The organism is Microbacterium aurugineum (assembly GCF_023101205.1).
Taxonomy (GTDB): Bacteria; Actinomycetota; Actinomycetes; order Actinomycetales; family Microbacteriaceae; genus Microbacterium; species Microbacterium aurugineum.
Genome location: NZ_CP078078.1, coordinates 3038000 through 3095036 on the forward strand (window position 1 = coordinate 3038000; position 57037 = coordinate 3095036).

Sequence of the window (57037 nt, forward strand, 5' to 3'; positions counted from 1 at the left end):
CGCATGCTGAGCGTGCGGCAGAACGGGCATTACCCCATTGTCTCATTCGAAGATAAGTCGCAGAGTCTCTTGCATTGCATTCGTTCTTCTGTTCGAATGGGGAGATGCGGTGGCAGGGACAGAAGCTCGGAGAGGTGGATGCCTCAGCGCTGCCGGGGATGGAAGATCGCAGCAACGTGCTGCGCACGGTGACGACTCCCGAGTTCGCGGGCATGACGTTTCACGAGGTTCTGTCGAAGTCGGCCCTGAACCACGTGCCCGGTGCCTCCCGGATGCCCTTCGCCTGGACGATCAACCCCTACCGCGGATGCAGTCATGCCTGCGTCTACTGCTTCGCCCGCGGCACGCACGAGTATCTCGACCTGGACGGCGGCTCCGACTTCGACTCGCAGATCGTCGTCAAGGTCAACGTGGTGGAGGTGCTCGAGAAGGAGTTGCGAAAGGGGAGCTGGGAGCACGAGACCGTCGCCCTGGGCACCAACACCGATCCGTATCAGCGCGCCGAAGGGCGATACAAGCTCATGCCGGGCATCATCGAGACGCTCGCCGCCTCGGGTACGCCGATGTCGATCCTCACCAAAGGCACGTTGATCCGCCGCGACATCCCCCTGCTCGTGAAGGCCGCTGAGCGGGTGCCCGTCGACGTGCAGATGTCCATCGCGATGTACGACGATGAATTGCAGAAGGCGATCGAACCCGGCACCCCGACCACGCAGGCCCGTCTCGACACGGTGCGTGCACTGACGGATGCCGGTTTCCGCGTCACCGTCTTCCTGATGCCGATCATGCCGCATATGACCGACTCACTCAAGGCGATCGACAACGCGCTCCTGCGCATCAAGGAGGCCGGGGCTCGCAGGGTCGTCTACGGCGCCCTGCACCTGCGACCGGGCGTGAAGCCGTGGTTCTTCCAGTGGCTCGACACTCACCGGCCCGACCTGGTCTCCTCGTATCGCGGCCTCTATCCGGGGGCCTCCGTCGAGGCTCCGAAGCCGTACCGGCAGTGGCTCGCCAAACGCGCGCGTCCCCTCATCCGGATGCACGGGCTCGATGGCCGTCATGAAGACGACTATCCCCGGCGCGACCGCCCGACGTTCACACCGTCACCGGCCAGGACGGCCGCACCCGAGCCGCAGCCGATGCTCTTCTGAGGGAGGCACCCGCGCTACGGTGGACGCATGTTCCGTGGATTCGTGGCCCTGTTGTTCCTCGGCGGTCTGGCAGCCGCTGTCGTCGGAACTCTCCTCCCGCTCGGCGGAGGCACCACTCTGTCGCTGCTGGGAGCCGCGGCGTTCGGGGCATCCTTGGTACTCATCGGCATGGTGCTGCTCCGCGACCGCGACGAGCAGCGGGCCGGGCTTCCCGAGAAGGTCGACGCCTCGCGCTGATCGCCTTCGCCGGGGTCGCGGTCGGGGCCCCGCTCCCAGCCGCGTAGGCTCGGTGATCATGGCGATCGGTTCCACAGTCCACACATTCGAGGTGCAGCTCGCTGACACCGATCGCGGCGTCTACGAGGACTACTCCCTGCGCGTGGCGCGGCATCCGTCCGAGACCGACGCGTACATGCTCACCCGCGTGCTCGCCTACGGGCTCGAGTTCGCGGAGGGCATCGCGTTCGGCGGCAGCATCTCATCGACCGAGGAGCCCGCCGTTCTCGTGCGCGACCTCACCGGCCTCATCACCACCTGGGTCGAGATCGGTGCGCCGGACGCCGAACGACTTCACTACGGCAGCAGACTCGCCGAGCGCACCGTCGTGTACACCCACCGCGACCCCGCCAAAGTGATGGCACCGTGGGCGGACAAGCGCATCCACCGCCGAGAGGACCTCCGCGTCCACAGCTTCGACCCCGGCTTCATCGACACCGCGGCCGCCCTGATCGAGCGCCGGAACACGATGACCCTGACCGTGACCGAGGGCGTCCTCTACCTCGACCTCAACGGCACGAACCTCACCTCGACCGTGCACGTGCACGAGCTGGCCTGACTCCGCCGTCGCTCTCGCCGCTCGGCCGTTCACAACTCAGGAAGAATGACGCCGAAAGGCCCCGGAAACCGTGTTCCCGGGGCCTTTCGGCGTGTTTTTGCGGAGTTGTGAACGGCCGCAGCTCGCGACCGCCCCGACTCAGGCAGTCAGGTCGGCCGCTGTCGGCACGCGGCCGGCGATCTCCTCGATGATGTCGTCGTCGAGGCGCGCGTTCTCGAACGGCGCGTCGATCTCGGCACGGTCGAGCAGCTCGGTCATGCGACGCTGGCGCTGACGCGTGATCAGCGTCACGACGCGGCCCGAACGACCCGCTCGCCCGGTACGACCCGAACGGTGCAGGTACGTCTTGTACTCGTCCGGGGCATCGGCCTGCACGACCAGGTCGATGTCGTCGACGTGGATGCCGCGGGCGGCGACGTCCGTCGCGACGAGCACGTTCACGCGGCCCGAGGTCAGACGCTCCAGGTTGCGCGTGCGCTTCGCCTGGTTCAGGTCACCGTGCAGCGAGACCGCGGGGATGCCGGCGTCGTCGAACTGCTCGGCCAGCATGTCGGCGTAGGCACGGGTGCGAGCGAAGACGAGGGTCTTGCCCGCGCGGTCGACGAGCGACGTGAGGATGTCGGCTTTGTCACGGTGCTCGATCACGAGCACCCGGTGCTCGATCGTGCTGGAGTCCTGGTCCTCCCCGGCGACCTCGTACACGGCGGGGTCCACGAGGAACTCGTCGACGAGCGCCGCGACCTCACGGTCGAGCGTGGCCGAGAACAGGAGCTTCTGGCTGCCGTCCGCAGCGTGACGCAGGATGCGCTGCACGGGCTCGACGAATCCGAGCTCGCACATGTGGTCGGCCTCGTCGAGCACCGCGATGCGGCAGTCCGAGAGGTCGAGCTTGCCCTGGTTGATGAGGTCTTCGATACGACCGGGCGTGCCGATGACGATGTCGACGCCCTTCTTGAGCGCGCCCACCTGGCGGCCCTGCGGCACACCACCGTAGATCTGCGTGGTGAACAGGCCGACGCTGCGGGCGATGGGCTGGATCGTACGGTCGATCTGCAGCGCGAGCTCGCGCGTCGGCGCGAGGATGATCGCGCGCGGCGACCGTCCGAACTCACGCCGCTTGCCGGCCTGCGACTGCAGCACGCGCTCGACGAGCGGGGCGCCGAAGGCGATGGTCTTGCCCGAACCGGTGCGCCCGCGAGCGAGCACGTCGCGACCGCCGAGCACGGCCGGGATGCTGGCCGCCTGGATCGGGAACGGCGTCGCCGCCCCCATGCCGGCGAGGGTCTCGACGATGTTCGAGCCGAGACCGAGGTCACCGAAGGTCACGCCGTCGACCTCGACCGCAGCGACGGACTTCGCCTCGAGGCGCTCATGCACCACGTCGTCACCCGGCGCGAACTTGGCTCCGGTGGAGGCCGGGCGGCCGGTGGCGTTCCAGTCGTTGCGGCTCGGACGCTCGTTGCGCGCCGGACGCCCCCGCGTGTCCGAGGTCAGCGGGCGCGGACGCTCGGTGCGGTAGGCCCCACCGGTCGACGGACGCGACCGCTCATCGCGGCCCCCCTCGTACGAACGCTGCGTGCGGTCGCGGTCGAAGGCACGGCGTGCGCGGTCGGCGTCATAGGAACGCTCGGCCCCACGGTCGTCACGGCGCGGACGCTCGTCACGGTCGTACCGGGGACGCTCAGCGCCACGGTCGCTGTTGTACCGGGGACGCTCGGCACCGCGGCGGTCGTCGCGGCCAGGGCGCCCACCGTCGCGGTGGTCGTTGTCACGGAAGCCCTGACGCTGAGTGCCTGCGCGGTCGTCACGGCGCGGACGGTCACCGCCGCGGTCATCGCGGTAGGTTCCGGGACCGGTGGGGCGCTGTCCGCCACGGTCGTCACGCCGCGGACGGTCGTCGAACCGTCCGCCGGAGCTGGGCCGGTCGTTGTACCGCGGACGGTCGGAGCGCTCGTCGAAGCGGGGGCGCTCGTTGCGGTGGTGCGGGGCCTCGCGACGCCCGGACTCGGCGCGGTTGCGGATGCCACGGGCTTCATCGCGGCCCGCGCGCTCGGATGCGCTCCAGCGCTGCTTGGGCGCACCCGTCTCGGCCTCGGCCGGACGGTAGCCGCGGTGGCCGGCGCTGCGGCTACCGGGACGCCGGTCGTAGCCACCGGCGGCGGGCGCGGAGCGACGCTCCCCGGCATCCGATCGTCCACCACGCTCGGTGCGCGCCCCGTCACGGGCGGGCCCACCGTTGTGGCGATCGTGGAAGGAGGTCTTCTTCGCGCCGTAGCGCGGCTCGAAGTTCGCGGACGGGCGTCCGCCCTTGGGCTTCTTGTTCTTCGGCATTGCGGTGTCTTCCTGTGTTCTCGCACGAGAACAGCGCCGCGCGCACGCGCGAGCACCCTGCGCCTGATCGGGCTCGATCAGCGGGGTTCCGGACTGTCAGCGGCCGGGGCCATTCATGTGATGGTTGATTAGCGTCGAGCGACGCTCACCATCGGCCCCTGGACTCACACTTCATACACAGAAAACGTCCGCGCCAACGCGCGGGTGTCCGAAGCCGACCGTCCGATACTACCGGACGCACCTGAGAGAGTGCTGCCGCAGGCGTGGCCGTACGATGTCGAGGTGAGTACCGCTTCCCCCACCGGCACCCAGATCACCCTCCGACGCGGCGAGGTGGATGCGCAGATCGCCCAGGTCGGTGCGTCCCTGCGTTCGCTGCGCATCGGCGGTGTCGATCTCGTGCCGCCGTATCCCCTCGACCTGCCGACTCCCGCGTGTTCCGGTGTGGTGCTCGTGCCGTGGCCGAACCGGGTGCGCGACGGACGCTGGGATGACGACGGCACCGCGCGAGCGCTCGCGATCACCGAGCCGAAGTTGAACAATGCGAGCCACGGACTGCTGCGCTTCACCTCCTACGAGGTGTCGCAGACCGACACCGAAGCCGTGCTGCGAGCGACCATCGTGCCGCAGACCGGCTATCCGTATCTGGTCGAGACCGCGGTGACCTACACCCTCGCTTCCGACGGCATCCAGGTCGCGCACGCCCTCACCAACCACTCGGACACCCCGGCGCCGGTCGCGCTGGGCACGCATCCGTTCGTCACGATCGGCGATGTCGACCCGCACGACCTCACGCTGAGGATCCCCGCGAAGACCGCGTTCGAGACCGATGAGCGGATGCTGCCGACCGGGACGCGTCCGGCGGATACCGCGCTGCGGGATGGCGTCCGCCTGGGAGACGTGAGCCTCGACACCGGCTTCACCGATCTCACGCGCGACCCGGACGGGCGGGTACGCCACTCGCTCACCGCACCGGACGGCCGTCGCGTGACCCTGTGGCAGGGTGAGGGCTTCGACTACGTGCAGGTGTACACCACACCCGCTTATCCCGGACAGAGCCTCGCGGTCGCGATCGAGCCGATGACCGCGCCCGCCGATGCGCTCAACAGCGGCCTCGGCATCCGCCGCCTCGCCCCGGAAGAGACCTGGACCCTGCACTGGGGCATCACGTTCAGCTGACCCGTTCCAACCCGTCGCAGCGTCGGGCCGTTGACAACTCCTCAAGGATCGACTCGAAAGGCCCCGGATCACGCATCTGCCTGCGGATCCGGGGCCTTTCTGCGGAGTTGTGAACGCGCGTGAGTTGTAACCGTCCGCCGGAACCCCCGCCGGACGGACCCGCTACTCCCGGTCGCGCAGTTCGCGCCGGGTGAGCTGCCGTGCGTGCGGCAGACCAGACGTGTCGATCAGCACCGAACCGGCCGGAGCTGCTGCAGCGCCCGACGCATCGGGATCGACCGGAGCATCCGGCTCGGGCGCCCCGCCGGCATCCGACCCGCCCGCCTTGCGCGCAGCCCGCCGCTCCTTGGCACCCTCGACGAGGTTGTAGAGCGTCGGCAGCACGATCAGTGTCAGCACGGTCGAGGACAGGAGTCCGCCGATCACGACGATCGCCAGCGGCTGGGAGATGAACCCGCCGTGCCCGGTGATGCCGAGCGCCATCGGGGTGAGGGCGAGGATCGTCGCGAGCGCGGTCATGAGGATCGGACGCAGACGCTTCTCCCCACCGGCCTTGACCGCCTCGACGGTCGACAGTCCCTTCTCCCGGTACTGGTTCACCAGGTCGACGAGCACGATCGCATTCGTCACCACGATGCCGATCAGCATCAGCACACCGATCAGCGAGGCGACACCGAGCGGCACTCCCGTGACGATCTGCAGCAGGATCGCGCCGGTCGCCGCGAACGGCACCGAGACGAGCAGCAGCAGCGGCTGACGCAGCGACTTGAAGGTCGCGACCATCACCACGTAGACGATCAGGATCGCCGCGAGCATCGCGAGGCCCAGCTGCGAGAACGAGTCCGCCTGCTGCGACGCCACGCCACCGACCTCGGCGGAGGCACCGTCGGGCAGGTCGACCGCGGCGAGCGCCTCGTTCACCGACTGTGTGGCGGTGGCGAGGTTGTCGGATGCAGGCGGCACCGTGATCGTCGAGGTGCGCCGCCCCTGCTCGGTCGTGATCGACGTCGGGCCGTTGCGCTGCTCGACGGTCGCGATGTCCTGCAGCTGCACCACGCCGAGCGGCGTCGGGATCGCCAGCTCCTTGAGCGCCTCGACCGTGGTCGGCGGCTCGGGCGTGACGATGTAGACGGTCAGCGCGGTGTCGTCGATCTCGACGGAACCGGCCTGCTGCGGACGCATGGTGTTCGACACGATCGAGCCGACCGCGACCTCGGAGAGCCCGCGCTGAGCGGCCGCTTCGCGATCGACCACGACCGCGATGTACGGCAGCGATGCGGCGAGGTTGTCGGTGACCTGACCCACTCCGTCCCGGCCGTCGAGCTCGTCGACGAGTGCCGTGGTCGCGGTCTGCAGGTCATCGGAGTTCGGTGCGCTGACCGTGATCTCGATGTCGCTCGAGCCGAATCCCGCGGAGGCGGACACGGCCACATCGCCGACCTCGTCACCGAGTCCGTCGATCGCGTCCTGCACATCGGCGCGGAGCTTCTCCTGGTCGGCGTCGGAGTCGGTCAGCACCGAGTACGTGACACCCGCTCCGCCCGAGAAGGCATCGCTGAGTGCCGAGCCGCTGGTGCCGATCGAGGCCTGCACGTGCTCGATGCCGTCGATGTCGAGCAGGGCGTCCTCGACCGCGACGGCCGCATCCGACTTCGCCTGCAGGCTCGCCGACGGACCGAGGTCCTGCGTGATGGTCATGGTGTTCTGCCCGGAGTCTCCGAGGAAGTTGACCTTCATCAGCGGTGCCGCGGCGAGCGTGGCGCCGAGCACCACGACAGCCAGGATGACCGTGACACCCGAGTGCTTCAGCGTCCAGGCGAGGATCGGCCGGTACACGCGCTGGAGCTGCGTCGGCGGAGCATCGGGGTGCTCGGGGTCGATCGGCGTTCCATGCTCGTCGAGCAGCGGCTTGCCGGGCTTCAGGAACCAGTAGGCGAGCACAGGCACGATGGTGAGCGCGACCAGGAGCGAGGCCACCATCGCGATCGTCACCGTCATCGCGAACGGTCGGAACAGCTCGCCGACCATGTCGCCGACGAAGACGATCGGCAGGAACACGGCGACGGTCGTGATCGTCGAGGCGGTGATCGCCATCGCGACCTCGCGCACGGCGAGACGGATCGCATCGCCCTTGTCGGCATCGCCGACGTAGTGACGTTTGATGTTCTCGATCACCACGATGGAGTCGTCGACCACTCGACCGATCGCGATCGTGAGCGCGCCGAGCGTCAGCACGTTCAGCGAGTAGCCGAACGCCTGCAATCCGATGAACGTGATGAGCACGCTGGTCGGGATCGAGATCGCCGTCACGAGGGTCGAGCGGATCGAGAGCAGGAAGACCAGGATGACGATCACGGCGAAGACGAGGCCGAGCAGACCCTCCGTCGCGAGCGTCTCGATCGACTGCACGATGAAGGGCGCCTGGTCGAAGATCACGGTGAACTCGGCATCGGGGAATGCCTTGCCGATCTCGTCGAGGGCCGCGATCACGCCGTTGGACACCTCGACAGTGTTGGCGGCGGGCAGCTTCGTGATCGAGATCGACAGCGCATCCTTGCCGTCGACACGTGAGATCGAGGTGACGGGGTCGGACTCCTGCACGACGCTGGCCACATCGCCGATGGTGAGGTCGGTGCCCACCAGCGGAAGCGCGGCGATCTCCTCGACCGAGGCGATCTTGGCCCCGGTCTGCACCGTGAGCGTCTGGCCGTCCTCCGTGATGTCGCCACCCGGGAACAGGGTGCCGTTCTGCTGCAGCGCCGAGCTGATGGCCTGTGTGCTCAGACCCGCGGCGGCGAGCTTCGCCGTGTCGGGGGTGATGCTGATGCGCTGTCCGACGCCACCGACGATCTCCGCGGCGTTGACCCCGTCGACGTCCTCGAGGTCGGGGATCGCGACGGATTCGAGCTCGGCCTGGGCGTTGTCGGCATCCTCGAATCCGGTGACGGCGACCTGGATCACGGGGAAGTCATCGATCGACACCGACAGCACCTGCGGGCTGACGTCTTCGGGCAGCTGCGAGGAGATCCGGTTGATCGCCTGCTGGATCTTCTGCTCGGCCGTGGCGAGGTTCGTACCGTAGGCGAACATCGCCTGCACGATCGAGGCGTTCGTGGTACTGGTCGCGGTGGTCGACTCGAGCCCGGGGACGCCCTGGATCGCCGACTCGACCGGCGTGGACACGTCGTTCTCGACCACCTCGGGCGAGGCCCCGGGATAGGTCGTCATGACGACGAGCGCCGGCAGCTCGAGCGAAGGGATGAGCTCCTGCTTGAGGTTCGTGAGCGCGAGCCCGCCGAACACCGCCGCGACGATGGTGATGAGGGCGATGAGCGCACGGTTCTTGAGGCTCAGGATGGCGAGTTTCGACAAGGCGTTTTCCTCGGTGTCAGGGTGTGGCTGTCGTTGCGGTCGGAGTGGAGACGGAATCTCCGAGGATCCGCGCCAGTGCGGTCTCGATGAAGGGCTGTGCAAGGCGGTCGTCGCGGATCTGCATGTTCCACATGACGCCGTCGATGAAGATCATCGCTGCACGGGCCCGATCTTCACCATAGGTCGGTTCGAGGAGTTCCACGAGCCGGTCGGAGAGGTGACGAGCGAGTTCGCGCAGCCGCGGATCGTGCACGGCTGCGGTCACCACCGCGCGGTCGGCCTGGACGGCGTGCGCGTCCTCCATGCTGTCGGCGATCAGGGTGGCGATCGTGTGCGGCGAGACGCCGCGCTCGGTGAGCGTCTGACGGACACCGTCGAGGCGCGCGTCAACCTCTTCGGCAAGCGCGCGGAAGGCCGCAGCACGGAGGTCGTCGAGGGTGTCGAAGTACTGAGTCGTCGCACCGAGGGGCACGCCGGCGCGGGCGGCCACCATACGGTGCGTGACGGCCTCGGCGCCCACCTCGACGATCAGTTCCGCCGCGGCGGTCACGATCTCCCGGCGGCGCGCCTCAGGGTCACGTCGCCGACGCGCACCATGCTTCATCCCGCCCCCCTTGGACATCCGTACATGTACTTTTGTACATTTCGGGATTGTGAGGATGCTGGGAGCGGGCCGTGCGGGATCAAAAACGGACCGGGCGTCGCGTGTTCCGGCCCCTTTCTGATCCCGCAACATTCGATGGATGGAACTTCATGCGGATCACGGCGAGCATGCCCGCGAGGGTGAGGACGATGCCCCCCGCCTGCATGGGCCCCGGCAGCGGGGAGAGACCGACGGCAGCAGAGGCGACGCCGACGACCGGCGGTACGGCCAGGCCGAGAAGCGCAGCATAGGCGGGGCCCGCGGTCAGAATGATGCGGTGCTGCACCACGTAGGCGGGCACGTAGATCCCCAACCCCAGCACCAACAGGGCGATGAGCGTGACCAGCGCCACCGGCCCGCCGCCGCTCACCTCCGCGGCCGCCCACACCACCAGCGGCATGCTCCCCAGGGTGAAGACGGGCAGGATGCGCGGGGTCATCGGGCCGCGGTAGCCCCGATTGACGTGGGCGAAGTAGAGCCCGTAGACGGCCATCGAGAGCATCGCGCCGACGGCCGCCAGCACCCCCCAGACGAGGCCGGGCTCTGCGGCACCGCGCAGGCGAGGAACGATGTACAGCACGGCACCAGCGATGGCGATGACGGTCGCTACCAGTACGAGGGGCCGAACCCGAGCTCTCGTCAGCAGGCTCTCCAGAAGAAGCACGACGACGGGGGACAGCGCGAGGATGAGGCTGGGGATGGTGGGCCCGGCGAACGCGATCGCGATGGTCGAGAGCATCGTGTAGCCTGCGACGCCGGTGAAGGCGAGCACCCCGAGCTGCCACCAGGTGTAGCGGCGAGCGGAGACGGGCGGGTGCGTCGGCGCGGATCGCCTTCCGCCCCCGTGCGACAGCAGCGCGAGCAGCAGGAGTCCGAGCGCCGCGAAGCCGGTGCGCCCTGCAGACACCACGCCGACGCCGGCTCCCTCCAGCGTGTATCCCGCGACGACCCAGGTCGCCGCGAGGAGCACGACCAACGCGAGGGATTCGAGCGCGAGCCGCACGCGATCGGTGCTCGATGAGACCGATCTCGTGGCGACCCGCGGTGCACTCATACCAGTGCGGCCTCGACCTGACCCCGCTCGAAGTAGGCGACGAGGTCGGGATCCAGCGGGGGGATCTCGATCGCCGAGCCGTCGCCCCGAAGGGACGCGGTGGCGAGGATGCCGGCGGCGACGGCCTCGCGCGCCGCGATCGGTGACGTCGCCGTCAGACCACCGTGCCGCACGAACCGCAGGAACTCGGCGACGAGCAGCGCATCGGCGCCGTCGTGCCCCGCGTCCGGGACCTCGGGAACGATGAAGGTCTCGTCGGCGTCGGCCGCGCCCGCATGCCTCCGATTCCACAGCTTGACCTCGCTGCCGGCCACGTCGCCGAAGTTCTCGATGCGCCCCTCGGTGCCGATCACGGTGTAGTTGCGCCAGTAGTCGGGCGTGAAGTGGCACTGCTGGTACGACGCGAAGATCCCGCCCTCCAGCTGCATGTTCACCATCGAGATGTCCTCGACGTCGACCACCGGGTGCAGGCCGGTGAGCGCGGTCGGCGGCCAGTTGTCCATGCTGAACCAGTCCGGCATCCGCTCCCCCGTCCGGTCACGCCGGTCGGTGATCTCGCCGTACACGCTCAGCGCCCCCATCGCGGAGACCCTCTCGCTGTACGCGCCGGCGAGCCAGTGGATGATGTCGATGTCGTGCGCGCCCTTCTGCAGCAGCAGTCCCGTGGTGCGGCGGCGGTCGGCGTGCCAGTCCTTGAAGTAGAAGTCGCCTCCGTGGCCGACGAAGTGCCGCACCCACACGGCCTTGACCTGTCCGATGCGCCCGGTCTGGATGAGTCCGCGCATGAGGGTGATCACGGGCATGTGCCGCATGTTGTGGCCGATGTAGAGCCCGGTGCCGGTGCGGCGCGCGGTCTCGAGCATCCGGTCGGCGTCGGCGAGGTCGATCGCGAGGGGCTTCTCGCAGAACACCGGCACTCCGGCTTCGAGTGCCCGGATGCTGAGGGCGGCGTGCGTGTCGTCGGGGGTGAGCACCATGACGGCGTCGACGCCCGAGGCCAGCAGCTCATCGAGCGAATCGGTGATGAACGCGTCCGGGACGAGGGCGCGGGCGTCCTCGCGAGCGCGCGGGGCGAGGTCGCACACGGCGCTGATGCGTGATCCGTGCCCGGGGCGATGCACCTCTTCCTGGAGGGTCGAGCGCGCGCCGAAGCCGATGATGCCGATCTGGAGATCCACGATGGTCCTTCTGTGTGATGAGTCTGTGCGGGATGCCGAGGTCAACGGGCCCGCGGTGCGGGGGCGTCGAGGTCGGTGGATCCGCCGGGGAAGAGCGTCCATGCGAAGTCGTGCAGGCGCCCGGGGGCGGGTTCGGTCTCGAGGGCGCGGTCGACGATGATGCGCGCCTGCCTCTCGTAGAAGTCGGTCGGGCCGACGGTCGTCAGTGTGGGCGCGATCAGGCGGGCGTCCGGGGTGTTGCCGACGCCCACCACCGCGACGTCGTGTGGCACCCGCAGACCGAGCATGTGCGCGGCGTTGATCGTGGCGATCGCGGCGAAGTCGGTCGTGGCGTACACCGCCCGCGGCCGGTTCTCACCCGAGAGCAACTCGACCGCCGCCGTGAACGCGCTCGCCTGGGTGTCGGCGTACGTCACGGTCCAGTTCGGGTCCGGCTCGATGCCGGCGGCCGCCAGCTTCTCGACGTAGGGCGTGTAGCGCGTGACCTGCTCACCGGCGAGGCGCACCGCTCCCTCGGCGGCGATGCATCCGATCGCGGTGTGCCGCTCCAGCAGATGATCCATCGCGATCTCGCATCCCGGGATCGCGTCGGAGCGGATCACGTCGAATCCCTCGGGTTCGAGGTGCTCGGAGAACACCACCAGACGCTGCCCGCGCCGGACGAGGTCGGCGAGGTTCTGCCGCGCCGACTCGTCGAGTCCCACGCCGTCCAGATAGGCCACGTCGCTCTCGACGCGGTCGAGCGCGGCATGCCAGTCGCCGTCGGCGAGGATCAGCGTGGTGAGTCCGTGCTTGTTCGCCTCGGCGTTCACCGCGTCGGCCACCGCAAGGGACCACGGGTCGCTGAGCATGTGCAACGAGAGCTGCACCATGCCGCTGCGCCCCGTGCGGATCGCCCGCGCCGCGCTGTTCGGCCGGTAGTTGAGCTCGTCGGCCGCGGCCAGCACCCGCGCGGCCGTGGCCTCGGCGACACCGGCCCCCGAGGCCGCCCCCGCCCGTCCGGAGAACACATACGACACGGTCGCGGTCGACACCCCGGCCCGTTCGGCCACCATGCGCAGTGTCGGGCGCCGAGGCACCTGGTGCTCGCTCTTCGCCATGTCTCAGCCCTTCGATCCGCTGAACGCGATGCCCTGGATGAACTGCCGCTGCAGGATCATGAAGGTCACCAGCATCGGGAGCGTCGCCAGCAGCGCACCCGCCATCAGCACCGGGTAGTCCGTGCCGTGGATGCCGACCAGCTGCGAGAGCCCGACCGACAGTGGCATCTTCGCGGGGTCGGTCGTCACGATCAACGGCCAGAGCAGATCGTTCCAGGACCACAGCACGGTGAACACCACAAGTGCGATGATGCCAGGCTTCGCGAGCGGAACCATGATCCGCCAGAAGGTCTGCCACGGATTCGCGCCGTCGATGCGCGCGGCCTCCTCGAGCTCGGCGGGCATCGACATGAAGAACTGCCGCATCAGGAAGGTGCCGAACGCGCTGAAGATGCCGGGCACGATGAGCGCCTGCAGGGTGTTGAGCCACCCCAGCGACTGGATGATCTCGTACTGCGGCAGCAGGTAGAGCTGCGACGGCACCATCAGCACCGAGAGGAACACCACGAACAGGGCATTGCGCCCGGGGAACGGGATACGTGCGAACGCGTAGCCCGCCATCGTGCACAGCACCACCTGTCCGACCGTGCGCCCGACCGTGAGGAGCACGGAGTTCAGGAACATCTGCCCGAACGGCATCGAGTCGAAGACCTCGGCGAAGTTCGTGAACACCCATTCACGCGGCAGGAACGACGGCGGCACCTGCACCGAGTCCGACAGCGTCTTGAACGAGGTCAGCAGCTGCCAGACGAACGGGAAGACCATCAGCACGGCGCCGAGGAGGAGCACGAGGTGCACGATCCAGAGGCCACGATTCCTCGGCTTCCCGGCGCGCGTGCCCGAGCGGCCCGCGGGAGCGCCGACCACGGCGCGCGTGTCGAGCGAGACGTCACTCATAGTGCACCCACTTCTTCTGCAGACGGAACTGCACGATCGTGAGGATCAGGATGATCACGAGCAGGAGGAAGGCGACGGCCGCCGCATAGCCGCGGTCGTTGTCGAGGAAGCCCGCTTCGTAGAAGAGATAGACGACGGTGCGGGTGTTCGGCATCGCGGGGTTGCTGCGTCCGAGCATCATGTAGATCAGGTCGAACACCTGCAGCGCCCCGATCACGCTGATCACGCTGACGAAGAAGATCGACGGCGACAGCAGCGGGATCGTGATCGAGAAGAACTTGCGCACAGGACCCGCGCCGTCGAGGTCGGCCGCCTCCATGATCGTGTCGGGGATGCCCTGGAGACCGGCGAGGAAGATCACGATGTTGGTGCCCAGCCCCGCCCAGATCCCGACGACGGCGATCGCGATCAACGCGGTGTTCGGGTCGGTGAGCCAACTGCGCCCCTCGATGCCGACGGCCCCCAGAGCGGCGTTGAGCACCCCGTAGTCGCCGTTGTAGATCATGCGCCAGACCAGCGCGATGGCAGCCGGCATCGTGACGACGGGGATGAAGTACAGCGTGCGGTAGGCGCTGCGGCCCTTGAGCCCGGCGGTGTTCAGCAGGGCGGCGATCCCGACCGCGAGAGGGATGCCGATGAGCGCGATGACCGTGTAGATCGCGGTGTTGCGGAGGGCCCCGATGAGCTCGGGATCCTGGAACAGACGCGTGTAGTTCTCGATGCCCACCCACTCGGACCCGCCGAACGGCCCCGACTTCGTGAACGAGATGATGAGGGTCCGGACGGTCGGCCACAGGTAGAACACGGCGATGCCCAGTGCGGTCGGCCCGAGGAAGACCAGCGCCCACCAGGGCGAAGCTCCGGGACTCCGACGGCGGCGACGGACGCCGGAGCCCTGCGGCTCCGGCATCCGCTCCGCCGTCTCGACCGCGCGCGGCGCGAGGACGGTCATACGATCAGTCCTGCTCGGCGTCCAGTGCCGCCTGCATCTGGGCGGCGAGATCCTGGAGGCCGTCCTTCGGGGTCACCGCACCCGACCACACCTGGGAGAGCACCTCGCTCTCGATGCTCGTCCAGGCGGAGGTGTTCTTGGACACCGGGTACGGGACGGCGTTCTCGAGCGCGTCGATGTAGACCTGCAGGTCGTACTGGGGAAGCGCGTCGACCCACGCCTGCTGCGTGCCGTCGAACGCCGGGATCACGGTGCCGGTCTCGGCCTGGATCTTCGCGGCCTGCTCACCGGAGGCGAACTCGGCGAACATCTTGGCCTCGGCGAGGTGGGCGCTCTTCGCGTTGGCGACGTTTCCGACACCGTGGATCACGCTCTGGTTGCCTTCGGCGCCGGCGGGCAGCGGTGCCACGTCGACGTCACCGCCGATGTCGGCGTTGTCCGCGTAGGCGATGGCCGCCCACGACCCGTTCTGGAACATGGCGACCTTGCCGGAGAGGAAGAAGTCCTCGGGGTTGGTGTCGGTCATCTGCTGTGCCGTGGGCGAAGAGCCGGCGGCGATCAGGTCGGTCCACAGCTCGATGCCGGCGAGCGCTTCGGGCGATCCGTATCCGCTCTTCGTGCCGTCGGCGGAGATGACCTCTCCCCCGGCCTGGGCGATCGAGTTGTAGAAGTTCTCCTGGCCGTACTGGCTCGCCGCGACGCCGAACTGCCCCTTCGCGGGATCGGTGAGCTTCGCGGCGGCCGCGGTGAAGTCATCCCACGTCCACCCCGCCGAGGGGTACTCCACCCCGGCAGCGTCGAACAGCGCCTTGTTGTACCAGAGGGCGACCGTGTCGAAGTCCTTCGGGGCACCGTAGAGCTTGCCGTCGTAGGTGTACAGGTCGATCAGGCCCTCAGGGTAGTCCGCGGCGTCGATCCCGCCGTCGTCGAGAGGTGCGAGCTGGCCGTTCGAGGCGTACAGCTGGAAGTTCGGGCCGTTCATCCAGAAGACATCGGCCGCCGAGCCACCCGTCGCAGCGGTCTGCAGCTTGGTGAAGTACTCCTTGTAGGGGGTGACCTGGATGTCGATCGTGACGTTCGGGTGCTCCTTCGTGAACGCCGCGGCGATGTCCTCCATCGCGGGCTTCTGGTTCTCGTCCCAGATGGCGTAGCTGAGGGTGACGTCGCCGTCGGAGCTCTCCCCCGCGGTCGCGGAGGAGCAGGCGCTGAGGGCGAGGACGGCGGCCGCAGACGCGGCGAGGGCGCCCAGAGCGCGGCGGGTCGTACGGGGCATCGGTGTCTCCTTCGACAGTGCACGAGTGCAGGAACGGGTGTTAATCGTTTAGCGTTAATCGATTAGCAAGGAGAATACCCCGCCCCTTCCCGCCCCCGCAACCCCTGCTTCACCCCCGTCCCGTCGCGTCCGTCCCGTCCGTCTCCTCCGCCGAGACCCCCGTTCACCGCCGACGCCCCCGCTGATTGGTGCGATCCAGAGGGGGCCTCGGCGAGCAGAGGGGGTGTCGACCTTCGCGACGGACCGCGGGGGGCGGGGACTGCGGCGGTCCGGGGGTCAGAGGGCGGTGCCGAGGGCCAGGCCGAGAGCGGCGGCGAGGACGCCGAGCAGGAGCATCCCGACCGCGTTGAACACCGCGGACCCGCGCTCGCCGTCTCGCCACAGCGCGACCGTGTCGAGCATCGCGGTGCTGAACGTCGTGTATCCGCCCAGCAGTCCGGCGCCGAGCACGAACGCCGCGTCAGGCAGAGCCGCGGTGACCACCCCGAGAGCGAAGGAGCCGGATACGTTCACGAGGAGGATGCCCCACGGGAAGCGGCGGCCGGCGAGCCGCGCGACACCGAGGTCGACGAGATAGCGCAGCACCGCACCGACTCCGCCGGCGAGCGCGGCACCGAGGAAGAGCAGCGGGGTCACGCGGGTGCTCCGTGGCGGGGTCTGCCGAAGCGCAGACCGAGCGCCGCTCCGGCCAGTCCGAGCACCAGGCTGCCGATCGCGTACGCGGCTGCGAGCACCGGCGCGTCCGCCCACAGCTCCACCGTGCCGGTCATGAACGCGCTGTACGTCGTGAATCCGCCGAGCACACCGGTGCCGAGAGCCAGGCGGAGGTCCGTGGAGGAGGGAAGGCGCGCGGCCAGCACCCCGATCAGCACGGCTCCGAGGACGTTGGCGAGCAGCACGGCCACCGGAAAGCCACCCGCGTCGGGCAACACCAGTCCGAGTCCCAGCCTCGCCGCCGTGCCGACCATGCCGCCCACGGCGACGAGCAGGATGCGGCGGAAGGTCATGCTCGCCACCTTAGTCGCGCGTGCCAGCGCGCCGAGTCGATGTCAAGGGCGTGGCTCCCTCGCTCCTCGCGACGTTGACTGTTGGAATGAGACCACTGTGGAAGCTCGAGAAGAACCTGACCGTGGGCTCCCCCTTCGAGGCGGGCGCGCATCACGACGTGGTCGTCGTCGGGGCGGGCATCACCGGACTCTCGACCGCCGTGATGCTCACCCGCGCCGGACTCGACGTCGCGGTGATCGATGCGGGCGGGATCGCCGAGCTCGCAACGGGTGCGAACACGGGCAAGCTCTCGATCCTCCACGGCGCGCACCTGGAAGCGCTCCGACGGCACCATCCGGCCTCTCTCGTGCGGGCCTACGTCGACGCCAATCGCGCGGGGATGGAGTGGCTGACCGCGTTCGCCGACATGGCAGGCGTGACCTACACCCGCCGCACCGATCATTCCTACGCGCAGGGTCCTGCCGGCGCGGGGATCGTCCGGGACCAGCACACCGCCGCGCGGGAAGCCGGGCTGCCGACGAGGCTGCTGATGGCGACGACCCGACCGAAGACGACGTTCCCGGTGGCCGCGGCTGTCGCGCTCGACGATCAGGTGACGATCGATCCGGTCGCGGTGGCCCAGGCCCTCGTCACCGAGCTGCTCGCGTCGGGCGGCACGGTGCACACCGGAGTCCGGGCGACGGGGACACGTGCCTTCGCCGGCCGGGTCGACACCGTGGACGGACCACTCTTCGGCGACCACATCGTGCTCGCGACCGGCACACCGATCACGGATCGCGGCCTGTACTTCGCCAAGACGCGAGGGCTGCGGTCGTACTGCGTCTCCTTCCGCGTGCCGGGCGGCCTCCCGGACGGCACCTTCCTCTCAGTCGACGGTCCCACCCGCTCGATCCGTCCGGTGAGCGCAGAGGACGGTCCGGGCGGAGAAGCCCAGCTCGTCGTCGGCGGCAACGGTCATCCGGTCGGGCGCGGAGACGGCGAGGCAGCAGCCGTGGACGACCTCATCGCTTGGGCCCGTTTGCACTTCCCCGGCGCCGAGGAGACGCATCGATGGTCGGCGCAGGACTACGAGTCGCACGACCTCATCCCATTCGTGGGGGCGATGCCACGCGGTCTCGGTCGCATCCGCTTCGCGACCGGCTACGGCAAATGGGGCCTCTCGAACGGTCCGGCCGCTGCACTGCGCCTCACGGCCGAGATCCTCGGCACCCCTCGCCGCGAGCGCGCGGCCTGGATGACCACGATCGGCACACGGCTCACGGTCCCCGCCGATCTGGGGCGCGGTGCGAAGGAAGGCGGGAAGGTGGCTGCGGCCCTCGCGTCCGGGTGGACGGAGGCGGAACGCCACCCCACCCCCGTCCCGCAGCCCGCCGAGGGCCAGGGCACGGTGGCGAACCGTGCGGGTCGGCCGGTCGCGGTATCGACGGTCGACGGCGTCACCCGCGCAGTGAGCGCGGTGTGCCCTCATCTGGGCGGAGTGCTCACGTGGAACGACGCCGAGTGCTCGTGGGACTGCCCCCTGCACGCCTCACGCTTCCGCGCCGACGGCACCCGGATCGAGGGACCGGCGCTGCGCGATCTCACGCCTCTGTCGGGCGAGGACCGGGAATGATCTCGCCCCGGGGCGGCGCGCCATCCCATCCCTCCTGCGGCGTCTCGCCGTTCTCGCGGAACACGTACTGCGAGACGAGCTTGCGCTGACTGCTCGACCAGTCGATCGCGGGACGACGCTGTTCCGGCGGCAGGTAGCCGAGTCGGTAGACGGCCATGAGCTCCAGGTCGTCCGGCACACGAAGCAGCTGCACGATCTCGTCCCAGCGACCAGGCACCTCCATCGGGAAGGAGATGAACTGGATCCCCATCCCGAGCTCGACCGTGGTGAGCCAGACGTTCTCCATCGCCGCTCCCATGCTGAACACGGAGTAGAACGACGAGAGCTGCCCCGGCCGATACTCGCTCCGGTCGAGCATGACCCCGAGCAGGAGCGGTGATCCGGCCACCAGCTTGCGGTTCTCGGCACCGAGGGTCTTCGGAACCCCGAAGGTGTTCATGAGGGTCTGCCCGCGCTTCGTGAAGACCTGACTCGTGAAGGGGCGCAGTGCGGCGGGCAGCTTGTCGAAGAGCATGCCGCTGCGCTTCTCCTCCATCTCGGCCTCGCTGAAGCGGAAGTACGGCTTGTAGCGCTCGAAGAACGTGCCGTTCGACATCGCCTCGGTCATGCTCTCGCCCGAGATGCGTGCGATCTGCTCGATGGTGTCGCGGCTCTCGATCACGACGAATCGCCATGGCTGACTGTTCAGCTGCGACGGCGCACGCCCCGCGGCTTCCAGGAGGATGCGCTGATGCTCCTCGGAGACGGGGTCGGGCAGGAAAGCCCCGTTCGTGGTCTTGCGGCGGCGGATGGCGTCGAGCAGTTCCATGCGTGTCACTTCCGGTCGGCGGCGGATCGCGAGAGCACCAGCCCCGCGACGATGAAGGGGGCGGCGGTGAGCGCGACCAGCGGATGCCGCCGGGTGTGCGTGCCGAGGTACGGGATCGCGGCGAGGGGGACGGCGGCCGGGAGCACCGCGAGTGCGGCACGACGGCCCTGGCGGGACCGGCCTGCGGATCCCGCGACGACCGCGGCGCCGACGGACGTGCACGTGGCGATGTAGAGCAGGTGATGCAGCCACCGGAAGTTCCGGGTGTCGACGATCCGCGCCGCGACCGACGCGCCGAGCATGCAGTTCGCGGCATAGACCGCGGCCGCGGCGACGAACAGCGACGCGGGGTTCCTGCGCCGGGATCCGTGAGCCATGCCCCGACCCTACGCCCGGGACCACCCCGCGAGCGCCCCCTTGCATCCGGGTCGCCCCTTCGGTACGCCCCCGCGCCGTCCCGGTCGCCCGTTCCGGTCGCGATATGGCAGCCGAAACGGTGATTTGGGGTGACATATCGCGACCGGAAGGAGGATCTGGGCTAGAGGTTGCCCTCCGCGTAGATGCGCAGCGTGTCGCGGACGAATTCCGCACCGTGCGTGCCGCCGGACGATGTCGCGTAGTTCGCGCCGAAACGCGGATCCGCGACGTACATCTCGCCGAGCCCGATCACGTACGCCTTGACGTCGCCTCCGGGGACGGCGGCGGGGGTGCCGGGGATGCCCGTGAGCCACTCGACGTGGCGCCGCGCGATCTCCTGAGCCTCGGAGGATGCCGGATCGATACCGCTCTCCGCGGCGGCGATCCAGTCGCGCCCGAGGTCGGACACGCGCTGCTGCCAGTCGGCGCGTTCGGCATCCGTCATCCCGCGCCACCAGCGGTCGCTGTCGGCGTAGGCCTTCTTGCCCCAGCGCTCCTCGACCTCGCCCTTGTACTGCGTGTGGTCGAAACCGTCGAACATGTTCTCTGCCATGAGTCGTTCACCTCCTCTCAATGCCGTGATGGTGGATTCGACCGACGCGATCTGTCGCGCCAGCCGGGTCTGCTCCTCGCGCAGCAGCGCGAGATGGGTCTCCAGTGCGGAGGCTTCGGTCTGCGAGGGCATCCGGTCGGTGGATGCTCCGAGAACCTCCGCGATCTGCGGCAGCCCGAGTCCGAGCTCCCGCAACAGGAGGATGCGCTGGAGTCGTACGAGTGCCTGGGCGTCGTAATGCCGGTAGCCGTTGTGCGCGATGCGCGTCGGCGGCAGCAGACCGATGTGGTCGTAGTGCCGCAGCGTGCGACTCGTCGTGCCGGCCAGCCGCGCGATCTCCTGGATCGACCAGTCGCCCGTGTCCATGCCTACGCCTCCTTCCGTTCGATGACTCGACTCTAGGAGTTGACGTAACGTCAAGGTCAAGACCCCAAAACACACGAACGGCCCCACCCCCGATTCCGAGGGTGAGGCCGTCCAGGGTGAAGAGGTCAGTCGGTGGCGGTTCCGAACGCGGTGAGCGAGGCCGTGAGCGCGTCGGCGACCGCCTGCGCATCGATGTCGAACAGCACGTCGACGTTCGGCACCCCCTGCCAGCGATCGATCATCTGCACGACGGTCTGTCCGCGGGTGTGCGTCCCGTTCAGCTCGACGTCCACACGGAGGTTGCGCACCGTGAACCAGTCGGGGTTGAGGGCATAGGCGACGCAGGGCACGTCGTTGAGGTGCATGCCCTCGGTCTTCCACTCGGGCATCTCGTCGGGGTCGTTCTGACGATCCGGGTATCCGATCATCTCGCAGAGCGCCAGGCCCATCGGCGAGCGCGACTCCCAGAGGGTGCGGACGTGGTCCGGCGTGAGGGCGAAGCTCCGGGACACGTCCAGGCCGACCTGCGTGAGGGGTGCCCCGGACTGGATGACGATCTCCGCGGCTTCGGGATCGTTGAAGATGTTCGCGCTCGCGACGGGCGTGACGTTGCCCCACGTGAGTGCCGCGCCGCCCATGTAGATGATGCGACGCACCGAGCGCGCGAAATCCGGCTCCAGCTTGATGGCCAGAGCCACGTTCGTCAGGGGCGCGAGGGCCATGATCGTCACCTCGCCCGGAGCCGACATGACCGTGTCGATCATCCGGCGGACGGCGTCCGGCTCGACCTCGGCCTGGGGGTCCGGGTCCGGGTACTCCCAGAAGCCCACCCCGCCAGGACGGTGGATGTGCTCCGCGAAGTGGGGTTCGCCGACCAGTGGCCGGCTGGCACCCTTCCAGATCGGCAGGTCGGAACGACCGGCGACGGCGGCGATCTTGCGGGCGTTGGCCGTCGCCGTGTCGACATCGATGTTGCCGAACACCGTGGTCAGCGCCTCGATCTGGAAGGCGTCGGAGGAGAGTGCCCAGAACAGCGCCCCCGCGTCGTCGATCCCGGGGTCGGTGTCAATGATCAGTCGTTCCATATCCATGCTTTCTTTCATGTCCTAGCGGCTGGTCTGCCGATCGGACGCTTCACTGAGCCCGTCCACGGTCGCCGCCCTCAGCCGTGCGGCGCGGGCGGAACGCGTGTAGACGAAGAGGTACCAGCAGTTGATCGCGATCAGCGTGATGTTGAGGGCGACCATGGGCGCACTGCCGAGCATCAGGTTGTATCCCATCAGCAGCGAAGAGGCTCCGAGGTTCAACCAGCGCAGGCGCGAGATCGTCGGCTGCAAGAGCGAGACGATCAAGAGAGCGCTGCCGGCCCAGCCGACGATCTCGCGCCACAGATCCATCAGGAGGTCACTTGCCCACGAAGAGGCCGTTGCGGCGCTTCGCGAGGACGTAGAGCACCACGCTGATCGCGCAGAGGGCCGCGATGTAGATCGGGAAGACCCACATCATGCCCTGGCTCTGCAGCCAGAGGAGCAGGTACGAGGCGGTGCCACCGAAGATGGCCACTCCCAGGCCGTAGCCGAGACCGAGCCCGGTGCCGCGGATGTGCTGCGGCAGCAGGGAGTTGGACACGACGACGAAGATGGTCATGTTCAGGAGCAGCACGATCGCCCCACCGAACATCACGCCGGCGAGCGTGCCGACCCCGGGCTGCGAGTACAGCAGCGCCAGGAAGATCGTCGGGATGGCCGCGAGACGCGCCACCACGAACCACTTGGACATCGGGAACCGATCGAGGATGCGGCTCAGCGCGAAGGCCCCGACCGTCAGGAAGACGCCCATTCCCGTGGTGATGGCGAACACGGCGGTGGGGTCTTCCCCGAACGTGCCGTTGGCGAGGTTCGGGAGTCCGGCGATCCACGTGTAGTTGTACGCCTGGATCGCACCGACGATGAAGACGGTCGCGAGCACGCTCAGCCAGTACTTGCGGACGTCGCGCCACACCGAGTTGTCCTTGGTGGGGACCGCACCCACCGTGCGGATCGCCGCGGTGTCGAGGGTCTCGGGCAGCGTCCGGCGCAGCCACAGCACGATCAGACCGAACAGACCACCCACGATGAACGGGATGCGCCAGCCGTACGCGGCGAGGGCTTCGGGGCCCAGCAGCAGGCTGATCAGGAAGATCGACGTGGGTGCGAGCAGGTTGCCCAGGTTGTTGAAGAACGCGAAGAAGCCGGCGACGTAACCGGGGCGGTTCGGAACCAGCTCGAGCGCGTACGCCGTGCCGAGCGGCGCCTCCACACCGGCGGAGAGTCCCTGCAGGAGGCGCGCGAGGACGACGACGATCGGCGCGAGGGCTCCGATGGTCTGGTAGTCGGGGAGCACGCCGATGATGAAGCTGCCCAGCGCGACCGCGCCGACGGCGAAGATCATGATCTTCCTGCGCCCGAAGCGGTCGGCCACGAAGCCGAAGACGACCCCGCCGAGCGGACGTGCGACGAACCCGACCGCGAAGACGGCGAGTGCGTTCAAGGTCGAGGCGAGTGGACTGTCGGAGGGGAAGAACGCCGCGCCGAGGTAGACCGACAGCAGTCCGAAGATCGCCCAGTCGTACCATTCGAGCGCGTGCCCCCAGCTCAAGGCACGGAGGTTCTTGCGCTCGGTGCGGCTCGCCTTGCCCCTCAGCTGCTGCGGTGCGGTGGCCACTACTTCTTCAGTGCTCATGGAGCTCCTTTGCTCTGCCCCCGAGAGGGAGTTGATCGACCCTTGAATGCGGATATCCCCTGGTCATGACACAGTTCTCACCCAACGGCGAGGAGTGTGCATCTTCGGGAAGCAGATCCGAGTACGACTATAGTATAGCAATAGCCCCCTCCGTGACGGAAAGAGTTCATCGTGAATTCCTCGCTCGACGACGACGACCGACGGCTCCTCGCCGCCGCATCCGACCTGATCATCCGTGCGCACGATGCGAACCTCCACCGCGTCGCCGCCGCCGCGCGCGGAGCCTCCGGAGCCATCTACCTCGGTCTCAGCCTGCGTACCCCACGAGAGAGCGTCTGCGCGGAGAGCACCGCCCTCGCCAACGCCCGGATCGGAGGCGAGCAGGAGATCGAAGCCATCGTCTCGGTCGGCCTGCGCGACGACGGCACGACCGTGATCCTCAACCCCTGCGGCGTCTGCCGGGAAGTCGTGCCCGCGATCGCACCGGGCATCCGCACGCTCGCAGACGGCGGCGGCCACCCGGTGTGGGTGACCGCCGCCGATCTGCTGCCGATGCCGTGGGTCCGCGCGCGCACCTACGACTGAGCCGTTCGCGGAGGTCAGCGCCAGGGCAGCGGTCGCCGCAGCACCTCGCCGATCCGATCCAGCACGCCGTCGAAATCCATGTCGAAGACGACGCGGTGGATCGGTCGCGTCTCGTCCTTCACCGGATGCACGCCGGCGAGGTAGCGGTCTCCGGTCTCGGGGTCCCGGAATGTCTCGAGCGGCCGCATGACCGCCCCGGTCACGAGTTCCGGATACAGCAGGCTCGCCACCGCCATGCTGTCGTTGATGCCCATGACCCGGCGCCCCTCCGGCTGCGGGTAGGAACGCGAGTAGAAGCCGGCATAGTCACGACTGATCGCGGTGATCAGCTGCGCGGGCGCGAAGCCGGTCGACGAGGCGATGTCGAGGAAGAAGTCCTCAGGGACAAGGGCCTGACGGGTGACGTACGGCCCGCACCAGGTGACGTCGCCCTCGTGGGCTGCGACGATACGCGCGGCGTCGATGTCGAACGACACGTTGGGGTCACGCGAGACCCGGAACCGACGATCCTCCCACGGCGCGGTGTCGTGGTACAGCGCCGGGCCGAGCGTCCCGACGATGGTGGTCGAGCGAAGTCGCTGCAGCAGGTCGGGCCGGGCCTCGACAGCAGCGGCGAGGTTCGTCTGCGGACCGAGCGCGAGGTAGTCGATCTCGCCGTCATATCGGTCGACGAGGTCGAGCACGACGGAGACACCGACCGGCTCGGGGTCGACCGACTCGGCGGGCCGGAGTCCCGTGTTGCCGAAGCCGTCCTCGCCGTGGATGCCCGGGTTCATCCGCAGCTCCTGCACCAGCGGCTCGTCCGCTCCGCGGTAGACCGGAACGTCGGTGCGTCCGCAGGTGTCCAGCACGTACCGTGCGTTGTCGGCGGCCCGCTCTCCGGTGGTGTTGCCGAAGACGCTGACCACCGCCAGGATCTCGACCTCCGGATCGGCGGCCAGAAGCATCAGGGCCAGGGCGTCATCCACCCCGGTGTCGGTGTCGACGATGACTCTTCTCATGGGTGCTCTCCTCGTTCGGGTTTCAGGGACGCGACAGCCCGAACGCGGCGAATGCGTCCTGTGCCGGCTTCTCGGTCAAGAGGGTGACGAATCGGGACGCGTCGTCGCCGGCGCCGGGACGGGCACCGACGGCGAACCGCCCGTAGGACTGCAGTTCGTGGGGAATCGGCTCGACGACGTGCGCACCGGGGACCGAGCGCAACTCGCTCACCTGCTGGATCGCGACGTCGGCACGTCCGTCGAGCAGCGCCTCAGCCGTGAGTCCGCTCTCGCATCGCACCGCGCGCTCATCGATGCGTTCGAGGAGGCCACGCTCGCGAAGCATCTTCATGAAGTGCACACCGCTCGCCCCGCTGAGCGTGTAGGCGACGGCACGGGCGGCGAGCAGATAGTCGAGGAACGTCGCCGCCGAGTCGTCGGCCGGTCCTGCTGCGTCGTCCGGTCGGGCGAAACCGACGGAGGAAACCGCGATCTCGGCGACGACCTCGGGGTCCACCAGACCCCGCGCCGCGAGATCGGTGACGGAGGACGAGACGCCGAGCACCAGGTCGGGGCGCTCTCCCGCGGCAATCCGTTCCAGGAGTACGGTGGTGGGCTCGAACGTCGCCTCGATGTGCGTGCCGGTCTCGCGCTCGAACGCGGGGATGACGTGCTCGACGAGGGGGCTCTTGACGACGAGCCCGCTGTACAGGGTGATCACGAGGAGGTCCTTCCGGAGGGCGTGGCGAGCGCGTGCAGCTGCGCCGAGGTGAGGGGCGACGTGGCGAGGCCGCGCGTGAGGAGGAACAGCTGCGCGGTGTGCTCGAGCTCCTCCACCGCGTCGAGGGCGGCATCCAGATCGGCCCCGGCGACGACGGGGCCGTGGTTGCGCAGGAGCAGGGCATGCGTGACCCGCGCGGCATCCTCGACGGCACCGGTCGCTGCCGGGTCTCCCGGGGCGAAGTAGGGCAGCATCCGCAGTTTTCCCACTCGCATGCCGTAGTACGCGGTCAGGGGCGGGATCGGATTCTCGGGATCGACGTCGGACAGGCACGACACCGCGGCGGCATGGACCGAGTGCGTGTGCACGACCGCATTCGCCTCCGGCCGCACACGCAGCAGCGCGACATGGAGGAAGGCTTCCTTCGTCGGCTTCGGACCGTCGAGGTGCGATCCGTCGAGGGCGACCACCGACAGCCGGTCCGCGTCGACGTCGGCCAGGCTGACCCCGGTCGGCGTGAGCAGCACGCGGTCCCCGTCGCGCACGGCGAGGTTCCCGGTGCGGCCATGCGTGAGGCCGCGGCGGTGAATCGAGTGGGCGACGCGTTCGATCGCGCGGCGGGCATCGGCGCTCATGCTGTGCGCCCCTGTGCCGCGACCTCGACGAAGAGGTCCTCCTCGCCGAAGTTCCCGGACTTGAGGACCAGATGCACGTCGCGCTCCTCGTCGTGGATCCAGGGGGCTCCCGGTGCGACTTCCTCCCCCACCACCGCGACGGTCGTGCCGAGGGCCCGGACGACCTCGCCGGAGGTCTCCCCTCCGGCGACCAGCAGACGCTTCACACCTCGATCCGACAGCTGCGAGGCGATGAGGCCCGCCGCCTGTTCGTAGAGCTCGCCGGCACCCGGCACATCCTGGCGGCGCTCCGCTGCCGGGGTGGAGGAGTAGAGGAGGGCATCCGCGTCGGAGGGCAGGTGCTCCCACCACTCCACCGCGCGCGCAGCCAGCTCCTCGGCGGTGTCGCCGGGCTCGGCCACGACGCGATGAGCGGGGCCGCCCGAACCGACGAAGCGGTCGATCTGCTCGAGCGTGCGTCGGGAGCAGCTGCCCGCGATGATCGCGGTGCGACCCGATGGGGGCGTGGGCGCCGTCGCGCCGGCCGCCGTCTCCCGCAGAGCCATCGCTCCGACAAGCCCGGCGGATCCGGCCACGAGGATCTCCCCGTCGACGGCGTCGGCGAGGACGGCGAGGTCGGCATCGGTCACGGCGTCGGCGACGAGGTGACGGATCCCCTCCGCACGCGACCGACGCATGACCTCGCGCACGGAGTCGGCATCCCGCTGCACCACGTCGAGGGGCAGGAGCCCGACCGGCGCCGTGCACTGCGCCGCGAGCAGCCGCGGCACCGAGGAGTCGCGCATCGGGGTCACCGGATGGTCGCGCATGTGCGTCTCGGCCAACAGCACGTCGCCGACGAAGAGGTGGCCGCGGTAGACGGTGCGCCCGTGCAGGGGTGCGGCCGGCGTCGTCACCACGAGATCCGCGCGAAGGGCGTCGGCGATCGCCTCCGTGATCGGACCGATGTTGCCCTCGTCCGTGGAGTCGAACGTCGAGCAGTACTTGACGTAGATGCGATCCGCTCCCTGACGCCGTAGCACCGTGAGCGCGGCGAGACTCTGGGCGACGGCCTCCTCGACGGGAAGGGACCGGGTCTTCAGTCCGATGACGATGCCGTCGGCGGGACCAGCGTGCTCGTCGAGCTCGGTGCCGAGAACGAGGAGCGTGCGCAGCCCCGCCCGGCGCAGGGCCGCCGCGACATCCGTCGCCCCGGTCATGTCGTCGGCGATGACGCCGATCATCCTCGATCCTCCCGGAGTGCCGCGGTCAACCGTCGCGCGGCTGCAGTCGGCCCATCCAGGACCGCGACACCGAAGCGATCCGCGAGGGACGACGCGGCCCCCGCGAGCGAGTACTGGGCGAGAACCACCAGGTCGTAGGCCTCGTCGACGCCGGCGATCCCTGCAGCCAGTGTCTCGACGAGCTCCGGCGCGGACAGGGGCGCGGCCGCGTCCGGGATCACCAGCGGGTGCACGCGCGCCGCCGACCCGGCAGCCGCGAACGCCTGCTCCAGACGCGCTCCGCTGTCGCTCGCGGCCGAAGCCAACGAGGCGACGAGCAGAACCCGTTCGGGGGCGGCGGCGACGGCTTCGGCGAAGAGGGGACCGTCGGCCGAGAGCACGGTGACACCGTCGGCGTCGCTCTCCCGCCGGTCGGCACGCTCTCCGAACTGGGAGCACGTGAGCAGCACGCCATCCGCTCCCCCGGCCAGAGCGAGCTCGATGAGGCTGTCCATGCGCGCAGCCAGCGGTGCGGTGATACCGCCCTCGGTCTGCGCATCGGCCAGGAGACGATCATCGAGCAGGTTCCACACCGTCGCCGTGGGAAGGGCGGCGGTGAGGGCGGCGGCCGCCGGGGCGATCGCCAGGGGTGTCGCGCTGATGAGCGCGATTCTCGGGTCGGTCACCGGAGGGTCCTCTCGATCCAGGTGAGCCCGTCGCGGGTGCCCGCGACGGGTGCGTACTCGCAGCCGATCCACCCGGGGTATCCGCTCTGCGCGATCCGGGCGAGCACGCGCTCGTAGGCGATCTCGCCGGTTCCGGGTTCGCCGCGACCGGGGTTGTCGGCGATCTGCACATGCGCGACCATCGGCCGGAGCTGCTCGAAACGCTCGATGACGTTCCCGCGGTCAACCTGCGCGTGGTAGACGTCGAAGAGCACGCCGACGATGTCGGGATCCACCACCTGCGCCACCGCCGCCGCGGTCTCCATCGAGGCGAGGCCGTAGCCGGGCTGATCACGCTTGTTGATCGCTTCCAGTGCCAGCCGGACCCCCGTGCCACGTGCCTGCTCGGCCGCCCAGGAGATGTTCGACACATAGGTCGCGAAGGCGGCCTCGGGGTCGGCTCCGGACGGCCTGATGCCGGCCATGACGTGGACCACTCGTGCATCGAGAACCGTCGCGTACTCCAGCGCCCGCAGCACCCCCTCGCGGAACTCCTGCTCGGCACCGGGCACGAAGGCCGCCCCCGACGCTGTGGGCGTCCCCGCGGGTCCGGCGGGCGTGTTGATGAGGATCTGCGCCAGGCCCGCGTCGTCGAGCAGCCGACGCACGTCCGCGGGCGCGAGCTCGTAGGGCGAGGCGAACTCCACCGCGGTGAAGCCCGCTTCGGCGGCCGCGTCGAACCGCTCGGCGAAGGGGACCTCAGTGAACATCCACTTGAGGTTGGCGGCGAGGCGCACCGGCCCCGAAGAGGTTTCGACGATCATGCGGTCACCGCGTCGTAGTCGGGGTTCACCACGAACTCGGGAGCCTGACCGCGAAGAGTCGCGATCACGTTGCGCGCGGCCATGCGACCGGACTCGCCACGGGCCTCGCGAGTCGCACCCGCGACGTGCGTCGTGGCGAGGATGCCGGGGGTGTGCAGGAGCGGGCTCGACGCCCCCAGCGGCTCGTCCGCGAAGACGTCGAGAGCGGCGGCGCCGATGCGCCCGTCGCGGACGGCGTCGACCAGGGCGTCCTCGTCGATGATGCCGCCGCGCGCGGTGTTGATCAGCACCGCGTCGGGCTTCATCAGAGCGAGGCGAGAGGCGTCGAGGAGGTTCCGGGTCGTTTCGTCGAGGAACAGGTGCAGCGTGACGAAGTCGGCTTCTCGGAGCAGATCCTCGAGTTCGAGCCGACGGATGCCGTTGGCCGCGGCGAAGCTCTCGTCGAAGTACGGATCGTACGCGACGACGTTCATCCCGAAGCCCGCGGCGATCGTCGCGACCGCCTTTCCGATCGAGCCCAGCCCGAGGATTCCGAGAGTCGCTCCCCGCAGCTCCCGTCCGGTGAGCTGCTGCCAGGTGCCCGCGGCGAGGTTGCTGATGTTCTCGGGGATGCGCCGGGCACAGGCGAGCGCCAGGGCGAAGACGTGCTCCGCGACCGCCTGACGGTTGGCGCCGGGGGTGACGCACACGGGAACTCGGCGTGCCGTCGCCGCACCCACGTCGACGCTGTCGTAGCCGACGCCCGTGCGCACGATCATGCGCAGCGCGGGGGCCTGCGCGAACTCCTCCTCGCCCAGGGGGCGGGTGCCGGCGATGATCGCGCGGACGCCCGAGAGCGCCCGTGCCCGTTCCTCGGCGGACAGGCGTTCGAGCTCCGGCTCATGCCGAGTCGTGAGTCCTGCGCCGCGCAGCATCCGGTCGACCTCGTCGCCGGGTTCGAGGAACGCGGTGGTGATCAGCACATCCTGGGAATCGGGCGATGTCACCAGATCCCTCCTTCGTAGTCGGGGGCGGCGAAAGCACCGCCGTGCAGAGTAGGTGCCGGAGCGGCGAAGTCCACGCCGTCGGTGTGGTCAGCGGCATCGTCGCGGGGCACGTAGCCGATCGCGGCCCATCCCGCGTCACCGTTCCACCAGCGGCCGGTGTTGGCCGAGCAGCCGTAGACGACCGCGCAGCCCACCGGGGCGCTCTCGATCGCGCAGCGGAAGAGCTCGACCCCGTCGCGCCAGCTGAGCCAGAGCGCGAGCTGACGCCTGTCCTCGGGCTCCGGACGGAAGGTGCCGATGCGGACGAGCACCGACTCGACCCCCCACTTATCGTGGTAGAGGCTGGCGAGGGCCTCACCGAACGCCTTCGAGACCCCGTAGAAGGTGTCCGGACGCAGCGATGCGCTCTCGTCCAGCACCTCCTCCGCGGGATGGAAACCGACGACGTGGTTGGAGCTGGCGTAGACGACACGACGCACACCGGCCCGTCGCGCCGCTTCGTAGACGTGGTAGGTGCCGTCGATGTTCACGCGGCGGATCTCCTCGAACGGCGCTTCGTCCGCGATCCCGCCGAGGTGCACGATCACGTCCACGCCCTCCGCCGCCGCCGTGAGCGCGTCGAGGTCGCCGAGATCACCGATCACGACCTCTTCGCCGGGGAAGAGCGACTCATCGGTGTCGGTCCGCGCGAACAGCACGACGCGGTCGTAGCGGGAGGCGAGCCCCTCGCGGATCACCCGTCCCATGCGCCCGGTCCCGCCGGTGTACAGCACTGTCGTCATCATCGTCCTCTCGTGCGCGCTCGGCGGTCAGCCGATGCTGCGGTCCTCTTCACCCGTGGAGGCATCGGCGAAGAAGCCGATCGCGGCTCCCACGGGGCGTCGGCGGTGTGCCTCGCCGGCCTCCCATCTCAGTTCGACGTCGTGTCCGGGTACGAGGCTGGCTCCGGTGTCGGTCAGCAGTGAGCGCATCGCGACGATCGTGGCCGCGCTGGTGTCGGCGTCGAGCGTCGAGTCGACCCGCCCCGAGGCGAGTTCGTACAGATTCTTGACCGCATCCCCGGCGAAGACGCGCTTCTCGTCCGCACGCTCGAGATAGAAGGCGAGGTGGTGCGGGGTATGCCCTGCGCTGTCGATGGCATGGATGCCGGGGAGCACTTCCTGGCCCGCCGCCATGCGTCCGACCCGATCCGTGCGGCGAAGAAGCTCCTGCACGTGGAGGTCGGGAAGGAAGGGAGTCCCGGACGGCTGCTCGGCCGCCCAGCGCAGCTCGCGCTCCCCCACCCAGGTCGTGGCGTTCGCGAACATCGGGAAGTTCGAGACGTGATCCCAGTGCATGTGCGTCAGCAGCACGTCGGTCACGTCGTCCGTGGTCAGACCGTATCGCTCGAGGCCGGCATGGATGAGGGGGATGTACGCGGGCTGTCCGGCATCGACCAGCACGCGTCGCACGCCGTCATCGAGCAGCCACAGGCTGCTCCATCCGAATGCACCGTGCGAACTCGACTTACCGGGGAAGCCCTCGACGAGCGGACGTGCGACGTATCCGGACGGTCCGGCTGATCCGGTCGTCGACGTCGACATGGTGCCCTCACTCTGCGCGCTCACAAAAAATAGTATAGCGCAATCCCTCCAAGAGCGACAGGTCGCCTCCTTCGCGGAACCGCTCGCCGTTCAGGCGTTCAGAAGCCGCTCGGTGGCACCGATGATGTGGTGGCGCATCGCGTCGGCCGCACCCTCCGCGTCACCGGCCACGATCGCCTGGTAGACCGCATCGTGCTCCGGCGCCGCACTCACCGCTCCGGTGCGCCCGAACTTCGAGAACAGGCGGAACCGCTGGATCTGCCCGCCGAGTGCCGCATAGGACAGCTCCAGGAAGGCGTTGCCGGACTGCGCGGCGATCATCATGTGGAAGCGCGCATCGCTGCGCCAGTAGAGGTCGAAGCCTTCGGTCTCGGTATCGGCGACCTCGGCCGAGCGCCGGAAGTCCTCCACCGCCTCGCGCAGACCCTCCAGGAATTCGGGGGTCGTCCGCTGCGCGGCTTCGTAGGCGAGACGGGGCTCCAGCAGCACGCGGGCCTCGCCGAGCTGCTCCACCTCTTCCCGCGTCATGACCGGGGCCACGCGGTAGCCCCGCAGCGCCTCGCGCTGGACGAGTCCGGTGTGCTCCAGCCGCGCCAGGGCCTCACGCAGGGGCGTCTGACTGACATCCAGCTCGCGTGACAGGGCACCGATGTTCAGGCTCTGCCCCGCCGCCCGCTCCCCCGACATGAACTGGTGCAGCAGCACCTCGTACATTCGGTCGGCGATGGGCTGCTTCGTCGATCGCCCGGCCACATCTTCTCCCCTCGAAGTCCTTCCGTCGAAGACTACCGCTCGGCCCATCGACCCTCCGACGGACGCGCGGGGGTTGACAATGTCGAGATATATCGTGTTACGGTGGCAACACACGATATATCTCGAACACTCACACAGGAGAAGCACATGACCGAGAAGTGGCTCATCGCCCCGGGCGAGGAACGCGTCATCGACATCGAGTCCGTCACCCGCCTCAAGGTGGGCCTGGTCGGCGGACAGGTGGATGTCATCGCCCACGACGAACCCGGCATCCGCATCGAGGTGCACGGTGTCACCACCAAAGACCTCCGTATCGAGTCCCACGACGGTGAGGTCGAGATCGACCACCCGCAGTTGGGCTGGGACAACTTCCTCGAGGTGTTCCGCAACTTCGGCTCCGGTGGCCCCCGCGCCGAGGTGAGCGTGGCGGTCCCCCGCTCGATCGCCCTGACCCTCGGCGTGGTCAGTGCCTGCGCCCTGGTCTCGGGCATCCGCAACGACGCACGCCTGAACACCGTGTCCGGCGACATCATCGTCGACACCCTGATCGGCGACCTCACGGTCAACTCCGTCTCCGGCGATGTGCAGGTGCGCGGACTCACCGGTTCGATCAGCGCCAACAGCGTCTCCGGCGATGTCGCCGTCACCGGGGCCGTGCGCAAGGCGACGGTCGACATCGTCTCGGGCTCGACGCTCGTGGATGCGGCCGGCGACGTGAACACCATCAACGTCAACTCGGTCTCCGGCGGCACCACGGTGCGCCTCGACGAGTCACTCGCCGCGAACTACGTCATCCGGTCCCTGAGCGGTCGGCTGCTCATCGACGGGATCGAGCGCAGCACCTCGGGCCCCAGCAACTACACCGGCACCACCGGGGAGCTCGCCGGGCGCTTCGTCGACCTGCGCGCGAACTCCGTCTCCGGTGGCGTCACCGTGCTCCGCCGCACCCCGGCCTCCATCACCGACGACGAGGAGTGGGAAGCATGACCCCGGCCGTCTTCTCGCACGGCGACCTCCGCCTGTACCTGCTGTCGCTCCTCGCCGAGGCGCCGCAGCACGGCTACGGCATCATCCAGTCGCTCACCGACCGCACCGGCGGCACCTACACGCCCAGCGCCGGGACCATCTACCCGCGCCTGGCGAAGCTCGAGGAGGAGGGCCTGGTCACGAAGACCGTCGACGGCCGCACCACGATCTACTCGATCACCGAAGCCGGCCGCGCGGAGCTCGCCTCGCGGGAGGGTGACCTCGCCGGGATCGAGGCCGGGATCACGGACTCCGTGCGCCTGATCGCCAGTGAAGTGCGCCAGAGCGTCCAGGACGCGATGAAGAGCCTCCGCGCCGACCTCGCCGCTGCCGAGAAGGGTGAACGCTCGGCCGCGAAGAGCCGTCCGCGCACGGAGAGCGACGACTCCCGACTCCTCAGTCGAGAGGAGATGCACCGAGCGGATGCCGTGGTCAACGCTTTCCGCGCCCGGGTGCGGACCGATCTGCGCACCCACCTCGCCAAGGGCGGCACCCTGTCGTCATCCGTCGTCACCGAGCTCGAGACGGCGCTCGACGAGGCCGCCCGCAACGTGACGGCAGCCCTCAGCGTCCGCGGATCCTGACCCCGCACCCCCCCCACCGATGCTCGACACCCCCTCTGATCGTCGACGCCCCCTCGCATTCCCGGGAATGCGAGGGGGCGTCGACGGTCAGGAGGGGTGTCGCCGCGTCACTCCGGCCAGATCTCCTTCTGGTCATCGGGCACCATCTCACCGAGGGGCACGACCAGGATCGAGCGATGCTGCCGGTGGGCGAGGCGCGCTGCGACCGAGCCGGTGAAGAACTCCCTGATCGATTCGCCGATGCCGCGCTTGCGCGTGCCGACGACGATCAGCTGCGCATCCAGCTTGTTGGCGAGTTGCTTGATCGCCAGGGCCGGATCCCCGACGAGCTGGCGGGCGGTCCAGGTGATGTCCGCGCCCGCGAGCAACCTCGCAGCCTCGGCCTCGACCGCCTCGAACTCCGCGGCACCCGCATCGAAGTTGATGTCGATCGGCGCCGAGTGCACGTACCCGTCCGGGTCTTCGTAGGTCACGAAACGCGTGACATCGACGTGCGCGACGACGAGCGGCGCACTCAGCAGACGCGCGTATCTCACGGCCTCATCGACCACGTGTCGGTCCTGGCCCGGTTGCATGCCGACGATGACGGCTTTCTGCAATGCCGCGTTCTGTGCGGCCTCGTCGGACGGAGTGGAGGTGTCGTCGGTCATGAAGATCGTTCCCTTCACCGGTCTGGCTTAGGCCAGAGCGTCTTACCCGCGTGCTATTCTGAATGCTACTCTTACCGGCTTCAGGCCGGTGTCGTGAAAAATGCCGCGGGCCTCGAATCCCGCCGCTTAACTCGTGAGGGGGTCTCGCGCATGGGCCGTGGCCGTCAGAAGGCGAAACACACCAAGATCGCCCGCGAACTCAAGGCGTACAGTCCGTCGGTGAACTACTCCGCTCTCGAGCGCGAGCTGGGTCACCCGACCGACGAAGACGCATATGTCGACAAGTGGGCGGATGACTATGCCGACGAAGACGAGGACGAACTAGAGAAGGCCTGACCGCCTGATCTGTTTCGAACACCCGCAGGCCATGCGGGTGTTTCGTCATGCCCGCCGTCTGTGAGGTGATCCTCGGCGACGGAGCGCTGTCCGTCATGCGCGGGTGTCGGCACCTGAGAAGATCTCCTCATGGCCCGCGTCGTCGCCCTCTACCGTCACCCGATCAAGGGGCTCACCCCCGAGCGCCGCGACGCCCTGACCGTGCAAACCGACGGCCGGATCGCCGGAGACCGCGTTCTGGCGTTCCGGTTCGCGGATGCCGCCGTGCCGGAAGACCGGGACGGCCTGGACTATTGGCCCAAATCCAAGGGACTCGCACTCCAGGACTTCCCCGCTCTCGCCGCCCTGCGCACCGGATACGACGACGAGACACGGCGCGTGCGGATCGAACACTCCGGCACGGTGCTCGTCGAGGCAGGACTCGACGACGATGGTCGGCGCGAGCTGACCGCAGCCGTGACCGAGTTCGTCCTGGCGAGCCCCGAAGGCCGTCGCCTCCGGCGACCAGGTCGACTCCCGCTCGTGCTCGTCGGCGATGGGGAGACCTCGCGCTTCCAGGATCGTCCGCGCGGCTACGTCTCGGTGCATGGCCGGGGCAGCGTGCACGCACTGGGTGAAGCCCTCGGGATGAGCGTCGACGACCGACGCTTCCGTTCCAACGTGGTGATCGACGACAGTGCACCCTGGAGCGAGCTCGACTGGACGGGGGAGGTCCGCGTCGGCGGCGTCGTCTTCCAGGCAGCCGGGCCCATCGTGCGGTGCCTCGCGACCCATGCGAACCCGGACACCGGCGTGCGGGATGCCAAGGTGCTCACGACCCTCACGGGCTCCTTCGCGCAGCCGGAGCCGACCCTCGGACGCCTGCTCCTCCCCTGCCGGACACCGTCGGATCACGGCCAGCTTCACGCGGGCGGCGTGATCCGCGTCGGCGACGAGGTCCGCGCGGGGTGAGCAGGATCCGCGACCGCATGCCGTCGTGATGTCAGCGCTCCCTTTGGCGAGGCCAGCTTGCGCCGAGTTGTCGTCATCCCAGGCTTGTGAGCGCAAACATTTTCTGATTTGATGTGCTTGTGATCGACGACGCTCCGGCGTCAGCCCCGGCCCAGGGCGGTCCGCATGAACCTGACCTCGAAGAGGAGAACAGCATGGCAATCACCCCTCGCTTCACCCGCACCGCCGCGATCGTCGCGGTGGGCGCGGTGTCGGCCTTCGGCCTCGCCGCGTGCTCATCCGGCGATTCCGGTGAGAGCAGCGCCGGCGGCGACCCCGTCACCATCGAGTACCTGCACCGCCTCCCCGATGGCGAAGGGATGACCCCCACCTCGGAGATCGTCGAGCGCTGGAACGCCGATCACCCCGACATCCAGGTGAAGGCGACGAAGTTCGACGGCAAGTCGAGCGACATGATCCTCAAGCTCGAGACCGACGTGAAGGCCGGCAACGGTCCCTGCCTCGCGCAGACCGGGTACTCCGAGGTGCCGCAGCTGTTCGTCAAGGGACTGCTGCAAGACGTCGCGGACGAGGCCAAGAAGTACGAAGACGACTTCTCGGCCGGGGCCTTCAGCGGCATGAAGGTCGGCGACGCGATCGTGGGCCTCCCGCAGGACACCGGCCCCCTCGTGTACTTCTACAACGAGGCCGAGTTCACGGCGCTGGGCCTCGATGCCCCGAAGACGCTGGACGATCTCACGGCCGACTCCGCCACGGCGACGGCCGCAGGCAAGTACGTCACCGCCTTCACGCCCGACGAGGCGCAGAACTGGCTCTCCGCCCAGTCGGCCGCGGCCGGGGACACCTGGTTCACCACCGCCGGCGACGAGTGGAAGGTCGATGCCGAGGGCGACGGCTCCGAGCGTGTGGCCGCATTCTGGCAGGGACTGCTCGACAGCAAGCAGACGCTCGCGACCGAGCGCTGGGGCGAAGGCTTCACCGCCGCGCTCAACGACGGCAGCCTCATCGGCCATGTCGGAGCCGCGTGGGAGGCCGGGTTCCTCCTCGACTCGCTCGACGGCACCCCGGCCGAAGGACAGTGGCGTGTGGCTCAGCTCCCCGACTTCGGCGCCGGCGCGATGAGCGGCCCCGACGGCGGCTCCGGCGTCTCCGTGATGAAGGGATGCGAGCACCCCGCCGAGGCCATGGAGTTCAACGCCTGGTTCAACACGCAGGTCGACGACCTCGCCTCCCAGGGCCTCGTCGTCGCCGCCAAGGGCGACGTGGAGACCCCCGAGAAGATGCTCCGTCAGTTCGGCGGTCAGGATGTGCTCGCCGAACTCGGCACGGCGACCGAGAACCTGAACCCCGACTTCCCGTACGCCCCGGGCTTCTCGACGCTGTCGAAGATGAACGAGACCGCCGCGGCCGCCGTCGCCGGCACGGCGACGGTCGCCGACATCTTCACCACTGCGCAGGACACCGCCGTGGCCTCGCTGAAGGATCTCGGACTCCCGGTCGCGGAGTGAGTCGGCGAGAAGGCATCATCGGATGATCGACGGCGGAGTGCACGCACAATCGTGCACTCCGCCGTCGTCTTGAGGTCGAGAGGCGACACCATGGTCACAGTGACCGAAACACGAGGCGCGACTTCGGCACCGGCGCCGCGCATCCCCGCGGACCCCACCCGCCGACGGCGGTTCGGGACCCGACGCGAGGGTCTCACGGGATGGCTGTTCATGACGCCGTTCGCCGTGCTCTTCGTGCTGGTCTTCCTGGTGCCGATCATCGTGTCGATCCGGTCGTCGTTCTTCGCGCAGGTTCCGGCGGGAGGCGGCCTCTACGGCGGCGGCGAACTCGTCGATACGTTCGTCGGCCTCGAGAACTTCGTCACCGCGGCGACCAACGGCGCCTTCTGGACGGGGATGGGGCGTGTGGTCCTCTACGCCGCCCTGCAGATCCCGGTGATGATCCTGCTGGCACTCGGTCTCGCCCTGCTGCTGGACTCCTTCATCGTGCGCCGCCCCACGCTCTTCCGGCTCTCGTTCTTCCTCCCCTACGCGGTTCCCGGCATCATCGCCGCCATGATGTGGCTCTACCTCTACACACCCGAGGTCTCGCCCTTCCTGCCCTTCCTCCCGGAGGGCACCGACTTCATGGCCCCGGGCACGATCCTGTTCTCGATGGCGAACATGACGACCTGGACTTACACGGGCTACAACATGCTGATCTTCCTGTCGGCGCTGCAGGCCGTTCCGCGCGACCTCTACGAAGCGGCTCGTCTCGACGGGGCCTCCGGCTTCCAGATCTCGATGCGCATCAAGGTGCCGCTCGTGCGCGGGGCCGCCCTCCTCGCCGTGCTGCTGTCGATCATCGGCACCATCCAGCTGTTCAACGAGCCGGTCGTGCTGCAGGCCGCGAACTCGTGGATGGGCAAGGACTTCACACCGATGATGCTCACCTACAACACGATGATGGGCGAGATCTCGCCGTCCGGCAGCGGTCCGGCCTCCGCCTACTCCCTGCTCATGGCTCTGATCGCGGGTGTGCTCGCGATCGTGTACGCGCTGCTCCAGCGCCGGAAGGGCGACGCATGACCACCACGCGCCTCCTCACCACCGCGACGTCATCACGACGACGCCCCCGCCGGCCGCGCGACGCGGATGCACCACCGCCGTCGATCGCTCCCACCCCCGTCGCACGCGCATTCGGCATCACCGCCCTCGTCGTCGCGACGCTGTACTTCCTCGTCCCGGTGTACTGGCTCATCGTCGCGTCGACGAAGAACAACACCGACCTCACCTCGACCTTCGGCTTCTGGTTCGCCGACGGCAACCTCGCCGCCAACTACAGCAGCCTGATGGACTGGACCCAGGGCCTGTTCTGGCGCTGGGTCGGCAACTCGATGTTTTACTCCGTGAGCGCCGGCGTCATCGGCACACTGTTCGCCGTGATGGCCGGCTACGCGATCGCGAAGTTCGCGTTCCCCGGCAAACGCCTCGCCGTCGGGGTCATCATGGCCGGGCTCCTGCTGCCGGTCGCGCTGCTGACCGTGCCGCTGTACATCGAGTTCCAGGCACTCGGCCTGACCAACACCGTCTGGGCGATCATCATCCCCTCGGCGGTGTCGCCGTTCGGCGTCTTCCTCGGAATGGTCTACGCGCAGTCGTCGGTGCCGACCGAACTGCTGGAGGCGGCCCGCATCGACGGCGCCGGAGAGGCCCGCATCTTCTTCACGATCGTGATGCGCCTGCTGGGGCCCGCGATGGTGACGATCTTCCTGTTCATCTTCGTGGCCACGTGGAACAACTTCCTGCTGCCACTGATGATGATCTCCAGCCAAGATCTGAAGCCCGTGACGCTCGGCCTGTACGGCATGGTGAGCTACTTCGCCCCCGACAAGGGAGCCGTCATGCTCGGCGCCCTGCTCGGTGTCATCCCGCTCGTGCTGCTGTTCTTCGCCCTACAGAAGTACTGGCGTTCCGGGCTCGCCGCCGGCGCCGTGAAGGGCTGATCTTGGTCAGTCGGATGTGACAGGCACCTCGACGGTGCAGTGACCGGAGGCTGCGCGCGCCAGCCTCCGGTCATGCGTGAGCAGCGTGCACCCGAACACGCTCGCGAGCGCGACAGAGGCCGCGTCATAGGCCGTCACGTTCCGGCGCAGCGCCAGCACGTGCGGGACGAGCGGCAGCGTGGGGTGCAGCTCGACGCGGAGCCGCGCGAGGTCGATGGCCGCAGCCTCGAGCGCGGCCAGGAGTTCCGGCACAGTGGGGCGGGACGCGATGAGCGCCAGCTCAGATCATCCTGATCCCCAGGGTGCGCTCGCCGCGCGGCGCCAGAGGGCGGCGGCCGGGGAATCGGTAAACCCGATATCGTCCGCCGTCGTGCAGGACGCTTCTTCGTGCACACAGACGACCGGCCCGGAGGGGAATCCTCCGGGCCGGTCGTGTGTGTGCGGGTCGGTCAGCTGTGGCGGCGTCTCCGCAGCCACAGGGCCAGACCCAGGCCGATCGCCGCGAGGCCCGCGAACGCCGCGCCCGCCCAGATCGCCCCCTCCGCACCGGTGGAGGCGAGGTCACCGCCACTCCCGGCCGCCGCGGTCACCGCGAGGTCACCCCGCGCCAGCTCGACGCCCTGCGCATCGGTCGCGACGAGCGCGTGCGCGCCGGCCGGCGTCGCCGCGGGGATCGTGACGGTGGCGACGGCATCACCGTCGGCCGAGATCGTCACCTCACCGATGCGGACCGGCTCGGAATGCAGCCACAGCTGCACCAGCGCGTCGGGATCGAATCCGCTCAACTGCACGGTCAGGCTCGCGCCGGCGACGACCGATCCGATGGCTGCGGTGATGGTCGCCTTCTTCCCCGGCTTCGCCTTCTTGACCTTCAACGGAGCGCTGGCGAGCTCCGCGCCGGCCGCATCCTGCACGATCACTCGGTGCGTGCCCACCGAGGCGTTCGTCGGGATCAGCAGTCGCGTCGTCAGCGCGCCCTCCGCATCGACCGTGGCACCGGTCAGCCGGGCGTCGTCGAGCCAGACCGACACGGTGGACTCCGGAGCGAAGCCCGTGAGCGCGACGCCCACCGTCTCTCCCGCCCGCACCGAGTCGGCGTCGAGACCGAGCTTCGGGTCGATCACCGGGTTGCAGCCGCTCAGATCGTCGTCCGGCCGCGTCGCGGGAGCATGACCGCTCTGCGGGGTCGGCGAACCGTACACGGCCATCTCGGCGACGGCCGCGAACTGCGTGCCCGAGATGGACGACGTGGCGGTCACGCGGATGTAGCGCGCCGTGGTCTCCGCGAAGTCCACGTCCTGCCACTCGGCGACGTTCTGCCACTCGCCCGAGAAGACGGGCGTGTACGTCTGTCCGTCGGTCGACACCGCGACCTCGTAGCCCTTGATCGGACCGTTCTGGTTGGCGCCGCGGCGCAGGTACGAGATGCCGTCCACCTGCTCGGCGGCGCCCAGGTCGAAGGTCAGCACGTGCGGGTACGACGTCGCCGCCGAACTCCACCGACTGTGCCAGAACGTGCCCGCGTTCCCGTCGAGCATGTTCACGGCCGCACCGTTCTCCCCGGATGTCTCCTCGGAGCTCGCCGTCACGGAGATCTGCGCGTTGGGGATGCGAGCCCGTGAGGACACCGACACCTCCTGCGTCGTCACGACCGTGCGCACATCGCAGTCCGCGAGATACGTCGCCGCGATCCCGATGCCGACCGTCGTGCCCGCGGCCTCCGCCGGCGCGGTGACCAGCCACGTGGTGTCCACGCTGTCCCCGGGCTCGACCTTCTCGAACAGGTTCGACGAGTCGTCGGCGACCTCGACCGCGTACCCCTCCGGCACCTCGAGCTGCACGCCGATGTTCTCGACGGCGAGGGACTCGCTGTTGGTGAAGGTGGTCGTGAACACGGTCTGCGCGCCGGGGCTCAGGACGCCCGCCTCCGCAGACACCGTCGCACACGGGGTGCCGCCGGTCGTCGGGCCGAGGTCTGTGACCGTGAAGTCGTCCAGCACGAAGTCCACGTCCGGTCCCCCGACGCGTTCGAGTCCGACCCAGGTGTAGTCGCCGCATCCGACGATCACATCCTGCGAGAACTCCGCCGTCTCCAGCGCCTGCGTGATCCCGGTGCGGCTGAGCGTGGTCGAGGTGACCGTGCCGCCCGCCACCGCATCCGTGCCGGTGAGCCAGCGGTATGCGCCGCTCGCGCCGACCTGGTAGTCGAATCCGATCCGGTACGAGTGCCCCGCCTGCAGCGGAACGAGTGTCGGATCGGTGCGATAGACGACCCCGCTGTTCTCGGAGTGCGACATGAGCGAGTGGTCGCCGCTCAGCGTCGTATCCACCGCGAGCCCCGCGAGCGCGCCCGCGTCGAACGGCTTGGCGGTGTTGCGCCACTCGCTGCTCGTGTACGGATCGTGTCGGCGCGAGATGCTCGTGCGCGGGTCGTCGATGCCGTTGGCGTTCCCCTTCACGAACGGGCCCCACCCGGCCTCGTTGCCCTCGAAGTCGTTCGAGTACACCGTGCCGGCCGCGAACGGTGCGGTCGTGTCGCGCGAGACGCGGGCGTTGTCGATCCGGACCTTCGCGTCACCCTCGACGGCACCAACGGACACGGTGACCTCACCGGATGCCGGGGCCAGGAACGATGTCGACCCACGCTGGTAGTACTGACCCGCCTTGGAGTCGGCGCGCATGTAGTTGTACGTCGGAGAGAGGTTCCAGGTGCGCGTCACAGCACCGGAACCGGTGTCGACCGAGACGCTCACGTCGCGGGTCGCAGTCGGATCGATCTGCACCTGCGCCGAGAACGCGTACCGCTGTCCAGGGGTGAGGCCGGTCACGGTCTGCGAGATCGACGAGGCGGCCGCACCGAGCACGGCGACGTTGTCGCCCCGGGACTCGTTCTTCGCGCTGCCGAGGTCGGTGCGCTCGATCGTCACATCGCCCTGGGGATTCCAGACGTCGAGCGAACCGGAGTTGAACCCCGGGTCGTCGAGACCGGCGTCGTGGTACTCGACCGCCGCGCGCTGGGCACCACCCTGCGGCACCACGACGTAGGCCGTGCCTTCGTCTCCGCTGAGCGTGAGCTCGCCGCCTGCCGCATTCACGGTGCCGACCTTGACGCGCCCCTGGTCTCCCAGCTCGAACACGTCGAAGGCGGTGTTGCCGCGGAACGCCTCGGTGAGCCCGAACGTCTCCTCGCCTCCGGACGCCGAATAGAAGTACATCTTGTCGGCGTCGACCGGAGAACCGGCCTCCTCGTTGGAAGACAGCGACTGCCAGGGGAGCAGGTAGGAGTCACCCCGCAGCACCGTGGCGCCGTCCATCGTGATGACCCGGGTACTGCCGTCGATGCGGACGGAGACGTCGTCGGTCAGCGTCGCCTCGGCACCTGCCTCGTACGTGAGCAGGTCGAAGTGCTGGAGGAACTTGGTCGGCAGGCTCTGGGTCCAGATGTTGTCGACGAAGCCGTCCCAGTTGCGGTTGCCGACCCAGCCCTCGGCGTCGACGAGTCGCTGCTGTCCGAGCAGCGCATCGTCGTTCCAGACGTCGGCCTGGCCGTTCTGGATGAAGCGCACCATCGTGGAGTTGATGCCCTTGTTCGTCACCCCGCCGTAGCTGAGGTCGTTCGGCCAGTGCGACCAGACCGTGCTGTCGACGAACTTGTCACCCCACTCGGTGGCGACTTCGAGGTCCATGCTGTTGAGCTCGTCGGCGAGCTGTTCGGCGACCCACCCGTTCGAGTAGTACACGTCGATGTAGACGCCGCTGAGACCGGGGACCTCGTCCCGCAGCTGCTGGAAGCGGTCGAGCACCCGTCCGGTACCGAGGTCGGTCTGCTGGTTGATGTAGTACGACTGGTCGAGCCAGTTCCAGCCCGGCTTGTACGGGGCGGCACCGTCGAGGATCGCGGAGTCGAAGGCGTTCGCCTGCGGATAGATCTCGGTGGCGTTGACGTGCACGCTCATGTCGGCGTTGAGCTTCGCGCCCTCGTCGACGAGGGTGTTCAGGTCGGAGAGGCCGCCCGCCCGCTCGTTGTAGTTTCCGCCGTAGTCGGTGTTCGCCGAGTCATGGCCTTCACTGCCGTAGCCCTTGTTGAGCACCCACTGGCCGAGACCGTCGGTCTGGTTCGCGATGCGCTTGGTGTTGTCGAGGACCAGATCGAAGTAGTTCGTCGCACTGGAGGCGAAGTTGAAGGGGATGCGACTGACCACGCGCTCGGCGACCCGATCGGCGCCGAGACGAGGGGTGTCGACCTCGCGGTAGCGGATCGCGCCGTCCTGCCAGTCGACCTTCGCGTCGCCGTTGCGGTCCGCCGCGAGGAGGACCGTGACCTTCGGAAGGGCGTAGGTGGTCACCCGGCTGTCCATCGCCGTGGTCGGGTGGATCAGCCAGGCGCTGGAACCGATCTCGGCCGTGCGTCCCGCCGCCTCGGTGATGCGTGTGGTCAGGCGCGTGTTCCACGACGCCGTGCCGCCGGAGGCCTGGGTCGTCGCGTTGGTGATCACGCCGCCGATGAGCGCGCCGTTGCCGAGGAAGGCGAAGGCCGCCCCCTTCTGGCCGGTCGCCGTCGAAGCGCCCACCGCGATGTGCTCGTCGGCGTTCTTGGTGCTGTCCGGGCTGATCACCGTGCGATCGAGCACCGACCCGGCATCCGCGGCGGTCGCGGAGAGGAAGGCGTTGTCCGGAAGCCCCAGAGTGGTCACGGCTGCCGTCCCCTCGACCGCGGTGACCTCGAAGCCGACGGTTCCGTCCTCCGCGACGCGGATGCTGCTGCGCACGGTGACGTCGATGCCCGTCAGTGTCGACACATAGTCGATCCCGGTGGCGGACGGCGTCGACGTGGTCTCCGACGCGTAGCTCGCGCCGTTCACCGACCAGGTCTTGGCCGAGGTGCGCTGGCCGGCGATGCTCTCACTCCCCACGCGATACTGCGTGATGCGAGGGAACTCGGTCGAGACGACCGCCGTGGTGCCGCCGGCGGCGATCTCGACGGTCTCATCCGTGTCCGGCTCCTCCGGCTCGGTGACGATCGGGGGCAGCTCCTCGTCGGAGAGCACCTCGATCTCGCCGGCCCCGCCGCCGGTGGTTCCCTGCGCGTCGATCACGAGCAGCGCCACGTAGCGGCCGTCCTTGGCAGCGTCCAGCGTGATGCGCTGCTTCTCGTCGTTCGCGGTCGGAGCATGCAGCACCGCCGTGCCCGAGGCCGCACCCCATCCGCCGTCGGCCGGCGAGTTGCGGGCGACATCGGGATCGTCCGTCACGTAGACCTCGACCGTCTTCGCAGCCACGGCCTGGCCCCGCTTGACCGAGTAGTCGAGGGCCTTCACCGAGAGCGAGCGCTGCAGGTCGACGACGATCCAGTGCGGGAACGGCGCGTTCGCGGTGTAGCGCGAGGTCCACTGCGTCGCGAAATCGCCGTCGAAGGCGCCGAGAGCGGTGCCGTCGAGCGAGGGCGGCGCCGGGTACGGGTCCGATTCACTCGACACCGCGTGCAGTCGGTAGTCGGCTTTCGGGACCGGGATCAGCTCGGCGGCCTGCGCGGCCGGCGCCTGGGTGAGCACACCGCCGAAGGCGAGTGCCGTCGCCAGCAGCGAGCTGAGGGCGACGGTAGCGCGGGGCGGTCGGGAAGGTTTCGACACGTCTTGCCTCTCGGTCGAGCGGCGGCCGGGAGCACAGACGCTCCGGTGCGCCGCAGATGATCATCGACGACCCTCATCGATGTTTGCGCTATCACACTAGACGCGTGGATGCCTTAATATCAAGCATCAAGCGAGCAGAAGCGCAAACATTGGCGAGAAGTGCCGTGCACAGATGAGAAGAACAGACGAGAAGAGCCGCCCCACACCCTCGGTGCAGGACGGCTCTCGTGGCGTCCGGATCAGGAGCCGATGAACTCCTCGGTCTCCCCGAACGACGGTTCTTCACGGATCTCGACGGTCACCCCGAGGACATCGGTGTCGAGCACGACGATCTCGTTGCGGCCGGCCTTCCACAGCGGCGCCGGCGCGTAGAGCGTCTCCTGCGGACCGACCTTCCAGTACCTGCCGAGGAGGAAGCCGTTCAGCCAGACCATCCCCTTGGCACCGCCGGGGAAGGCGAGCCAGGCATCGAGCGGCTCGGCGACATCGAGGGAGGCGATGGCCACACCATCCGTTGCGTCGGTCGCGTCGGTCGCGGCGGTGGGGAGAGCCGGTACCTCCTGGGGAACCACGCGATGCGTCCAGCCGTTCACGAGCCGACGGCCGATCATCACGCCGCGCATGATGCCCTTGCCCTCGCCCGTGTACGGCCCGTAGTTGATCCGTCCGAGGCTCTCGACGAGGATCGTGAGTCGTCCCATCCCGCCGTCAGCGGGCAGAGCGAGAGAGGTCTCGCCGTCGCGCTCCAGCACGCCGAGGCGCCGCTCGTCGAGGAACACCACGGCACGGTCGTGCAGCCCGTCGACCGTGAGCGTCGCGTCGGCGGGGAAGGACACGTCCGCCTCATACGCGACGAGGCCGTCTTCCGCACCGAGCTCCTCGAACGTACGCGGTCGCGGCGAGACGTCACCGGCCACGGGGAGCGAAGCGATCAGCCCGAGCAGGGATGCGCGCGGCTCGAGCGGCGTGGTCGCCGCGCCCTGCCGCCGCGGCGCACCGGGAACCGGGGGGAGCTCACCCGCATGGAACGGCGCGAACAGCGCACGGAGCGCGTGGAACTTCTCGGTGAGCGTTCCGTCTTCGCCGATCGGTGCGTCCGAGTCGTAGCTGGTGACGGTCGGCTGCAGGACCTGGTCGTGGTTGGCCCCGTTCCAGAGGCCGAAGTTGGTGCCACCGTGCGCCATGTACAGGCTCACCGATCCGCCGGCGGTCAGCAGCTCCTCGATCGTGCCCCCGGCGCTCGCGGCGGACCGCACGTGGTGCCGCTCCCCCCAGTGGTCGAACCAGCCACCCCACAGCTCGCTGCACATGAGCGCATCACCCTCGCGGCGCAGTTCCACGGCCCTCGCCACCCCGGTGCCGAACGTGAAGGTCGCCAGGGCCCCGGCGACACTGCCGTGCTCGATCATGTCGCCCGTGATGCCGTCGGCGGTGGTGAGCATCTCGACCATCCCGCGGCGGCGGAGCCCGTCCCGCAGGTGCGCGAGGTAGTCGGCGTCGCTGCCGAACGACCCGTACTCGTTCTCGATCTGGATCGCGACGATCGGTCCGCCGTGCGAGGCCTGGAGCGGAACGAGCCGCGGGATCAACCGGTCGTACCAGGCGTCCACCGCGGCGAGGAAGCCGTCATCGCTGGTGCGCAGCGCCGCGACCCGCCCGGACAGCCAGGACGGGATGCCGCCGTTGGACCACTCGGCGCAGATGTAGGGACTGGGGCGGAGGAAGACATCCAGACCCACTTCTCCGGCCAGACGGATGAAGCGCTCGATGTCACGCCATCCGTCGAAGCGGACGTCGCCCTCGACGCGCTCGTGGAAGTTCCACGCGACATAGGTGTCGACCGTGTTCGCGCCCATCGCCGCGAGTCGGCGGAGACGGTCCTCCCACAGGTCGGGGTGCACCCGGAAGTAGTGGATCGAGCCCGCGAGGATGCGGTGCGCGACACCGTCGCGGAGGATCTCCCCGTCGCGCCAGGACAGGGTGGGCGCGCCGATCGGCGTCGCGGTGGCCGAGGCGTCGACGGCAACGGAAGAGCCGTCGAGAGCCGAGGCGAGAAGGTCAGGCATAGCGCTCCAAGCACGAGTGTTTGCGTTCACATTATCGCATCGCCCGACTCGCCGCCTCCTGGATTTACACCGATTGATCGCTACCATTGAGCACATGTCCCCTCGCCGCCCGAGAGACGACCGCGCCCCGAGCCAGGTCGATGTCGCCCAGCTCGCCGGAGTCTCCACGCAGACCGTCTCCCGCGTCATGTCCGGGCAGGACAACGTGCGCCCCGACACCGCCCGCCGCGTGCTGGCGGCGGTCGAGGAGCTCGGCTACCGCGTGCACGCCGCCGCCGCCTCGCTCGCCTCCGGTCGCACTCGCGTACTGGGCGTGATCGTGGTCTCGACGGACCGGTACTCGTCGGCGGCGCTCGGTGTCGGCATCCAGCAGGCGGCCGCGGCCAACGGATACACCGTGTCGACGGCGGCCGTCGCGGACCATGCCTCGGCTGAAGCGTTCCTGGAGGCCTTCGACCGACTGGAGCGTCAAGGCGCAGAAGGCATCATCCTCGGTGTCCCGGTCGAACTCGAGAGTCCGGCAATGCGGACGCGCACCGAGCGCACGCCCGCGACCCGCAGCGAACGCACCTCCCTGGACGAGGACGCCCCCCTCGCGGTCGACCAGCGCGCCATCGCCCGCCTCGCCGTCGAGCACCTCCTCGACCTCGGGCACGAGACCGTGTGGCACGTCTCGGGCGACGACTACTGGACCGAGACACAGCAGCGCAGCGAGGCCTGGGAGCAGACGCTCCGCGATCGGGGCATCGTGCCGCCGCCGTTGATCCCCGCCGACTGGACACCCGAATCCGGCTACCGCGCCGGGCGCACGATCGCGGCCATCCCGGAGGCTACCGCGGTCTTCGTCAGCAGTGACGAGATGGCGTTCGGTCTGATCCGCGCCCTGCACGAGGCCGGTCGCAGTGTGCCGGAGGACGTCTCGGTGGTCAGCGTGGACGACATCGCTCTCGCCGCGTACGCCTCCCCCGCGCTTACGACCGTCCGCCAGCCCTTCGAGGCGATGGGCCGTGCGGCCGCTCTCCGGGTCATCGCACAGATCGAGGGACATGAGGCGGTCGGCGAGATGCCCTCCACCGAGCCGCAGCTCATCGTGCGCTCGTCGACGGCCCCGCCCCGCTCGGCGCGCTAGGCGCACTAGGCGCGCATTCCAGGGCCGCAGCCTGTTCCAGGGCCGCACAACCTGAAGGAGATCTCACGGAAAGAAGGAGCGTACTGAGCAAAGCCTCCTTCGTTCCGTGAGATCTCCTTCGAAACGTGTGCCATCATCCACCGCAGCCACCGCACCTCCGCGCAGCCGCCGGCTCCGTACGCTCACCAGCGGCGGTGCCGGCGCTCCCACTCGTCCTCGACGGTGCGGCGACGCCCTGCGACGACGCCCGCGGGGATCACGACGACGAGCACACCCGCGATGACGAGGAGCGGGATCTGCCAGCCGTAGGTCGTCTCGTGGAGCAGCCCGATCAGCAGCGGGAACACCGCGGCGATCGCGTAGCCGATGCTCTGCACGAACCCGCTCAACGCGACGGCGCTCTCCGGCGTACGGGCACGGATGCTGAGCAGGACCAGGCTCAGCGGGAACATGATGGCCGTGAGACCGAAGATGCTCACCCACAGCGGCAGGGCCACGGTCGGGACGAGCAGGAGGCCGGCGAGCCCGACCAGTCCTCCGGCGACGGCCACGAAGAAGAGGGGACGTGTCGCCTGGAACCGGACCACCAGGATCGGCACCAGCAGCGAACAGGGCAGACCGATCAGCGCGAACAGCGACAACAGGAAGCCCGCTGTCGCCGGGCTGACCCCGCCGATGTCGACGAGCATGGTCGGCATCCACGCGAACGAGACGTACGCCATGGTGGAAGATGCCCCGAACACGAGCGCGAGTGCCCAGGCGAGCGGCAGTCGCCACAGGCGGGCGAAGTGCCTGCGGTTCGCCGGAGTGGTCGAGATCGGACCGGTCGCGACGGCCACCGCATCCTGCACGTCGTTGACACCGTCCGTGGGATCGGGGACGAGGAGCTCCGTCTTCATCGGCGCGTCCGCGCGAGCCCGATTCCCCAGCAGCAGCGCGACCCAGGGCACCAGCGCGATTCCGGCGACGATGCCCCACATGCCGAGCGACACCCGCCACCCGAGCGAATCGGCGACCGGAACCGCGACGAGCGGCGGCAGGAAGGTCGACACCGCCATCGTGGTCGAGTAGATCGTCATCATGATCCCGAGGCGGTCGGGGAAGTACTTCTTCACCAGCGGGGGAAGCAGCACGTTGCCCGAACCGACCCCCGCGAACACCACCGCGGTCGCCGCGAGCAAGGTGGTGGAGTCGATGGCGAGGCCGCGCAGCAGCAGCCCCAGAGCCATCAGGGTGATCGCGGCGATCGCCATCCGCTCCAGGCCGAAGCGCCGCTCGAACAACGGCGTGAGCAGCCCGAAGATGGCGAAGCAGACCGGAGGGGCCGCGCCGATCAACCCGATGATCACCGGCGAGACGGGAAAGTCCTCGGCGACATGGTCGATCACCGGAGACAGGGAGGCGACCGCCGAGCGCAGCGAGAACGCCACCAGGACGATCCCCACGAGTGCGAGAGCCCGACCCTGCCACAGCGGTCGAGCGCCCGGCATCGTCATGAGGTCTGCGACCCCTCCACCCAGGCCAGGTATTCGTCGGAGACCGTGCCGGTCACGTACCGGCCGTCGAAGCAGCTCAGGTCGAGATCCGTGAGGGCCGACCCTTCGATGATCGCCGCCTTGAGGTCGTCGACCTCCTGGTACACGAGGTGATCGCAACCGAGTTCCTCGGCGATCTCGGGGATCGTCCGCCCGTGGGCGATGAGCTCGTGGCGTGAGGGCATGTTGATGCCGTACACGTGCGGGTGCCGCACGGGAGGCGCCGCGGAGGCGAAGGTGACCGAGGCGGCACCGGCATCCCGCGCCATCTGGATGATCTCCTTGGACGTGGTCCCGCGCACGATCGAGTCGTCGATCAGCAGCACGTTCTTGCCCTGGAACTCGGTGGACATGGCGTTGAGCTTCTGACGCACGCTCTTCTTGCGCACCGCCTGCCCGGGCATGATGAAGGTCCGGCCGACATAGCGGTTCTTGTAGAAGCCCTCGCGGTACTCGATGCCGAGCTTGCGGGCGACCTCCATGGCGGCGGGACGAGAGGAGTCGGGGATCGGCATGACCACGTCGATCTTGTCCATCGGCACGTGCTTGGCGATGGTGTCGGCCAGACGGTCGCCCATGCGCAGACGCGACTCGTACACCGAGATGCCGTTCATGACCGAGTCGGGGCGCGCGAGGTAGACGTACTCGAAGGCGCACGGCGCGAGCGTCGCGGCCGGGGCGCACTGCTTCGAGAACAACTCCCCGTCATTGGTGATGAAGACCGCCTCACCGGGCTCGACCTCACGGACGACGTCGTAGTCGCCGTTCTCGAGCACGAGCGACTCGCTCGCGACGACCCACTCATCCTTGCCCTCGGCGCCGGGGACCGTCGAGGGGCGACGACCGAGGATCAGCGGGCGGATGCCGAACGGGTCGCGGAAGGCGAGCAGACCGTAGCCGGCGATCACGGCGATCACGGCGTACGCGCCCTCGATCCGCTCGTGCGTGCGGGCGACGGCCTCGAAGACGCGCTCGGGGTCGAGGTCGACGGCCGAGGTCGTGTTCTGCAGTTCGCCGGCGAGCACGTTGAGCAGCAGCTCGGTGTCGCTGGACGAGTTCAGGTGACGGCGGTCGCGCTTGGCCATGTCGGCCGTGAGCTCGCGGGTGTTGGTGAGGTTGCCGTTGTGGATGAGGATGATGCCGTACGGCGCGTTCACGTAGAACGGCTGCATCTCCTCTTCGTTCGAAGCCGTGCCCTTGGTCGCGTAGCGCACGTGGCCGAGGCCCACGTTGCCGAGCAGCGCGCGCATGTCTCGGGTGCGGAACGCCTCACGGACCATGCCCTGCGCCTTGGCGTTGTGCATCACGCCGTTCGCCTCGGCGGTGGCGATGCCCGTCGCATCCTGGCCGCGGTGCTGCAGCAGCAGGAGTGCGTCGTAGATGTCCTGATTGACCGGGGCAGAGCCCACCATTCCGACGATGCCGCACATGGGCTCTTACTTCGCTCCGTCCGCGTAGGCGCCGACCAGGCGCACCGCTCCACCGTCGACGCCCTTGGCGCCCTGTTCGAATTCACCGGCCGGACGCGGCCCGAAGCCCACGGTCCCAACCTGCCATGAGGGCATGCCCTCGGCGTTCAGCGCCGCGATCGCGGCATCCTTCTTCTCCGCGGCGACCACGGCGAGGAAGCCGATGCCGAGGTTCCAGGTTCCCTCTGCCGACTCCAGCGTGGATCCGGCGATGTCACTGAGCACGCGGAAGACGGGGCTCGGCGACCAGCTGCTGCGGTCGACCTCCACCCAGCTGCCCTGCGGGAGCACACGGGCGAGGTTCGCCGCGATGCCGCCGCCGGTGACGTGGCTGAGAGAGTGGACTCCGCCGCCCAGCTGCTCGATCAGACGCAGAAGGGGAAGCGTGTAGAGGCGGGTCGGCTCGAGGAGCGCCTCGCCCCAGGTGGTGCCGAAGTCGGCGGCGTTGTCGCCGTACCCGATCCCCGCGCGGGTCACGATGTGGCGCACGAGGGAGTAGCCGTTGGAGTGCAGTCCGCTGGAGGCGACCGCGATCACCGCATCGCCGTCCTGCACGAGCTCGGCCCCGAGGATCGCATCGGCCTCGACCACGCCGGTCGCCGCACCCGCCACGTCGTAGTCGCGGGGCCCGAGAAGCCCGGGGTGCTCCGCGGTCTCGCCGCCGACGAGTGCCGTGCCGGTGGCCGAGCACGCCTCGGCGATGCCCCGGACGATGTCGGCGATACGCTCCGGGACGACCTTGCCGCACGCGATGTAGTCGGTCATGAAGAGCGGCTTCGCCCCCACCACGACGATGTCATCGACGACCATCCCGACCAGGTCCTGGCCGATCGTGTCGTGCTTGTCGATCGCCTGCGCGATCGCGACCTTCGTGCCGACGCCGTCGGTACTGGTCGCGAGCAGGGGGCGACGGAAATCGCGCAGCGCGCTGGCATCGAACAGTCCGGCGAATCCGCCGACACCGCCGAGAACTTCGGGGCCGTGCGTCGCACGCACGGACGACTTCATCAGCTCGACGGCGAGATCACCTGCAGCGGTGTCGACGCCGGCTTCGGAATAGGGATTGGTGGGGGAGGCAGCCACGGTTCCAGCCTACCGCCCGCGAGGGGTTCGACTCTCCGCCAGGATCACTCTCGGATCCGGGCCCTCGACCCGCCTACGATGGGGCCATGGCCGACAAGCCGCAGTGGCTCATCCGCGAAGACGCGAGCGTTCCGGTGCTCGTCGCGCTCGCATTGCGGCAGAGCCTCGGGATCCGCGAGCCGGAGGGCCTCCCGACGCTCCGCGAGCTCGCCGTCCGCGCGCCGGATGCGGTCGACGCCTCCCCCGCGGTCGAGGCGCAATGGCGCGAGTACTGGGACATGACGGTCGAGCCGCGCGCGCACCCCTCCGAGGTGCCGCTCGAGCTCATCGACGGGTTCGACACCCTGGTCGCGCTGCCGGCCTCGGGCGCCGAGGAGCTGACCGCCGCGATCGCTCCGCAGGCGGAGTCCGCACTCCGCTACGCGCGCGCAGCGCACGACCGATATGTGAGCTCGATGAAGAGCCACACCGGCGGCGATGCCTACCGCGCCTATGCGAGCGCGATCGCGGAGTTCGAGCGCGAGGTCGGGCGTCGGGCGCACTCGTTCGAGCTCAATGTGCAGGTGCTGCCGTTCTCGCAGCGCGGCATCTGGTGGATCGGAGCGCTCACCGTCGCGGTGACCGACGGCCTGCGGCGCGACGTCGTGGCGTTCGACGCCGCCATCCGTCCGGTGATCGCCGAGCTGGCGTAGCCTCAGTCGTCGACGACGGTCTCGTGGTCGACCCGCACGACACGGTCGTGTCGGCGGGCAACCCGCTCCAGGATGAGGGCGACGACTCCGCCCAGCGCGATGCCGATCGGCACCGTCCACAGCAGGAGGAAGCCGAAGACCTGTCCGGGGGGATAGACGACGTCGAGCGCCTGCGAAGGCTCGAAGCTGCCCGCCCAGGTGAGGATGCCGGCGGCGATGATGCCGACCACCACGCCGATGCCCATGAACACGCCGTACCGCGGCACACGGCGCACGGTCGCTTCGACGGTCTGGTGGGAATCGGTGGGGGCCATGACTCCATTGTCCCACCGTCTACGGATGCCGGGAACCGGGGTTTCCGGCCCTCGGTCTCGGGTGCGCATCGGTCGGACGATTGCACGGATGCAGGAGCCGGCCGAGCGATTCCCTCCTGCATCCGTGCGATCCTCCGACATCCGTAAGCGACAGGAGACGGAGCACGGCCCTCCCCGCGTGCGCCGCGGGGAGGGCCGTGCTGTCCTCGGGCGGGGATCAGACCTCGGTCGTCGTCTCGGCGGTCTCGTCCTTGCGGTTGCGGCGGGCGATCAGCACACCGCCGGTCGCGGCGAGTACCACGACGACCAGGCCGCCGACGATCCACGGCCACACGGGTGCGCCTTCGGTGGTCGCGGGCTCGGTCACCGTCGTGACGGACGCCGCGGCCTCGGAGTCGACCTCCTCCTCCGGCGTGACACCGCAGTCGGCGTTCACCGGGATGACCGCGGTCACCGGATCCAGCGCCTCGCCCGCGGCGTAGGTGCCGAACGCGGCCGCTCCGGCCTCGGTGAGCGTCGTCGGGATCGCATCGAGGGTCAGCACACCGTCGACGATCGTCGCGTCACCGCGGGCGAACTCCGCGAGGCGGACGCCCTGCTGGTCGATGCTCTCGCCGCCCTGCGTGGTGCCGGTCACGTCGAAGACGAGGTAACCCTTGTCCCCGGCGAGCTCGATGCCGGCATTCGCGAGGGTCGTGTTCAGTGCGCCGTCGTGTCCCGTGAACGTGATGCTCCCCCCGAAGGACACGAGGCCGGTCAGTGCCTCGTCGTCGAACGATCCGGTGCCGTTCTGCCACACGAAGTCCGGGTACTGGTAGGCCACGTCGGTCAGCGTCCAGCCACCCTTCGCGATGCCCTCGATGTATGTGCGGAACGATTCCTTGTAGCCCCACTTGAGCGTGGCGCCCTCCACCGTGCAGGATCCGAGCACGGTCGTGGCGCGGGTCAGCGTGAACGTCAGACCGCGGTCGACCGATCCCTGGAGGGTCAGGGTGTGCGCACCATCCTCCAGGCCCGCGGGCACCGACCCCGACCAGGTCGCGACACCCGCGGAGTCGGCGGTCACGGTGTCGAGCAGCACGGGGCTCGAGTAGACGACGACCTTGATGCCCTCTTCGTTCGGCTGGAAGCCGGAGGCCGAGATGGTCGCCGGCTGCCCGGATTCGAGGGCGGCGAGGTTCTCCGCGTCGACGTCGATGCCGTCCGATGCCGGTGGGACAGCGGGCAGGGTCGTCTTGGCCTTCACGGCAGCCGCAGCCACGGTGCCCGTCGTCCCGGACGGAGCAGCGGCCACCGAGCCGATCGTGAACGTGACCGGGTTGAGCGTGGTCGAGTACCCGGCCAGGACCCTGTCCCGTCCGGCGGCCGTCAGTGCGGCGGGGGCCGCGGTGTACGTCACGGCGCCGTCGACCGTGGTGCGTGCGGCACGGGAGAGGTCGAGGGTCGCGAACGGCACCTGCACACCGCCGCTCGTCACGGAGAGAGTCGCCGCCCCCGCCGAAGTGATGCGAATCTGCGGGTTCGAGACGGTGACGTCGAGCACACCGTGGTGACCGGTGAACCGCACCGATCCGCGGTAGACGACGCCCCCCAGACCGCTCGCACGGTCGTAGTCGCCGCCGACCGACTGTCCGAACTGGAACTGACCGCCCGATCGGGTCGCCCCGTCGGAGACCGTGATCGATCCCTGCGCGATGTCACCCGTGACGTAGTTCACGAACGACGACGAGATGGCCCAGCGGAGCGACCCACCGGGGACGCTCGCCGGCGGGGTCGTCGGCTTCGTGGGCTTCGGGGGGACGACCGTCGCGAACAGGGCATCCCACTGCGCGGGGGTGATCTCCACCGTCGAACGTGCGTAGATCGTGTCGGCCGTGGGCATGGAGTGCTGCTTCCACACGATCACCTCGTACGACTTCGTGCGATCGACGTTCTTCGCTGCCGTCGTGAGGTCGACCGCGAACGCCCCGTACGTGATCTCCCTCACGTACGTCATCGCGAGGAATCCTCCGGAGGCCGTGACATCCGCCTCCGTGCCGGTCTCGATCAGAGCGGCGTACGCGCCGGGGATGTCGCCGAGGTTCGTGGCCGCGGCCCTGACCGTCAGCCCGTCCTTCGCGGTCGCCGAGGTCACCGAGGTCTCGAGAGTCGCCGCGTCGCCGTAGTTCAGTGCCACGCTGAGTTCCTGCGCGGCATTGGTGACCCCACCCGCGCCGTAGGTGAAGACGCCGTAGGAGCCGGGGGTGGCGGCGGCATCCTTCAGCGTCAGCGTCGCCTCGAAAGTGCCGTCGTCGGCGATGTCGACCCACTGCGCACGGATCGCACCCTGGTACTGCGACGGGACCTGGTTCAGCACGCCCTCGGCGAGTGCCCACACCTGCGCCGCGACCGAGCGGTTCGCGGAGGAAGCGCCCTCCGACGGCTTCCAGTCCGCGGCGAAGTTGCCGAAGACCACGTAGGTGCCCTGCGGAAGATCCTTCGGGATCGGCACGCCGCGCCCGCCGACGTTGGCCGCCGGGTCGTAGCCCGAGCCCTTCACGACGATCTTGTCGCCGGCCGCGAGGGCGGCACTCCCGGCCGGGGTGGTGCCGTCGGCAAGGAACACCTCGAGCGACGGGGTGAACGTCGGGGCGGTGAGCGCATCCCACTCCGCGTCGCTGATCGTGACCGCGTCGCGGGCGTACAGGGTGTCGGCGTTCGGCATCGTGTGCTGCTTCCACACGATCACCTCGTAGGACTTCGTGCGGTCGAGCGTGGAGGCAGCGGCTGTGAGGTCGACGGTGAACACGCCGCCGGAGATGCCGCGCACGTACTGCATCGCGAGGAATCCGCCGCCGGTGGTGACCTCCGCCTCGGTTCCCGCCTCGATCAGCGCGACGTAGGCACCCGTGATGGCGCCGAGCTTCGATGCCTTCGCCTCGACCGCGAGCCCATCCTTCGCGGTCGCGCTCTTCACCGTGGCGGTGAGAGTGGCGGTCTCGGTGTAGTTCAGTGCGACGCTGCGCTCCTGATCGACGTTGACCACGCCTCCGGCCGCGTAGGTGTAGACGCCGTACGAGCCCGGAGTCGCGGACGCGTCTTTCAGCGTCAGGGTCGCCTGGAACGTGCCGTCGTCCGCGATGTCGACCCACTGCGCGCGGATCGCACCGTGATACGGGGACGGCACCTGGTTCAGCACGTCCTCGGAGAGCGCCCAGACCTGCGCCCCCACGGAGCGTGTCGACGACGCGGCACCGGTCGACGGCTGCCATGTCGAGGCGAAGTTGCCGAACACGACGTAGGTGCCCTGCGAAAGGTCCTTGGGGATCGGCACGCCGCGCCCGCCGACGTTGGCCGCCGGGTCGTAGCCCGAGCCCTTCACGACGATCTTGTCGCCGGCCTCGAGGGCGGCATTCCCCGCCGGGGTGGTGCCGTCGGCAAGGAACACCTCGATCGTCGCGTCGGTCGGCGGGGTCGTGCCCGGGTCCGTACCGGGGTCGGTCCCCGGGTCAGTACCAGGGTCGGTGCCCGGATCGGTACCGGGATCAGTTCCCGGATCCGTTCCCGGGTCAGTCCCCGGATCGGTACCGGGATCGGTACCAGGATCCGTCCCCGGATCCGTGCCCGGGTCGGTGGGCACGGGGCCGAACACGGCATCCCACTGCCCCGCGGAGATCGCGACCTCACCGCGTCCGTAGATCGTCGTCGCGTCCGGG

52 protein-coding genes (2 of these 52 cut by a window edge) are annotated in these 57037 nt (G+C 69.0%); 15 read left to right on the forward strand and 37 right to left on the reverse strand.

Translation table 11 applies throughout. The features are described 5' to 3' along the window. Positions 1–30, reverse strand: the 5' portion of a protein-coding gene (locus KV397_RS14595) for a M15 family metallopeptidase (protein WP_261811578.1). 900 nt of this gene lie to the left of the window's left edge; only the first 30 of its 930 coding nucleotides appear in the window; it begins with the start codon at positions 28–30; its stop codon lies off the left edge, out of view. 74 nt (positions 31–104) lie between these two features. On the opposite strand from KV397_RS14595, the gene KV397_RS14600 reads away from it, so the two are divergent. From KV397_RS14600 to KV397_RS14610, 3 genes are read left to right on the forward strand one after another with little or no spacing between them, the layout of a single operon-like run. Continuing rightward, a complete protein-coding gene (locus KV397_RS14600) occupies positions 105–1151 on the forward strand; it encodes an Rv2578c family radical SAM protein (RefSeq protein ID WP_261811579.1) in 1047 nt (348 codons plus the stop codon). A 27-nt stretch (positions 1152–1178) separates the two neighbouring features. Next, positions 1179–1388 carry a hypothetical protein gene (locus KV397_RS14605; RefSeq protein ID WP_131494018.1) on the forward strand — a complete coding sequence of 70 codons (210 nt, stop codon included), beginning with the start codon at positions 1179–1181 and terminating at the stop codon, positions 1386–1388. A gap of 58 nt (positions 1389–1446) precedes the next feature. Beyond that, positions 1447–1986, forward strand: coding sequence for a YaeQ family protein (locus KV397_RS14610; RefSeq protein ID WP_232762713.1), 540 nt, complete (start codon positions 1447–1449; stop codon positions 1984–1986). A 138-nt stretch (positions 1987–2124) separates the two neighbouring features. On the opposite strand, the gene KV397_RS14615 is transcribed toward KV397_RS14610, so the two are convergent. Further along, positions 2125–4317, reverse strand: a complete 2193-nt coding sequence (locus KV397_RS14615) for a DEAD/DEAH box helicase (protein WP_261811580.1) — start codon at positions 4315–4317, stop codon at positions 2125–2127. A gap of 282 nt (positions 4318–4599) precedes the next feature. Between KV397_RS14615 and KV397_RS14620 the strand changes: the two genes are divergently transcribed. After that, entirely contained in the window at positions 4600–5496 is an 897-nt protein-coding gene (locus KV397_RS14620) for an aldose 1-epimerase family protein (RefSeq protein WP_261811581.1), read from the forward strand. Positions 5497–5658: 162 nt separating this feature from the next. Here the strand turns inward: KV397_RS14620 and KV397_RS14625 are convergent, their stop codons facing one another. The 10 genes from KV397_RS14625 to KV397_RS14670 form a co-directional block, all read right to left on the reverse strand. Next, a complete protein-coding gene (locus KV397_RS14625) occupies positions 5659–8868 on the reverse strand; it encodes an efflux RND transporter permease subunit (RefSeq protein ID WP_261811582.1) in 3210 nt (1069 codons plus the stop codon). Between the two features lie 16 nt (positions 8869–8884). Next, positions 8885–9472 carry a TetR/AcrR family transcriptional regulator gene (locus tag KV397_RS14630; RefSeq protein ID WP_261811583.1) on the reverse strand — a complete coding sequence of 196 codons (588 nt, stop codon included), beginning with the start codon at positions 9470–9472 and terminating at the stop codon, positions 8885–8887. 79 nt (positions 9473–9551) lie between these two features. After that, positions 9552–10565 carry a DMT family transporter gene (locus KV397_RS14635; protein ID WP_261811584.1) on the reverse strand — a complete coding sequence of 338 codons (1014 nt, stop codon included), beginning with the start codon at positions 10563–10565 and terminating at the stop codon, positions 9552–9554. Continuing rightward, positions 10562–11743, reverse strand: coding sequence for a Gfo/Idh/MocA family protein (locus KV397_RS14640; RefSeq protein WP_261811585.1), 1182 nt, complete (start codon positions 11741–11743; stop codon positions 10562–10564). Before KV397_RS14640 ends, KV397_RS14635 begins: the two co-directional genes overlap by 4 nt. Positions 11744–11784: 41 nt before the next feature. Then, a complete protein-coding gene (locus KV397_RS14645) occupies positions 11785–12843 on the reverse strand; it encodes a LacI family DNA-binding transcriptional regulator (protein ID WP_261811586.1) in 1059 nt (352 codons plus the stop codon). A gap of 3 nt (positions 12844–12846) precedes the next feature. After that, positions 12847–13740, reverse strand: coding sequence for a carbohydrate ABC transporter permease (locus tag KV397_RS14650; RefSeq protein WP_194239336.1), 894 nt, complete (start codon positions 13738–13740; stop codon positions 12847–12849). Next, complete coding sequence (locus KV397_RS14655) at positions 13733–14692, reverse strand: carbohydrate ABC transporter permease (RefSeq protein WP_047522979.1); 960 nt, start codon at positions 14690–14692, stop codon at positions 13733–13735. Before KV397_RS14655 ends, KV397_RS14650 begins: the two co-directional genes overlap by 8 nt. Before the next feature lie 4 nt (positions 14693–14696). Continuing rightward, on the reverse strand, positions 14697–15965 hold the full coding sequence (locus KV397_RS14660; RefSeq protein WP_134352853.1) for an ABC transporter substrate-binding protein: 1269 nt from the start codon (positions 15963–15965) through the stop codon (positions 14697–14699). Between the two features lie 276 nt (positions 15966–16241). After that, positions 16242–16601 (reverse strand): fluoride efflux transporter FluC, encoded by a 360-nt coding sequence (locus KV397_RS14665; RefSeq protein WP_134352852.1) that lies wholly within the window; start codon positions 16599–16601, stop codon positions 16242–16244. Continuing rightward, on the reverse strand, positions 16598–16972 hold the full coding sequence (locus KV397_RS14670; protein WP_261811587.1) for a fluoride efflux transporter FluC: 375 nt from the start codon (positions 16970–16972) through the stop codon (positions 16598–16600). The genes KV397_RS14665 and KV397_RS14670 overlap by 4 nt, the downstream gene beginning before the upstream one ends. An 86-nt stretch (positions 16973–17058) precedes the next feature. On the opposite strand from KV397_RS14670, the gene KV397_RS14675 reads away from it, so the two are divergent. Next, positions 17059–18585 (forward strand): FAD-dependent oxidoreductase, encoded by a 1527-nt coding sequence (locus KV397_RS14675; protein WP_261811588.1) that lies wholly within the window; start codon positions 17059–17061, stop codon positions 18583–18585. Here the strand turns inward: KV397_RS14675 and KV397_RS14680 are convergent. The 6 genes from KV397_RS14680 to KV397_RS14705 form a co-directional block, all read right to left on the reverse strand. Next, positions 18554–19393, reverse strand: coding sequence for a nitroreductase family protein (locus KV397_RS14680; RefSeq protein ID WP_047522975.1), 840 nt, complete (start codon positions 19391–19393; stop codon positions 18554–18556). The two genes, KV397_RS14675 and KV397_RS14680, sit on opposite strands and share 32 nt — an antisense overlap. Before the next feature lie 5 nt (positions 19394–19398). Further along, positions 19399–19770, reverse strand: a complete 372-nt coding sequence (locus tag KV397_RS14685) for a hypothetical protein (protein WP_261811589.1) — start codon at positions 19768–19770, stop codon at positions 19399–19401. A gap of 161 nt (positions 19771–19931) precedes the next feature. After that, complete coding sequence (locus KV397_RS14690) at positions 19932–20729, reverse strand: MerR family transcriptional regulator (protein ID WP_261811590.1); 798 nt, start codon at positions 20727–20729, stop codon at positions 19932–19934. Positions 20730–20854: 125 nt separating this feature from the next. Beyond that, positions 20855–21820 (reverse strand): nucleoside hydrolase, encoded by a 966-nt coding sequence (locus KV397_RS14695; protein WP_261811591.1) that lies wholly within the window; start codon positions 21818–21820, stop codon positions 20855–20857. A 15-nt stretch (positions 21821–21835) separates the two neighbouring features. Continuing rightward, positions 21836–22126: a hypothetical protein gene (locus KV397_RS14700; protein ID WP_131492104.1), complete on the reverse strand. Its 291-nt coding sequence runs from the start codon at positions 22124–22126 to the stop codon at positions 21836–21838. A gap of 7 nt (positions 22127–22133) precedes the next feature. Then, a complete protein-coding gene (locus KV397_RS14705) occupies positions 22134–23450 on the reverse strand; it encodes an MFS transporter (protein ID WP_248539585.1) in 1317 nt (438 codons plus the stop codon). Positions 23451–23621: 171 nt separating this feature from the next. On the opposite strand from KV397_RS14705, the gene KV397_RS14710 reads away from it, so the two are divergent. Next, entirely contained in the window at positions 23622–24035 is a 414-nt protein-coding gene (locus tag KV397_RS14710; RefSeq protein WP_131492103.1) for a cytidine/deoxycytidylate deaminase family protein, read from the forward strand. Between the two features lie 14 nt (positions 24036–24049). On the opposite strand, the gene KV397_RS14715 is transcribed toward KV397_RS14710, so the two are convergent. From KV397_RS14715 to KV397_RS14760, 10 genes are all read right to left on the reverse strand, one after another. Beyond that, positions 24050–25036, reverse strand: a complete 987-nt coding sequence (locus tag KV397_RS14715) for a nucleoside hydrolase (protein ID WP_131492102.1) — start codon at positions 25034–25036, stop codon at positions 24050–24052. A gap of 22 nt (positions 25037–25058) precedes the next feature. After that, positions 25059–25736 (reverse strand): substrate-binding domain-containing protein, encoded by a 678-nt coding sequence (locus tag KV397_RS14720; RefSeq protein WP_248569823.1) that lies wholly within the window; start codon positions 25734–25736, stop codon positions 25059–25061. Next, the gene (locus tag KV397_RS14725) at positions 25733–26371 is read right to left on the reverse strand and encodes a class II aldolase/adducin family protein (protein ID WP_131492100.1); all 639 of its coding nucleotides are present in this window, start codon (positions 26369–26371) and stop codon (positions 25733–25735) included. Before KV397_RS14725 ends, KV397_RS14720 begins: the two co-directional genes overlap by 4 nt. After that, on the reverse strand, positions 26368–27594 hold the full coding sequence (otnK, locus tag KV397_RS14730) for a 3-oxo-tetronate kinase (RefSeq protein WP_261811592.1): 1227 nt from the start codon (positions 27592–27594) through the stop codon (positions 26368–26370). The genes KV397_RS14725 and otnK overlap by 4 nt, the downstream gene beginning before the upstream one ends. After that, entirely contained in the window at positions 27591–28259 is a 669-nt protein-coding gene (locus KV397_RS14735) for a hypothetical protein (protein WP_261811593.1), read from the reverse strand. Before KV397_RS14735 ends, otnK begins: the two co-directional genes overlap by 4 nt. Then, positions 28256–29062, reverse strand: a complete 807-nt coding sequence (locus KV397_RS14740) for a hydroxypyruvate isomerase family protein (RefSeq protein WP_261811594.1) — start codon at positions 29060–29062, stop codon at positions 28256–28258. Before KV397_RS14740 ends, KV397_RS14735 begins: the two co-directional genes overlap by 4 nt. Further along, a complete protein-coding gene (locus KV397_RS14745) occupies positions 29059–30048 on the reverse strand; it encodes a phosphoglycerate dehydrogenase (RefSeq protein WP_261811595.1) in 990 nt (329 codons plus the stop codon). The genes KV397_RS14740 and KV397_RS14745 overlap by 4 nt, the downstream gene beginning before the upstream one ends. Then, entirely contained in the window at positions 30045–30833 is a 789-nt protein-coding gene (locus KV397_RS14750; RefSeq protein ID WP_261811596.1) for an NAD-dependent epimerase/dehydratase family protein, read from the reverse strand. Before KV397_RS14750 ends, KV397_RS14745 begins: the two co-directional genes overlap by 4 nt. Before the next feature lie 24 nt (positions 30834–30857). Further along, on the reverse strand, positions 30858–31655 hold the full coding sequence (locus tag KV397_RS14755; protein WP_261811597.1) for an MBL fold metallo-hydrolase: 798 nt from the start codon (positions 31653–31655) through the stop codon (positions 30858–30860). Between the two features lie 66 nt (positions 31656–31721). After that, positions 31722–32345: a GntR family transcriptional regulator gene (locus tag KV397_RS14760; RefSeq protein WP_052193564.1), complete on the reverse strand. Its 624-nt coding sequence runs from the start codon at positions 32343–32345 to the stop codon at positions 31722–31724. 186 nt (positions 32346–32531) lie between these two features. Here KV397_RS14760 and KV397_RS14765 point away from each other — a divergent pair, with 186 nt between their 5' ends. Both KV397_RS14765 and KV397_RS14770 read left to right on the forward strand, forming a co-directional pair. Beyond that, positions 32532–33371: a DUF4097 family beta strand repeat-containing protein gene (locus KV397_RS14765; protein WP_261811598.1), complete on the forward strand. Its 840-nt coding sequence runs from the start codon at positions 32532–32534 to the stop codon at positions 33369–33371. Further along, positions 33368–33994, forward strand: coding sequence for a PadR family transcriptional regulator (locus KV397_RS14770; RefSeq protein ID WP_047522962.1), 627 nt, complete (start codon positions 33368–33370; stop codon positions 33992–33994). The genes KV397_RS14765 and KV397_RS14770 overlap by 4 nt, the downstream gene beginning before the upstream one ends. Before the next feature lie 107 nt (positions 33995–34101). On the opposite strand, the gene KV397_RS14775 is transcribed toward KV397_RS14770, so the two are convergent. Further along, entirely contained in the window at positions 34102–34644 is a 543-nt protein-coding gene (locus KV397_RS14775; protein WP_261811599.1) for a universal stress protein, read from the reverse strand. Positions 34645–34794: 150 nt separating this feature from the next. On the opposite strand from KV397_RS14775, the gene KV397_RS14780 reads away from it, so the two are divergent. The 5 genes from KV397_RS14780 (at position 34795) to KV397_RS14800 (ending at position 39424) form a co-directional block, all read left to right on the forward strand. Then, complete coding sequence (locus tag KV397_RS14780; RefSeq protein WP_029259537.1) at positions 34795–34980, forward strand: DUF3073 domain-containing protein; 186 nt, start codon at positions 34795–34797, stop codon at positions 34978–34980. Between the two features lie 129 nt (positions 34981–35109). Further along, positions 35110–35931: an MOSC domain-containing protein gene (locus KV397_RS14785; RefSeq protein ID WP_261811600.1), complete on the forward strand. Its 822-nt coding sequence runs from the start codon at positions 35110–35112 to the stop codon at positions 35929–35931. A gap of 194 nt (positions 35932–36125) precedes the next feature. Then, a complete protein-coding gene (locus tag KV397_RS14790) occupies positions 36126–37439 on the forward strand; it encodes an ABC transporter substrate-binding protein (RefSeq protein ID WP_261811601.1) in 1314 nt (437 codons plus the stop codon). Positions 37440–37529: 90 nt separating this feature from the next. Next, a complete protein-coding gene (locus KV397_RS14795; RefSeq protein WP_131492091.1) occupies positions 37530–38507 on the forward strand; it encodes a carbohydrate ABC transporter permease in 978 nt (325 codons plus the stop codon). Beyond that, the gene (locus tag KV397_RS14800; RefSeq protein WP_248569831.1) at positions 38504–39424 is read left to right on the forward strand and encodes a carbohydrate ABC transporter permease; all 921 of its coding nucleotides are present in this window, start codon (positions 38504–38506) and stop codon (positions 39422–39424) included. The genes KV397_RS14795 and KV397_RS14800 overlap by 4 nt, the downstream gene beginning before the upstream one ends. A gap of 6 nt (positions 39425–39430) precedes the next feature. On the opposite strand, the gene KV397_RS14805 is transcribed toward KV397_RS14800, so the two are convergent. The 3 genes from KV397_RS14805 to KV397_RS14815 form a co-directional block, all read right to left on the reverse strand. Beyond that, positions 39431–39703 carry a type II toxin-antitoxin system VapC family toxin gene (locus KV397_RS14805; RefSeq protein WP_323131588.1) on the reverse strand — a complete coding sequence of 91 codons (273 nt, stop codon included), beginning with the start codon at positions 39701–39703 and terminating at the stop codon, positions 39431–39433. 170 nt (positions 39704–39873) lie between these two features. After that, entirely contained in the window at positions 39874–45054 is a 5181-nt protein-coding gene (locus tag KV397_RS14810) for an endo-alpha-N-acetylgalactosaminidase family protein (RefSeq protein ID WP_261811602.1), read from the reverse strand. 239 nt (positions 45055–45293) lie between these two features. Then, positions 45294–47120, reverse strand: coding sequence for a glycoside hydrolase family 35 protein (locus tag KV397_RS14815; protein WP_153243448.1), 1827 nt, complete (start codon positions 47118–47120; stop codon positions 45294–45296). 94 nt (positions 47121–47214) lie between these two features. On the opposite strand from KV397_RS14815, the gene KV397_RS14820 reads away from it, so the two are divergent. Continuing rightward, positions 47215–48249, forward strand: a complete 1035-nt coding sequence (locus KV397_RS14820; RefSeq protein ID WP_047522958.1) for a LacI family DNA-binding transcriptional regulator — start codon at positions 47215–47217, stop codon at positions 48247–48249. A gap of 182 nt (positions 48250–48431) precedes the next feature. On the opposite strand, the gene KV397_RS14825 is transcribed toward KV397_RS14820, so the two are convergent. Genes KV397_RS14825 through purM form a run of 3 tightly spaced genes read right to left on the reverse strand, consistent with a single transcriptional unit; the run spans position 48432 to position 52336 of the window. Further along, a complete protein-coding gene (locus KV397_RS14825) occupies positions 48432–49745 on the reverse strand; it encodes an MFS transporter (RefSeq protein ID WP_261811603.1) in 1314 nt (437 codons plus the stop codon). Continuing rightward, positions 49742–51214, reverse strand: a complete 1473-nt coding sequence (purF, locus tag KV397_RS14830) for an amidophosphoribosyltransferase (protein ID WP_047522956.1) — start codon at positions 51212–51214, stop codon at positions 49742–49744. Before purF ends, KV397_RS14825 begins: the two co-directional genes overlap by 4 nt. A gap of 6 nt (positions 51215–51220) precedes the next feature. Further along, complete coding sequence (gene purM / locus KV397_RS14835; RefSeq protein ID WP_134352829.1) at positions 51221–52336, reverse strand: phosphoribosylformylglycinamidine cyclo-ligase; 1116 nt, start codon at positions 52334–52336, stop codon at positions 51221–51223. A gap of 86 nt (positions 52337–52422) precedes the next feature. On the opposite strand from purM, the gene KV397_RS14840 reads away from it, so the two are divergent. Beyond that, positions 52423–53028, forward strand: coding sequence for a zinc-binding alcohol dehydrogenase (locus KV397_RS14840; RefSeq protein ID WP_134352828.1), 606 nt, complete (start codon positions 52423–52425; stop codon positions 53026–53028). A 2-nt stretch (positions 53029–53030) separates the two neighbouring features. Here KV397_RS14840 and KV397_RS14845 read toward each other — a convergent pair whose 3' ends face one another. Together KV397_RS14845 and KV397_RS14850 are read right to left on the reverse strand one after the other, a co-directional pair. Then, a complete protein-coding gene (locus KV397_RS14845; RefSeq protein WP_047522953.1) occupies positions 53031–53342 on the reverse strand; it encodes a hypothetical protein in 312 nt (103 codons plus the stop codon). Positions 53343–53559: 217 nt separating this feature from the next. Further along, positions 53560–57037, reverse strand: partial view of an HtaA domain-containing protein gene (locus tag KV397_RS14850; protein ID WP_261811604.1) — the 3' portion only. It continues 344 nt past the right edge of the window; 3478 of the gene's 3822 nt are visible here — the last part of the coding sequence; its start codon lies beyond the right edge, outside the window; the stop codon is at positions 53560–53562.

Bases quoted from the DNA above. Each gene is read 5' to 3' on its own strand.
- KV397_RS14840 (WP_134352828.1), top strand. From the start codon at position 52,423: ATGGCCGACAAGCCGCAGTGGCTCATCCGCGAAGACGCGAGCGTTCCG.
- KV397_RS14600 (WP_261811579.1), top strand. From the start codon at position 105: ATGCGGTGGCAGGGACAGAAGCTCGGAGAGGTGGATGCCTCAGCGCTG.
- KV397_RS14780 (WP_029259537.1), top strand. From the start codon at position 34,795: ATGGGCCGTGGCCGTCAGAAGGCGAAACACACCAAGATCGCCCGCGAA.
- KV397_RS14740 (WP_261811594.1), bottom strand. From the start codon at position 29,062: ATGATCGTCGAAACCTCTTCGGGGCCGGTGCGCCTCGCCGCCAACCTC.
- KV397_RS14650 (WP_194239336.1), bottom strand. From the start codon at position 13,740: ATGAGTGACGTCTCGCTCGACACGCGCGCCGTGGTCGGCGCTCCCGCG.
- KV397_RS14615 (WP_261811580.1), bottom strand. From the start codon at position 4,317: ATGCCGAAGAACAAGAAGCCCAAGGGCGGACGCCCGTCCGCGAACTTC.
- KV397_RS14695 (WP_261811591.1), bottom strand. From the start codon at position 21,820: ATGGATATGGAACGACTGATCATTGACACCGACCCCGGGATCGACGAC.
- KV397_RS14705 (WP_248539585.1), bottom strand. From the start codon at position 23,450: ATGAGCACTGAAGAAGTAGTGGCCACCGCACCGCAGCAGCTGAGGGGC.
- KV397_RS14630 (WP_261811583.1), bottom strand. From the start codon at position 9,472: ATGAAGCATGGTGCGCGTCGGCGACGTGACCCTGAGGCGCGCCGCCGG.
- KV397_RS14750 (WP_261811596.1), bottom strand. From the start codon at position 30,833: ATGATGACGACAGTGCTGTACACCGGCGGGACCGGGCGCATGGGACGG.
- KV397_RS14725 (WP_131492100.1), bottom strand. From the start codon at position 26,371: ATGAGCGCCGATGCCCGCCGCGCGATCGAACGCGTCGCCCACTCGATT.
- KV397_RS14690 (WP_261811590.1), bottom strand. From the start codon at position 20,729: ATGGACACGGGCGACTGGTCGATCCAGGAGATCGCGCGGCTGGCCGGC.
- KV397_RS14700 (WP_131492104.1), bottom strand. From the start codon at position 22,126: ATGGATCTGTGGCGCGAGATCGTCGGCTGGGCCGGCAGCGCTCTCTTG.
- KV397_RS14635 (WP_261811584.1), bottom strand. From the start codon at position 10,565: ATGAGTGCACCGCGGGTCGCCACGAGATCGGTCTCATCGAGCACCGAT.
- KV397_RS14765 (WP_261811598.1), top strand. From the start codon at position 32,532: ATGACCGAGAAGTGGCTCATCGCCCCGGGCGAGGAACGCGTCATCGAC.
- KV397_RS14775 (WP_261811599.1), bottom strand. From the start codon at position 34,644: ATGACCGACGACACCTCCACTCCGTCCGACGAGGCCGCACAGAACGCG.
- KV397_RS14675 (WP_261811588.1), top strand. From the start codon at position 17,059: ATGAGACCACTGTGGAAGCTCGAGAAGAACCTGACCGTGGGCTCCCCC.
- KV397_RS14820 (WP_047522958.1), top strand. From the start codon at position 47,215: ATGTCCCCTCGCCGCCCGAGAGACGACCGCGCCCCGAGCCAGGTCGAT.
- KV397_RS14715 (WP_131492102.1), bottom strand. From the start codon at position 25,036: ATGAGAAGAGTCATCGTCGACACCGACACCGGGGTGGATGACGCCCTG.
- KV397_RS14605 (WP_131494018.1), top strand. From the start codon at position 1,179: ATGTTCCGTGGATTCGTGGCCCTGTTGTTCCTCGGCGGTCTGGCAGCC.
- KV397_RS14825 (WP_261811603.1), bottom strand. From the start codon at position 49,745: ATGACGATGCCGGGCGCTCGACCGCTGTGGCAGGGTCGGGCTCTCGCA.
- KV397_RS14790 (WP_261811601.1), top strand. From the start codon at position 36,126: ATGGCAATCACCCCTCGCTTCACCCGCACCGCCGCGATCGTCGCGGTG.
- KV397_RS14655 (WP_047522979.1), bottom strand. From the start codon at position 14,692: ATGACCGTCCTCGCGCCGCGCGCGGTCGAGACGGCGGAGCGGATGCCG.
- otnK (WP_261811592.1), bottom strand. From the start codon at position 27,594: ATGATCGGCGTCATCGCCGACGACATGACCGGGGCGACGGATGTCGCG.
- KV397_RS14770 (WP_047522962.1), top strand. From the start codon at position 33,368: ATGACCCCGGCCGTCTTCTCGCACGGCGACCTCCGCCTGTACCTGCTG.
- KV397_RS14645 (WP_261811586.1), bottom strand. From the start codon at position 12,843: ATGGCGAAGAGCGAGCACCAGGTGCCTCGGCGCCCGACACTGCGCATG.
- KV397_RS14815 (WP_153243448.1), bottom strand. From the start codon at position 47,120: ATGCCTGACCTTCTCGCCTCGGCTCTCGACGGCTCTTCCGTTGCCGTC.
- KV397_RS14685 (WP_261811589.1), bottom strand. From the start codon at position 19,770: ATGGCTCACGGATCCCGGCGCAGGAACCCCGCGTCGCTGTTCGTCGCC.
- KV397_RS14680 (WP_047522975.1), bottom strand. From the start codon at position 19,393: ATGGAACTGCTCGACGCCATCCGCCGCCGCAAGACCACGAACGGGGCT.
- KV397_RS14785 (WP_261811600.1), top strand. From the start codon at position 35,110: ATGGCCCGCGTCGTCGCCCTCTACCGTCACCCGATCAAGGGGCTCACC.
- KV397_RS14670 (WP_261811587.1), bottom strand. From the start codon at position 16,972: ATGACCTTCCGCCGCATCCTGCTCGTCGCCGTGGGCGGCATGGTCGGC.
- KV397_RS14610 (WP_232762713.1), top strand. From the start codon at position 1,447: ATGGCGATCGGTTCCACAGTCCACACATTCGAGGTGCAGCTCGCTGAC.
- KV397_RS14845 (WP_047522953.1), bottom strand. From the start codon at position 53,342: ATGGCCCCCACCGATTCCCACCAGACCGTCGAAGCGACCGTGCGCCGT.
- KV397_RS14795 (WP_131492091.1), top strand. From the start codon at position 37,530: ATGGTCACAGTGACCGAAACACGAGGCGCGACTTCGGCACCGGCGCCG.
- KV397_RS14800 (WP_248569831.1), top strand. From the start codon at position 38,504: ATGACCACCACGCGCCTCCTCACCACCGCGACGTCATCACGACGACGC.
- KV397_RS14760 (WP_052193564.1), bottom strand. From the start codon at position 32,345: ATGTACGAGGTGCTGCTGCACCAGTTCATGTCGGGGGAGCGGGCGGCG.
- purF (WP_047522956.1), bottom strand. From the start codon at position 51,214: ATGTGCGGCATCGTCGGAATGGTGGGCTCTGCCCCGGTCAATCAGGAC.
- KV397_RS14660 (WP_134352853.1), bottom strand. From the start codon at position 15,965: ATGCCCCGTACGACCCGCCGCGCTCTGGGCGCCCTCGCCGCGTCTGCG.